The following is a 57,671-nucleotide window of genomic DNA, read 5'->3' as shown; positions in this document are numbered from 1 at the left end:
AACTGATTTGGCAGGGCGATACGCAGATATTAAGTTTGACGCCGGGCGCACAAGCCAACAGCGCGGAGGGCTGGACGCTGATCATGCCTGACTGGCAGAACGGGGAAGGGGCAAGCAATCACTGGCGATTGTCGGTGGTGGTGGAAGATAACCAGGGGCAGCGTGTCTCCTCCAATGAGATCACGCTAACGCTTGTCGAACCGTTCGATGCATTGTCAAACGACGAACTGCGCTGGGAACCGTAATCAGAAAATGCGCTCCTGATGCACCCATACCGCTGCTTCCACGCGAGACTTGAGCTTCATTTTCTTCAGCATGTGCTTGACGTGCACTTTTACTGTGCTTTCGGTGATATCCAGGCGGCGGGCAATCATCTTGTTCGGCAAACCCTGGGCAATCAGCTTGAGAATATCGCGCTCGCGTGGGGTTAACTGGTTAACATCGCGCTCAGTAGTGGCACGGTTAGCGCGCAAGCTGGCGGCCAGAACAGGCGTTAATGCTTCGCTTAATACCATTTCGCCAGCAGCTGCCTGATGCAATGCTTTCAGCAGATCTTCCGGTTCCATATCTTTTAACAGATAGCCATCCGCGCCGCGTTTCAGTGCGGTGACCACATCTTCTTCATGGTTAGAGACGCTGAATACCACAATGCGCCCTGAGAGGGACTTTTCGCGCAGTTTATCCAGCGTTTCCAGACCGTTCATGCCGGGCATATTGAGATCTAACAGGATCAGATCGGGATCAAGAGATTCCGCCAGTTCAATACCCTGTTCGCCATTACTCGCTTCGCCAACCACGGTGATATCTGGTGCCATACTGATAAGCTGTTTTACGCCAGTTCGCAGCATCGGGTGATCGTCAATCAGCAGGATAGTAGCCGGTTCCTGATTACTCATGGGTATCTCCTTGGACGTCTGTGAAAGTTTTTTCGGGAATAAAGGTGACCACCACTTCGGTGCCACCTGATTCACGACGGCGGACGCGGCAATCGCCTCGTAAACTTTGCGCACGGTCGCGCATTATTATCATGCCGTAGTGATTGCTGCGGATGGCATTTTCAGGCACGCCGCAGCCGTTATCCTGGACGGTCAGTTTGACCTGATTATCGTTTTGCGCCACCGTCACCACGACTTCACTCGCTTGCGAATGTTTGAGGGCGTTACTTAATGCCTCACGGGCAATTTGCAACAAGTGGATTGCCTGATGCGAAGGCACCAGGCGAGGCGGCAATTGATAATCCAGCTTCACCGGGAAGCCAAATTTGGCGCTGTACTCTTCGCAACTCGCCTCCAGCGCCGGACGTAATCCAGGCTCGGTGAGCTGCAAGCGGAATGTGGTGAGCAATTCACGCAACTGCGCCCAGGATGCATTCAGTTCGTTACGGATCTGACTTAACAGTTCGCGGCTGCTTTCTGGCAGCGCATCGCCCTGCATCTGTAAACAACTCACCTGCATCTTCATGCAAGAGAGAGATTGGGCAATAGAATCATGCAGTTCGCGCGCAATGGTGGCACGCTCTTCCATCACGATCAACTGTTGCTGACGTTCCTGATGGCGATCCAGCGCCAGCGTGGCGGTGAGTTGTTCAACCAGGGTATCCACCAGTTGTTGTTGATCATGGCTAAGATGACGCCCCTGCGGCAGGGTCGCCAGCAAAATACCGTACTGCGTATGAGAGTCAGCCAGCCGCCACTTCAGGGTTGTGCCGCGATCACCAACGGGTAATACGCCGCGCGGGCAGAGCTGGCAGCCTTTATCATCACAAGTCATATCTGGTTGGCAGGTAAACTCCTGATGATTCTCTTCATCATCAGTATCATAAACCCGCAGTTCGATATCACGTAGCAGGGTTAAATTCTGTAAGCCGTTGAGTACAGGTGACAGGCGTTCACACAGCGGGGCTTGGGAATGCAAACGGCGGTTAGCCTGCCATAAAAAAGAGAGGATCTGATTTTTATGCTCCAGCCCGGCGGTTTTCTCCTGAACCCGCTGCTCAAGTACGGCATAACTTTCGGCCAGTTCTGCAGACATATTGTTCAACGCAGTTCCAAGCATCGCCATTTCGTTGCGCCCGCTGATGTTTGCGCGTTGGGTAAAATCGCGATGACTGACGGCACTCGCCATTGCCAGCAGTTGCCGCCACGGTTGTAGCAGTCGCGCCCGCAACCAGATAATAGTGAACACCAGTAAAAGTGCCATAAATACCGCCATTACCCGATGGACCAGTACCACTGTCTCGATGCGCATTTCCGTGGTGCGGTCAAAACCAGATACCAGTTGATCAAGCCCGGCAACAAACTGGCTGACATCCGCTGACACCGTTTCTCGGTTTTGTGCACGCATCAACGCAGGGATCAGTTCATTACGCCAGTAATCTTGTAAACCCTGTAATTGCGCCAGTTGTCCGTCTCGTTCTGCTGCTCGAGTCAACTCGGCGCTAAATGCCGTTTGTTCCATCTCTTTAATTAAGGGCTTGTCTTTCTCGCTTAATGGCACTGCTGCCAACAGACGGTAACTTTGCATGCGCAGCGATCCCGCTTTGTTGATCGCATGGGCGCTGCCCTGAACGCCTTGCACCAGCCAGCCAGAAACCGCCATCCCTGCCAGTCCAATAGCAGTAGAAAGCAACACAATAAGCGCAACCTGATTAACCAGGGTGAGCGGAGAGAGACAACGTTTAAGCATGTAAACCTCTTCCTTCAGGCTTTAAATGAGCAATAACCTTAATGAATGTGACGATACATTCTGGAATGGCAGTATTCTCGGCTATTGGCTGAAGTATACCCATACCCGGAAAGAGTTACTCCTTATTTGCCGTGTGGTTAGTCGCTTTACATCGGTAAGGGTAGGGATTTTACAGCACTGTGAAAAATCTCATAATTTTTATGAAATCACTGTACTCACTATGGGTAATGATAAATATCAATGATAGATAAAGTTATCTTATCGTTTGATTTACATCAAATTGCCTTTAGCTACAGACACTAAGGTGGCAGACATCGAAACGAGTATCAGAGGTGTCTATGAGTCACTCATCCGCCCCCGAAAGGGCTACTGGAGCTGTCATTACAGATTGGCGACCGGAAGATCCTGCGTTCTGGCAACAACGCGGTCAACGTATTGCCAGCCGCAACCTGTGGATTTCCGTTCCCTGTCTGCTGCTGGCGTTTTGCGTATGGATGTTGTTCAGCGCTGTTGCGGTGAACTTACCGAAAGTCGGCTTTAATTTTACGACAGATCAGCTATTTATGCTGACTGCGCTACCTTCAGTTTCTGGCGCGTTATTACGTGTTCCATACTCCTTTATGGTTCCAATCTTCGGTGGTCGTCGCTGGACGGCGTTCAGCACCGGTATTCTGATTATTCCTTGTGTCTGGCTGGGTTTTGCCGTGCAGGATACCTCCACGCCTTATAGCGTCTTCATCATCATCTCTCTGCTGTGCGGCTTTGCTGGCGCGAACTTCGCTTCCAGTATGGCAAACATCAGCTTCTTCTTTCCGAAACAGAAGCAGGGTGGCGCGCTGGGCCTGAATGGTGGTCTGGGCAACATGGGCGTTAGCGTTATGCAGTTGGTTGCTCCGCTGGTGGTATCACTGTCGATTTTCGCAGTATTTGGTAGCCAGGGCGTCAAACAGCCGGATGGGACTGAGCTGTATCTGGCGAATGCGTCCTGGATATGGGTGCCGTTCCTTGCCATCTTCACCATTGCGGCGTGGTTTGGCATGAACGATCTTGCTACCTCGAAAGCCTCCATCAAGGAGCAGTTGCCGGTACTCAAACGGGGTCATCTGTGGATTATGAGCCTGCTGTATCTGGCAACCTTCGGCTCCTTTATCGGCTTCTCCGCGGGCTTTGCGATGCTGTCAAAAACGCAGTTCCCGGATGTTCAGATTCTGCAATACGCTTTCTTCGGGCCGTTTATTGGTGCGCTGGCGCGTTCTGCAGGTGGTGCATTATCTGACCGTCTGGGCGGAACTCGTGTCACGCTGGTGAACTTTATTCTGATGGCGATTTTCAGCGGCCTGCTGTTCCTGACCTTACCGACTGACGGGCAGGGCGGAAGCTTCATGGCGTTCTTCGCGGTCTTCCTGGCGCTGTTCCTGACAGCTGGGCTGGGTAGTGGTTCCACTTTCCAGATGATTTCAGTGATCTTCCGTAAACTGACAATGGATCGCGTGAAAGCAGAAGGGGGTTCTGACGAACGTGCGATGCGTGAAGCGGCAACCGACACGGCGGCGGCGTTGGGTTTCATCTCTGCGATTGGCGCGATTGGTGGCTTCTTTATCCCGAAAGCGTTTGGTAGCTCGCTGGCATTAACGGGTTCGCCAGTCGGCGCAATGAAGGTATTTTTGATTTTCTATATCGCCTGCGTAGTGATTACCTGGACGGTATATGGTCGGCATTCTAAAAAATAAATCTTAATATTTGATTATCCTTTGCGCGGCATGATGTCGCGCTTTTTTTATGCGTTATTTAGTTACAACATACTAATGTTATATGGCTTATTTCGCCGGATTTCATTAAGAGCCATTAATATGTTACCCATGGGGAATACTCCTTAATACCCATCTGCATAAAAATCTTCATGCTTTAAATAACTACAGGTATAAAACGTCTTAATTTACAGCATGTTATGCTTTAACTGTTAATTATCCTAAAGGGGTATCTTAGGAATTTACTTTATTTTTCATCCCCATCACACTTGATCGTTATCAATTCCCACGCTGTTTCAGAGCGTTACCTTGCCCTTAAACATTAGCAATGTCGATTTATCAGAGGGCCGACAGGCTCCCACAGGAGAAAACCGATGAGTAAATTCCTGGACCGGTTTCGCTACTTCAAACAGAAGGGTGAAACCTTTGCCGATGGGCATGGCCAGCTTCTCAATACCAACCGTGACTGGGAGGATGGATATCGCCAGCGTTGGCAGCATGACAAAATCGTCCGCTCTACCCACGGGGTAAACTGCACCGGCTCCTGCAGCTGGAAAATCTACGTCAAAAACGGTCTGGTCACCTGGGAAACCCAGCAGACTGACTATCCGCGTACCCGTCCGGATCTGCCAAACCATGAACCTCGCGGCTGCCCGCGCGGTGCCAGCTACTCCTGGTATCTTTACAGCGCCAACCGCCTGAAATACCCGATGATGCGCAAACGCCTGATGAAAATGTGGCGTGAAGCGAAGGCGCTGCATAGCGATCCGGTTGAGGCATGGGCTTCTATCATTGAAGACGCCGATAAAGCGAAAAGCTTTAAGCAGGCGCGTGGACGCGGTGGTTTTGTTCGTTCTTCCTGGCAGGAAGTGAACGAACTGATCGCCGCATCTAACGTTTACACCATCAAAAACTACGGCCCGGACCGTGTCGCTGGCTTCTCGCCAATTCCGGCAATGTCGATGGTTTCTTACGCATCGGGTGCACGCTATCTCTCGCTGATTGGCGGTACTTGCTTAAGCTTCTACGACTGGTACTGCGACTTGCCTCCTGCGTCTCCGCAAACCTGGGGCGAGCAAACTGACGTACCGGAATCTGCTGACTGGTACAACTCCAGCTACATCATCGCCTGGGGGTCAAACGTGCCGCAGACGCGTACCCCGGATGCTCACTTCTTTACTGAAGTGCGTTACAAAGGGACCAAAACTGTTGCCGTCACACCAGACTACGCTGAAATCGCCAAACTGTGCGATCTGTGGCTGGCACCGAAACAGGGCACCGATGCGGCAATGGCGCTGGCGATGGGCCACGTAATGCTGCGTGAATTCCACCTCGACAACCCAAGCCAGTATTTCACCGACTATGTGCGTCGCTACACCGACATGCCGATGCTGGTGATGCTGGAAGAACGCGACGGTTACTACGCTGCAGGTCGTATGCTGCGCGCTGCTGATCTGGTTGATGCGCTGGGCCAGGAAAACAATCCGGAATGGAAAACTGTCGCCTTTAATACCAATGGCGAAATGGTTGCGCCGAACGGTTCTATTGGCTTCCGCTGGGGCGAGAAGGGCAAATGGAATCTTGAGCAGCGCGACGGCAAAACTGGCGAAGAAACCGAGCTGCAACTGAGCCTGCTGGGTAGCCAGGATGAGATCGCTGAGGTAGGTTTCCCGTACTTTGGTGGCGACGGCACGGAACACTTCAACAAAGTGGAACTGGAAAACGTGCTGCTGCACAAACTGCCGGTGAAACGCCTGCAACTGGCTGATGGCAGCACCGCCCTGGTGACCACCGTTTATGATCTGACGCTGGCAAACTACGGTCTGGAACGTGGCCTGAACGACGTTAACTGTGCAACCAGCTATGACGATGTGAAAGCTTATACCCCGGCCTGGGCCGAGCAGATTACCGGCGTTTCTCGCAGCCAGATTATTCGCATCGCCCGTGAATTTGCCGATAACGCTGATAAAACGCACGGTCGTTCGATGATTATCGTCGGTGCGGGGCTGAACCACTGGTATCACCTCGATATGAACTATCGTGGTCTGATCAACATGCTGATTTTCTGCGGCTGTGTCGGTCAGAGCGGGGGCGGCTGGGCGCACTATGTAGGTCAGGAAAAACTGCGTCCGCAAACCGGCTGGCAGCCGCTGGCGTTTGCCCTTGACTGGCAGCGTCCGGCGCGTCACATGAACAGCACTTCTTATTTCTATAACCACTCCAGCCAGTGGCGTTATGAAACCGTCACGGCGGAAGAGTTGCTGTCACCGATGGCGGACAAATCCCGCTATACCGGACACTTGATCGACTTTAACGTCCGTGCGGAACGCATGGGCTGGCTGCCGTCTGCACCGCAGTTAGGCACTAACCCGCTGACTATCGCTGGCGAAGCGGAAAAAGCCGGGATGAATCCGGTGGACTATACGGTGAAATCCCTGAAAGAGGGTTCCATCCGTTTTGCGGCAGAACAACCAGAAAACGGTAAAAACCACCCGCGCAACCTGTTCATCTGGCGTTCTAACCTGCTCGGTTCTTCCGGTAAAGGTCATGAGTTTATGCTCAAGTACCTGCTGGGGACGGAGCACGGTATCCAGGGTAAAGATCTGGGGCAACAGGGCGGCGTGAAGCCGGAAGAAGTGGACTGGCAGGACAATGGTCTGGAAGGCAAGCTGGATCTGGTGGTTACGCTGGACTTCCGTCTGTCGAGCACCTGTCTCTATTCCGACATCATTTTGCCGACGGCGACCTGGTACGAAAAAGACGACATGAATACTTCGGATATGCATCCGTTTATTCACCCGCTGTCTGCGGCGGTCGATCCGGCCTGGGAAGCGAAAAGCGACTGGGAAATTTACAAAGCCATCGCGAAGAAATTCTCCGAAGTGTGCGTCGGTCATCTGGGTAAAGAAACCGACATCGTCACGCTGCCTATCCAGCACGACTCTGCCGCTGAACTGGCGCAGCCGCTGGATGTGAAAGACTGGAAAAAAGGCGAGTGCGACCTGATCCCTGGTAAAACCGCGCCACACATTATGGTCGTAGAGCGCGATTATCCGGCGACTTACGAACGCTTTACCTCTATCGGCCCGCTGATGGAGAAAATCGGTAATGGCGGTAAAGGGATTGCCTGGAACACCCAGAGCGAGATGGATCTGCTGCGTAAGCTCAACTACACCAAAGCGGAAGGTCCGGCGAAAGGCCAGCCGATGCTGAACACCGCAATTGATGCGGCAGAGATGATCCTGACGCTGGCACCGGAAACCAACGGTCAGGTAGCCGTGAAAGCCTGGGCTGCCCTGAGCGAGTTTACCGGTCGTGACCATACGCATCTGGCGCTGAATAAAGAAGACGAGAAGATTCGCTTCCGCGATATTCAGGCACAGCCGCGCAAAATCATCTCCAGCCCGACCTGGTCTGGCCTTGAAGATGAACACGTTTCTTACAACGCCGGTTACACCAACGTTCACGAGCTGATCCCGTGGCGTACGCTCTCTGGCCGTCAGCAGCTGTATCAGGATCACCAATGGATGCGTGATTTCGGTGAAAGCCTGCTGGTTTATCGTCCGCCGATCGACACCCGTTCGGTGAAAGAAGTGATGGGCCAGAAATCCAACGACAACCCGGAAAAAGCGCTCAACTTCCTGACGCCGCACCAGAAGTGGGGTATCCACTCCACCTACAGCGACAACCTGCTGATGCTGACTTTAGGTCGCGGTGGTCCGGTGGTCTGGTTGAGTGAAGCCGATGCCAAAGATCTGGGTATCGCCGATAACGACTGGATTGAAGTCTTCAACAGCAACGGTGCTCTGACTGCCCGTGCGGTTGTCAGCCAGCGTGTTCCGGCAGGGATGACCATGATGTACCACGCGCAGGAACGTATCGTTAACCTGCCTGGTTCGGAAATTACCCAACAGCGTGGTGGTATCCATAACTCGGTCACCCGTATCACGCCGAAACCGACGCATATGATCGGCGGCTATGCCCATCTGGCATACGGCTTTAACTACTACGGCACCGTAGGTTCTAACCGCGATGAGTTTGTTGTAGTGCGTAAGATGAAGAACATTGACTGGTTAGATGGCGAAGGCAATGACCAGGTACAGGAGAGCGTAAAATGAAAATTCGTTCACAAGTCGGCATGGTGCTGAATCTCGATAAGTGCATCGGCTGCCACACCTGTTCAGTTACCTGTAAAAACGTCTGGACCAGCCGTGAAGGCGTGGAATACGCGTGGTTCAACAACGTGGAAACCAAGCCGGGTCAGGGCTTCCCGACTGACTGGGAAAACCAGGAAAAATACAAAGGCGGCTGGATCCGTAAAATCAACGGCAAACTGCAGCCGCGCATGGGTAACCGTGCCATGTTGCTGGGTAAAATCTTCGCTAACCCGCATCTGCCGGGGATCGACGATTATTACGAGCCGTTCGATTTTGACTATCAGAACCTGCATACCGCGCCGGAAGGCAGCAAATCGCAGCCGATTGCCCGTCCGCGTTCGCTGATTACCGGGGAACGGATGGCGAAAATCGAAAAAGGGCCGAACTGGGAAGATGACCTGGGTGGTGAGTTTGACAAACTGGCGAAAGACAAGAACTTCGACAACATCCAGAAGGCGATGTATAGCCAGTTCGAAAACACCTTTATGATGTATTTGCCGCGCCTGTGCGAACACTGCCTGAACCCGGCATGTGTGGCGACCTGCCCGAGCGGTGCGATTTACAAGCGTGAAGAAGATGGCATCGTCCTGATCGACCAGGATAAATGCCGTGGCTGGCGTATGTGCATCACCGGATGCCCGTACAAAAAAATCTACTTCAACTGGAAGAGCGGTAAGTCTGAGAAGTGCATCTTCTGCTATCCGCGTATTGAAGCGGGTCAGCCGACCGTGTGCTCAGAAACCTGTGTCGGTCGTATCCGTTATCTTGGCGTGCTGCTGTACGATGCCGACGCGATTGAACGTGCAGCCAGCACCGAGAACGAGAAAGATCTTTACCAGCGTCAGCTGGAGGTGTTCCTCGATCCGAACGATCCGAAAGTCATCGAGCAGGCGATTAAAGACGGTATTCCGCTGAGCGTTATTGAAGCCGCACAGCAGTCGCCGGTTTATAAAATGGCAATGGAATGGAAACTGGCGCTGCCGCTGCATCCAGAATATCGCACACTGCCGATGGTCTGGTACGTGCCGCCTCTGTCTCCGATTCAGTCTGCAGCAGACGCGGGTGAGCTGGGTAGCAACGGCATTCTGCCAGACGTCGAAAGCTTGCGTATTCCGGTACAGTATCTGGCGAATCTGCTGACCGCCGGTGATACCAAACCGGTACTGCGCGCACTGAAACGTATGCTGGCGATGCGTCATTACAAACGTGCTGAAACCGTTGACGGTAAAGTTGATACCCGTGCGCTGGAAGAGGTCGGTCTGACCGAAGCCCAGGCACAGGAGATGTACCGTTATCTGGCGATTGCTAACTACGAAGATCGCTTTGTGGTGCCGAGTAGTCATCGTGAACTGGCACGGGAAGCCTTCCCGGAGAAAAATGGCTGCGGCTTTACCTTTGGTGATGGCTGCCACGGTTCAGATACCAAATTCAATCTGTTCAACAGCCGTCGTATCGATGCCATCGATGTGACCAGCAAAACGGAGCCGCATCCATGATCGAACTCGTGATTGTATCGCGTCTCCTTGAATATCCGGATGCTGCCTTATGGCAGCATCAACAAGAGATGTTTGAGGCGATTGCTGCGTCGAAAAATCTGTCGAAAGAAGATGCCCATGCGCTGGGCATTTTCCTGCGCGATTTAACGGCGATGGATCCGCTCGATGCCCAGGCCCAGTACAGCGAACTGTTCGACCGTGGCCGCGCCACGTCACTGTTGCTATTTGAACATGTTCACGGTGAATCCCGTGACCGCGGCCAGGCGATGGTGGACCTGCTGGCGCAGTACGAGCAGCACGGCTTGCAGTTAAACAGCCGCGAATTACCGGACCATCTGCCGCTGTATCTGGAGTACCTGTCGCAGCTGCCGCAAAGCGAAGCCGTGGAAGGTTTGAAAGATATCGCGCCGATTCTGGCATTGCTGAGCGCGCGTCTGCAACAGCGTGAAAGCCGTTATGCCGTGATGTTTGATCTGCTGCTGAAATTGGCCAATACCGCTATCGACAGCGACAAAGTGGCGGAAAAAATTGCCGACGAAGCGCGCGATGATACGCCGCAGGCGCTGGATGCTGTCTGGGAAGAAGAGCAGGTTAAATTCTTTGCTGACAAAGGCTGCGGTGATTCAGCAATCACTGCTCATCAGCGTCGCTTTGCCGGTGCCGTCGCGCCGCAATATCTGAATATCACCACCGGAGGACAGCACTAATGCAATTCCTGAATATGTTCTTCTTTGATATCTACCCGTACATAGCCGGGGCGGTCTTCCTGATTGGTAGCTGGCTGCGTTATGACTACGGGCAGTACACCTGGCGCGCGGCGTCCAGCCAGATGCTGGATCGCAAAGGGATGAACCTGGCGTCGAACCTGTTCCATATCGGTATTCTGGGGATTTTTGTTGGTCACTTCTTCGGTATGCTGACGCCGCACTGGATGTATGAAGCCTGGCTGCCGATTGAAGTGAAACAGAAAATGGCGATGTTTGCTGGTGGTGCCAGCGGCGTGCTGTGTCTGATTGGCGGCGTGCTGTTGCTGAAGCGTCGTCTGTTCAGCCCACGCGTGCGTGCAACCACTACCGGAGCGGATATCCTGATCCTGTCGCTGCTCGTTATCCAGTGCGCGCTGGGCCTGTTGACCATTCCGTTCTCCGCTCAGCATATGGACGGTAGCGAGATGATGAAACTGGTTGGCTGGGCGCAGTCGGTGGTGACCTTCCACGGTGGCGCTTCTCAACACCTCGATGGTGTGGCGTTTATCTTCCGTCTGCACCTGGTGCTGGGGATGACGTTATTCCTGCTGTTCCCGTTCTCGCGTCTGGTACACATCTGGAGCGTACCGGTGGAGTATCTGACACGTAAGTACCAGCTGGTGCGCGCTCGTCACTAAGCGAATTTTAGTTCACATAGACCCTGCTTCGGCGGGGTTTTTTTATGGGCACGGTGCGGGGTGAGTTGTCGGATGCGCTTCGCTTATCCGACCTACAGGGGAGGATATTGTAGGCCCGGTAAACGTGGTGCCATCGGGCAAAATTAGCTCGGAGTAACAGGTTTTGATTATTTAAGGAAGCGATGGTGGTGGGGGAAGGATTACTCAGCGCTGCGCGCTTCGCCCTTCGGGTCGTTGCCTGCGGCAACGCTCTCTCGCTGGCGCTCAAGTCGAACCTTGGTCGAAGCTTCTCATCCTTCCCCGCTTGGGCAGAATATTTAATTGCGGATTCGTTTGAGAGTTTACGGACTTTTGAAAAGTGATGGTGGTGGGGGAAGGATTCGAACCTTCGAAGTCGATGACGGCAGATTTACAGTCTGCTCCCTTTGGCCGCTCGGGAACCCCACCAGGGGTAATTCAAATTTTGAGGTAATACTTGAGATGGTGGTGGGGGAAGGATTCGAACCTTCGAAGTCGATGACGGCAGATTTACAGTCTGCTCCCTTTGGCCGCTCGGGAACCCCACCACGGGGTAATGCTTTTTACTGGCCTGCTCCCTTATCGGGAAGCGGGGCGCATCATATCAAATGACGCGCCGCTGTAAAGTGTTACGTTGAGAAAAATGAACTGGTTGCGTAATTTTCATCCGTAACGGATTAAAGGTAACCAGTTATTTTTGCTGGCGATTAAAGAATAATCGTCCGATTACCGTAAACAAAGACGCGCTGTGCCAGTACTTTGTATAGCGCACGACTTAAGACGTTTTTCTCGACGTCACGACCTGCGCGCATCATATCTTCAGCTGTGTAGGTATGATCGACATGAATAACGTCCTGCATGATGATTGGGCCTTCGTCCAGATTGTCATTCACATAGTGAGCGGTTGCGCCAATAATCTTCACACCACGTTCATAGGCCTGGTGATAAGGACGTGCGCCGATAAACGCAGGCAGGAATGAATGGTGAATATTGATGATTTTATTCGGGAAGCGTGCCACAAATTCCGGCGTTAATACCCGCATATACTTCGCCAGCACCACATAGTCAGGTTGATAAGCATCAATGGCGTCCGCCATCTTTTGATCGTGCTCGTTGCGGCTTAACCCTTCATGGCTTACCAGCTCAAACGGAATATCAAAACGCTCAACCAGAGAACGTAAAGTATCGTGGTTACCAATAACTGCCGCGATTTCGACATCCAGGCCGCCGTAATTGGCTTTCATCAACAAATCGCCAAGGCAATGCGCTTCTTTAGTGACCAGAATCACTATCCGGCGACGACCGGCAGGATTCAGCTCACGCACGGAGCCTTCTGGCAATGCGCTATCGAGATCCGCCAGCAGGGTGGAATCATTAAAAATCCCTTCCAGTTCCGTGCGCATAAAAAAGCGCCCGGTACGGTGATCAACAAATTCATTGTTCTGTACGATATTTAACTCGTGCTTGTAGCAAATATTGGTAATACGTGCGATCAGACCTTTTTGGTCCGGACAAATAGTACGCAGAACTTTACGTTGGAGTGAATGCATTGCTGGAAAAACCTTGTTGAGAGTGTTTGCTAAACCGTACCGTCAACCATTATTGGCCGCAGCACTTTTTAAATTTTTTACCTGAACCACAAGGGCAGGGATCGTTGCGACCAAACTGCGGACGTGTACCGTCAATATAGTACCATTGACCGTTTTCTTTCAAAAATCGCGAACGTTCAATTATTGCACCTGTTTTACCACCTTCGGTAAATCGAGCAACAAAACTGACAAATCCGATATTGTCGGCGTCCTGCCAACAATGTTCAAATACGGTCAATCCCAACCATTCAGTATGCGCAAATCCGGCCATCAATTCGGCACGTAACGCCGCTGCTCCACAAGAGGGATGCCAGGTCTTTATTAAATAATCTGCGTCTTGCATCACAAAAGCGCAGTAACGCGAACGCATGAGATGTTCTGGATCAGGTGCAACCTTTTCACCAGACACATAAGGGTGGCAACATAGGCTATACTTGACAGCACTACCACAGGGACAAAGCTGAGACACAAATAATCTCCCTGGAAACAATAACGGCGTATTAACCGCCTGAGTAGCACTATGTTAACCGAGCAGTAGCGATGTGGCTACGATTGCATTCCAGGGGAATCTTGCGGGAATAATGAGAAAGATAAAAATAGGGCTGGCGCTGGGATCTGGCGCGGCGAGAGGTTGGTCGCATATTGGCGTTATTAATGCGCTAAAAAAAGTGGGTATTGAAATTGATATCGTTGCAGGATGTTCAATTGGTTCGCTGGTGGGCGCTGCCTATGCATGCGATCGATTATCTGCGCTGGAAGATTGGGTGACCTCTTTCAGTTATTGGGATGTTTTACGCCTGATGGATCTCTCCTGGCAGCGCGGTGGGTTACTGCGCGGCGAGCGTGTCTTCAATCAATACCGCGAAATAATGCCGGAAACAGAGATCGAAAATTGTTCCCGTCGCTTTGCGGCTGTTGCCACCAATTTAAGTACGGGACGTGAATTATGGTTTACTGAAGGCGATCTCCATCTTGCTATTCGCGCATCATGCAGTATTCCAGGACTCATGGCACCTGTTGCACATAACGGCTACTGGCTGGTTGATGGAGCAGTCGTTAACCCAATTCCTATTTCCCTCACGCGTGCATTGGGGGCTGATATTGTGATAGCGGTTGACCTGCAGCACGATGCTCATTTGATGCAACAAGATTTGCTCTCCTTTAATGTCAGTGAAGAAAATAGCGAGAATGGTGATTCTCTGCCGTGGCATGCGCGTCTGAAAGAAAGGTTAGGCAGCATAACGACACGTCGGGCGGTGACAGCGCCAACGGCAACAGAGATTATGACCACTTCTATCCAGGTGCTGGAGAACCGCCTTAAAAGGAACCGCATGGCAGGTGATCCGCCCGATATTCTGATTCAACCTGTTTGCCCGCAAATATCTACGCTTGATTTCCATCGCGCGCACGCTGCCATTGCGGCCGGACAGCTGGCAGTGGAAAAGAAAATGGACGAACTTTTGCCGTTGGTACGCACCAACATTTGACCAGAATTTTTATCTACACTTAAGTTAATTCTGACAGGCGCAGGTGGCAATAGCATGCCACTATTGAGTAAAGCCAGTCAGGGGAGAGAACATGACGCAGCCATTGGTCGGAAAACAGATTCTCATTGTTGAAGATGAGCCGGTATTTCGCTCGCTTCTGGATTCGTGGTTTTCCTCATTGGGAGCGACAACGGTACTGGCGGCTGATGGGGTGGATGCCCTTGAGTTGCTGGGAGGTTTCACTCCAGACCTGATGATATGTGATATCGCGATGCCACGAATGAACGGGCTTAAACTGCTGGAACATATACGCAACAGAGGTGACCAGACACCGGTTCTGGTGATATCTGCCACCGAAAATATGGCAGATATTGCCAAAGCGTTACGTCTGGGCGTTGAAGATGTTTTGCTGAAACCAGTTAAAGATCTGAATCGCTTGCGCGAGATGGTTTTTGCCTGTCTCTATCCCAGCATGTTTAATTCGCGCGTTGAGGAAGAGGAAAGGCTTTTTCGCGACTGGGATGCAATGGTTGATAACCCTGCCGCAGCGGCGAAATTATTACAGGAACTACAACCGCCGGTTCAGCAGGTGATTTCCCATTGCCGGGTTAATTATCGTCAATTGGTTGCCGCGGACAAACCCGGCCTGGTGCTTGATATTGCCGCACTTTCGGAAAACGATCTGGCATTTTATTGCCTTGATGTCACCCGAGCTGGACATAATGGCGTACTTGCTGCCTTGTTATTACGCGCATTGTTTAACGGATTATTACAGGAACAGCTTGCACACCAAAATCAACGGTTGCCAGAGTTGGGCGCGTTATTGAAGCAGGTAAACCATTTACTTCGTCAGGCCAATCTGCCGGGGCAGTTTCCGCTATTAGTTGGCTATTATCATCGCGAACTGAAAAATCTCATTCTGGTTTCTGCGGGTCTGAATGCGACGTTAAATACCGGCGAACACCAGGTGCAAATCAGTAATGGTGTTCCGTTAGGCACTTTAGGTAACGCTTATTTGAATCAATTGAGCCAGCGATGCGATGCCTGGCAATGCCAAATATGGGGAACCGGTGGTCGACTGCGCTTGATGTTGTCTGCAGAATGAGCAAACGATAACGCGGGCTAAATTTGCATTACCTGCTAATGTCGGCTGGTGGTACTATCGTCGCCATTCGTATAAGTAATTGTCTTAATTATGCTAACTCGCCTCCTTTTCAGAACTTAGCCCCTTCGGGGTGCTGATATACTGGGATGCGATACAGAAATATGAACACGTTCAAAACACGAACAGTCCAGGAGAATTTAAATGGCTGCCATTAATACGAAAGTCAAAAAAGCCGTTATCCCCGTTGCGGGATTAGGAACCAGGATGTTGCCGGCGACGAAAGCCATCCCGAAAGAGATGCTGCCACTTGTCGATAAGCCATTAATTCAATACGTCGTGAATGAATGTATTGCGGCTGGCATTACTGAAATTGTGCTGGTTACACACTCATCTAAAAACTCTATTGAAAACCACTTTGATACCAGTTTTGAACTGGAAGCAATGCTGGAAAAACGTGTAAAACGTCAACTGCTTGATGAAGTGCAGTCTATTTGTCCGCCGCACGTAACTATTATGCAAGTTCGTCAGGGTCTGGCGAAAGGCCTGGGACACGCGGTATTGTGTGCTCACCCGGTAGTGGGTGATGAACCGGTAGCTGTTATTTTGCCTGATGTTATTCTGGATGAATATGAATCCGATTTGTCACAGGATAACCTGGCAGAGATGATCCGCCGCTTTGATGAAACGGGTCATAGCCAGATCATGGTTGAACCGGTTGCTGATGTGACCGCATATGGCGTTGTGGATTGCAAAGGCGTTGAATTAGCGCCGGGTGAAAGCGTACCGATGGTTGGTGTGGTAGAAAAACCGAAAGCGGATGTTGCGCCGTCTAATCTCGCTATTGTGGGTCGTTACGTACTTAGCGCGGATATTTGGCCGTTGCTGGCAAAAACCCCTCCGGGAGCTGGTGATGAAATTCAGCTCACCGACGCAATTGATATGCTGATCGAAAAAGAAACGGTGGAAGCCTATCATATGAAAGGGAAGAGCCATGACTGCGGTAATAAATTAGGTTACATGCAGGCCTTCGTTGAATACGGTATTCGTCATAACACCCTTGGCACGGAATTTAAAGCCTGGCTTGAAGAAGAGATGGGCATTAAGAAGTAACATCCGTATCGGTGTTATCCACGAAACGGCGTTGAGCAATCGACGCCGTTTTTTTATAGCTTATTCTTATTAAATTGTCTTAAACCGGACAATAAAAAATCCCGCCGCTGGCGGGATTTTAAGCAAGTGCAATCTACAAAAGATTATTGCTTGATCAGGAAATCGTCGAGGGATTTACCTTGCTCATCCATTGCTTTTTTGATTACAGCTGGAGTACGGCCTTGGCCAGTCCAGGTTTTAGTTTCGCCGTTTTCGTCAACGTAGCTATATTTTGCCGGACGCTGAGCACGTTTAGCTTTGGTGCCAGATTTAACGGCAGCAAGGCTATTCAGCAGTTCGTTCGGGTCAATACCGTCAGCGATCAGCATTTCGCGATATTGCTGCAGTTTACGAGTGCGCTCTTCAACTTCAGCAGCAGCCGCGCTTTCTTCTTCGCGACGTTCGTTAACAACAACTTCTAATTTTTCCAGCATTTCTTCCAGCGTTTCAAGTGTACATTCTCTTGCCTGCGCACGAAGAGTACGGATGTTGTTCAGAATTTTAAGTGCTTCGCTCATTGTAGTAATCTCAAACTTATATTGGGGTGGTTTGTTGAGGTAATAATAGAGCCTTAAATTCAGTTGTGCAATAGCCAGGAATGTAAGGAATTCAAAATTGTTCTTTATTTTGTGCCGCCAATAAATATCTTTTCATAAAATTAGCCAGAAAAGACGCGGCATATAGCCCTATTTACACCGATGATTTCGCAGCACGTGAGGTTAAAACTTCCTGATTCATGTCACATTTTATGGGGAGATTATCGTAGGCTGACGACCTTTCAGTCTTCTGTATTAGTTGTGTTTACGAGAATTCCCTATTAAGCGAATGATGAAAAGTAGAACAGTCGCAATAAGAGCATGGACTTAGTATTGCACTATCTCCTGGAGGTCAACAGAGGGCTATTACTTGCGCAACAGGTTAAAGATTGTGAATAGTTACCAGCAGTCATTTACCCGCTTATAACAAGCGAGGCAGTTGTAATGATAGCTCAGAAGGATTATGCAAGGCTTCGTAAGGGAGAACGCATATACCCACTTCTGTGCATACTGTTGAGCTGAAAAACTGACGAATTATGATAAACTCCAGCCAACTTTATTTCATATCATTGAGGGCCTGTGGCTGATGGCACAGCTATATTTCTACTATTCCGCAATGAATGCGGGTAAGTCTACAGCATTGTTGCAATCTTCATACAATTACCAGGAACGCGGCATGCGCACTGTCGTATATACGGCAGAAATTGATGATCGCTTTGGTGCCGGGAAAGTCAGTTCGCGTATAGGTTTGTCATCGTCTGCAAAATTATTTAACCAAAATTCATCATTATTTGATGAGATTCGTGCGGAACATGAACAGCAGGCAATTCATTGCGTACTGGTTGATGAATGCCAGTTTTTAACCAGACAACAAGTATATGAATTATCGGAGGTTGTCGATCAACTCGATATACCCGTACTTTGTTATGGTTTACGTACCGATTTTCGAGGTGAATTATTTATTGGCAGCCAATACTTACTGGCATGGTCCGACAAACTGGTTGAATTAAAAACCATCTGTTTTTGTGGCCGTAAAGCAAGCATGGTGCTGCGTCTTGATCAAGCAGGCAGACCTTATAACGAAGGTGAGCAGGTGGTAATTGGTGGTAATGAACGATACGTTTCTGTATGCCGTAAACACTATAAAGAGGCGTTACAAGTCGGCTCATTAACGGCTATTCAGGAAAGGCATCGCCACGATTAATAAGAATTTCTTTACTGACAGGGTGAGCAGGGCACTTTTATCCTGTCAGTTCGTTTTACGCACTTCTTCCGGGCTATATACCCTTCTCGGCAGTTTTTTAACGCCGCTATACGCCTCACAGGGCTCTTAAGCACCGACGTTGACTTGTGACCTGTAAAGTACAATATCCCTGTGTTTAGGCGTTATACATCGTCGCAAATATGATGAAGGCTAATGCTGTCGGTTTATGGAAAAGTTGCTTTGGGTAAACAAAAAATACGGCCCCAGAAGGGCAATGCCGTTCACTTAAGAGGAGCGGCACTATGTTTCACAGGATAACGGGTTTTTGATATCTTAACCGACCTCGGCCTTGATGGTCGGGGGCGTTTTGTTATGAACACCACTTCCAGAGCACCCCGAAGATGCTCCAGTCGTTTCGGGATGGTCCCTGGTGACGCCGTGTTTCCCAGCTCTATCATTTCTGATGCGATATTCTTCCACGCAGGCAGTAGCCAGTGGCGGTTACAACCCTTCTGGTTCAGCGTCAGCAGCAGGTCTTCGCTGTAAAAAAGTTTATCAAACAACGTAATAGAGTTATCCGGGATGGTGGCGAGCATGGAGTGGGCCAGCACAGTTTCGCTCTGCCGGTAAGGTGCGGTCACGGCATTCAGCAGAATGTGACTTCCCAGGTTCATTAAGGCCACCAGACGCATAACCGGGTAGGCGTTCTGCCGCTTAGTGGATGTGTTGGCAGACCCATAATATTCACGCAGCTCGGGTTTATCAGGTGTCCTGAACTGTGCGCCATCAATGGCAAAAAGTTGCAGGCCGTGCCAGTCATCCTTCAGGTAACGTTCCGCGCCCCTGTCTGTGCGGTCTGGCGGAAGAGCCATTCCACTGGGGCGGCCCCCACGCGCTGACGCGCCTGGGTGACAGCGCTGCGGGCCAGCAGGTTCATCCCCGCTTCGCCATCCGCGCTCAGGTTCAGACGGCGAACAACATCGGTAATTGGCTCATTGCACCACCATCCAGATAACCATGTCCCCCGGTAAACGACGGCGGCGAACGGTCGCATGAGCAGAAAGCGTCAGGCAGTGTTGTATCCACTCGGTGGGAAGGTGTTCTGCAAATAGTTGTACAGAGGGCGGAGGCATAAGCGGATGGTCACTGAAATCGAGCAGATCATTGAGAAGTGGCATAAGAAAACGGCTCCCTGTTGTGGAAGCCGTTATAGTGCCTCAGTTTAAGGATCGGTCAACTAATCCTTAACTGATCGGCATTGCCCAGAAGGGGCCGTTTATGTTGCCAGACAGCGCTACTGATTAAGCGGATTTTTTCGCTTTTTTCTCAGCTTTAGCCGGAGCAGCTTCTTTCTTCGCTGCAGTTTCACCTTCTACATAATCACGACCGTAGTAGGTATCCAGCAGAATCTGTTTCAGCTCGGAGATCAGCGGGTAACGCGGGTTAGCGCCGGTGCACTGGTCATCGAATGCATCTTCAGACAGTTTATCCACGTTCGCCAGGAAGTCTGCTTCCTGAACGCCAGCTTCACGGATAGATTTCGGAATACCCAGTTCAGCCTTCAGCGTTTCCAGCCATGCCAGCAGTTTCTCGATCTTAGCAGCAGTACGGTCGCCCGGTGCGCTCAGACCCAAGTGGTCGGCAATTTCAGCATAACGACGGCGAGCCTGCGGACGGTCATACTGGCTGAATGCAGTCTGCTTGGTCGGGTTGTCGTTCGCATTGTAGCGAATAACGTTACAAATCAGCAGGGCGTTTGCCAGACCGTGCGGAATATGGAACTGGGAACCCAGTTTGTGCGCCATTGAGTGACATACACCCAGGAAGGCGTTCGCAAACGCGATACCCGCGATAGTCGCTGCACTGTGAACACGTTCACGCGCTACCGGATTTTTAGACCCTTCGTGGTAGGACGCTGGCAGATATTCTTTCAGCAGTTTCAGTGCCTGCAGAGCCTGACCATCAGAGAACTCAGATGCCAGTACAGAAACATAAGCTTCCATGGCGTGAGTTACTGCGTCCAGACCACCGAAAGCACACAGGGACTTCGGCATGTCCATAACCAGGTTGGCGTCGACAATCGCCATATCCGGAGTCAGCGCATAGTCTGCCAGCGGATATTTCTGACCAGTAGCGTCGTCAGTTACAACCGCAAACGGAGTGACTTCAGAACCTGTACCAGAAGTGGTGGTGACAGCGATCATTTTCGCTTTCACGCCCATTTTCGGGAACTTGTAGATACGTTTACGGATATCCATAAAGCGCAGCGCCAGCTCTTCGAAGTGAGTTTCCGGATGTTCGTACATAACCCACATGATCTTCGCGGCGTCCATCGGGGAACCACCACCCAGCGCGATAATCACGTCTGGTTTGAAGGAGTTTGCCAGTTCTGCACCTTTACGAACGATGCTCAGGGTCGGGTCCGCTTCTACTTCGAAGAAGACTTCAGTTTCAACGCCTGCTGCTTTCAGTACGGAAGTGATCTGATCAGCATAACCATTGTTGAACAGGAAGCGGTCAGTCACGATGAGCGCACGTTTGTGGCCATCAGTAATCACTTCATCCAGCGCGATTGGCAGGGAGCCACGGCGGAAGTAGATAGATTTCGGAAGTTTGTGCCACAACATGTTTTCAGCTCGCTTAGCAACGGTTTTCTTGTTGATCAGGTGTTTCGGACCAACGTTTTCAGAGATGGAGTTACCACCCCAAGAACCACAACCCAGAGTCAGGGAAGGTGCGAGTTTGAAGTTATACAGGTCACCGATACCACCCTGAGACGCTGGGGTGTTAATCAGGATACGAGCCGTTTTCATTTTCTGACCGAAGTAAGAAACGCGAGCCGGTTGGTTATCCTGGTCAGTGTACAGGCAAGAGGTATGACCGATACCGCCCATAGCAACCAGTTTCTCTGCTTTTTCTACCGCGTCTTCGAAATCTTTAGCGCGGTACATTGCCAGAGTCGGGGACAGTTTTTCATGTGCGAACGGTTCGCTTTCATCAACAACGGTCACTTCACCGATCAGAATCTTGGTGTTTTCTGGTACAGAGAAGCCTGCCAGTTCAGCAATTTTATAGGCTGGCTGACCAACGATAGCCGCGTTCAGCGCACCGTTTTTCAGGATAACATCCTGAACAGCTTTCAGCTCTTTACCCTGCAACAGATAGCCGCCGTGGGTTGCAAAACGTTCACGTACAGCGTCATAAACAGAGTCAACAACAACAACAGACTGTTCAGAAGCACAGATTACGCCGTTGTCGAAGGTTTTGGACATCAGTACAGATGCAACTGCACGTTTGATATCAGCAGTTTCATCGATAACAACTGGAGTGTTGCCCGCGCCTACACCGATAGCTGGTTTACCGGAGCTGTATGCGGCTTTAACCATGCCCGGACCACCAGTCGCGAGGATCAGGTTGATGTCTGGGTGGTGCATCAGTGCGTTAGACAGTTCAACAGAAGGTTGATCGATCCAGCCGATCAGATCTTTCGGAGCACCGGCAGCGATAGCAGCCTGCAGAACGATATCAGCCGCTTTGTTGGTGGCATCTTTTGCACGCGGGTGCGGGGAGAAGATAATGGCGTTACGGGTCTTCAGACTGATCAGCGATTTGAAGATAGCAGTTGAAGTCGGGTTAGTGGTCGGAACGATACCGCAAATAATACCGATTGGTTCAGCGATAGTGATGGTACCAAAAGTGTCGTCTTCAGACAGAACACCACAGGTTTTTTCATCTTTATAGGCGTTGTAGATATATTCAGAAGCAAAGTGGTTTTTGATCACTTTATCTTCGACGATACCCATGCCGGATTCGGCAACGGCCATTTTCGCGAGTGGGATTCGAGCATCTGCAGCAGCCAGAGCGGCGGCGCGGAAGATTTTGTCTACTTGCTCTTGAGTGAAACTGGCATATTCACGCTGGGCTTTTTTTACACGCTCTACGAGTGCGTTAAGTTCAGCGACATTAGTAACAGCCATAATGCTCTCCTGATAATGTTAAACTTTTTTAGTAAATCATCTGCTCGAATACGAGAGTATAGTCAGTGCGGTGATGATTTGCTTAACCTATGAAAATCAAAAGCTTACTCGCGCTCACACTCACTGTGATTTACTAAAAGAGTTTAAACATTAGAGTTATTATCTCTAATGCGTCACTTCCAGGTGGCGTAAGCAAGATTACTCACTTCTGGGTACTGATTACGTGATCCAAATCAAATTTTTGCAAAGCTGACACCTTTCAGCATCGCTTTTCGCCATTATAGCTAACAGTTAATAAATTGTAGTATGATTTGGTGGCTACATTAGCATGTTTTGCACAACTAGATAACAATAACGAATGATAGCAATTTTAAGTAGTTAGGAGGTGAAAAATGCTGTCAAAAGGCGTATTGTCAGCGCGTCTTTTCAACCTTATTTATGGCTAACATTATCCGGCTTTTGCTTCGGAGCTAACCGTGATTCAGACCTTTTTTGATTTTCCCGTTTACTTCAAATTTTTCATCGGGTTATTTGCGCTGGTCAACCCGGTAGGGATTATTCCCGTCTTTATCAGCATGACCAGTTATCAGACAGCGGCAGCGCGAAACAAAACTAACCTTACAGCCAACCTGTCTGTGGCCATTATCTTGTGGATCTCGCTTTTTCTCGGCGACACGATTCTGCAACTTTTTGGTATATCAATTGATTCGTTCCGTATCGCCGGGGGCATCCTGGTGGTGACGATAGCGATGTCGATGATCAGCGGCAAGCTTGGCGAGGATAAACAGAACAAGCAAGAAAAATCAGAAACCGCGGTACGTGAAAGCATTGGTGTGGTGCCATTGGCGTTGCCGTTGATGGCGGGGCCAGGGGCGATCAGTTCTACCATCGTCTGGGGTACGCGTTATCACAGCATTAGCTATCTGTTTGGTTTCTTTGTGGCTATTGCATTGTTCGCTTTATGTTGCTGGGGATTGTTCCGCATGGCACCGTGGCTGGTACGGGTTTTACGCCAGACCGGCATCAACGTGATTACGCGTATTATGGGGCTATTGCTGATGGCATTGGGGATTGAATTTATCGTTACTGGTATTAAGGGGATTTTCCCCGGCCTGCTTAATTAATTCCTTTCAAATGAAACGGAGCTGCCATGCTCCGTTTACTTCGTCATTATTTTTACTTTGTTCCCGCGCAGTTATCAAAAGCAAAAGGAATAGGTAAAAATATTCTTCTCAAATTACAGTTAGTTATAAGGATTTCCTTAACTGCTTCTCCTCACCATCATGTTATTTTCGCCACATCATAATCCTGGGCTTGCTGAAGAATAATTGAAATGATATTAGTAATTCCACTGCCTTTGGTAGAGGAAAGTGCTAAATAATAATCAATTGTTAAATTATTGTGCATTTCACTACTGGAACTGTAATCAGAAAAGATAGACATGCTTAGCCAATCTCTATTTGATTGAATTGAAAGATGTTTGTTAAGGCATGGATGCAAGCTATAGATTCTGATACGGTCAATAAAAGAGAATTGCTTAACAATTTTGCAAAATGTATTGGCGAGTAAGAACCGCATTTGGTACTTTCCGGGCAACCGCCAGACGATTCTTTATTGGTAATGAGAATAATTAACAATTAAAGAGCGTCGCGAAAGAATAATGTGTCTCGACAGGGGAGACACAGTACGAATCGACATAAGGTGATCGTCTGAATCACCAGCATAAATAAAGTCGGTGATAGTAATACGTAACGATAAAGTAACCTGACAGCAGAAAGTCTCCGAGCCTGTGCAGGGTCCCAATCCGGGATTACACATGCTGGTTAATACCAGTAATTATAATGAGGGAGTCCAAAAAACAATGACCAACATCACCAAGAGAAGTTTAGTAGCAGCTGGCGTTCTGGCTGCGCTAATGGCAGGGAATGTCGCGCTGGCAGCTGATGTACCCGCAGGCGTCACACTGGCGGAAAAACAAACACTGGTACGTAACAATGGTTCAGAAGTTCAGTCATTAGATCCGCACAAAATTGAAGGTGTTCCGGAGTCTAATATCAGCCGAGACCTGTTTGAAGGCTTACTGGTCAGCGATCTTGACGGTCATCCAGCACCTGGCGTCGCTGAATCCTGGGATAATAAAGACGCGAAAGTCTGGACCTTCCATTTGCGTAAAGATGCGAAATGGTCTGATGGCACGCCAGTCACAGCACAAGACTTTGTGTATAGCTGGCAACGTTCTGTTGATCCGAACACTGCTTCTCCGTATGCCAGTTATCTGCAATATGGGCATATCGCCGGTATTGATGAAATTCTTGAAGGGAAAAAACCGATTACCGATCTCGGCGTGAAAGCTATTGATGATCACACATTAGAAGTCACCTTAAGTGAACCCGTTCCGTACTTCTATAAATTACTTGTTCACCCATCAACTTCACCGGTGCCAAAAGCCGCTATCGAGAAATTCGGCGAAAAATGGACCCAGCCTGGTAATATCGTCACCAACGGTGCCTATACCTTAAAAGATTGGGTTGTAAACGAACGAATCGTTCTTGAACGCAGCCCGACCTACTGGAACAACGCGAAAACCGTTATTAACCAGGTAACCTATTTGCCTATTGCTTCTGAAGTTACCGATGTCAACCGCTACCGTAGTGGTGAAATCGACATGACTTATAACAACATGCCGATCGAATTGTTCCAGAAGCTGAAAAAAGAGATCCCGGACGAAGTTCACGTTGATCCATACCTGTGCACTTACTATTACGAAATTAACAACCAGAAACCGCCATTCAACGATGTGCGTGTGCGTACCGCACTGAAACTAGGTATGGACCGCGATATCATTGTTAATAAAGTGAAAGCGCAGGGCGACATGCCCGCCTATGGTTACACTCCACCGTATACTGATGGCGCAAAATTGACTCAGCCGGAATGGTTTGGCTGGAGCCAGGAAAAACGTAACGAAGAAGCGAAAAAACTGCTGGCTGAAGCGGGTTATACCGCAGACAAACCGTTGACCATCAACCTGTTGTATAACACCTCCGATCTGCATAAAAAGCTGGCGATTGCTGCCTCTTCATTGTGGAAGAAAAACATTGGTGTAAACGTCAAACTGGTTAACCAGGAGTGGAAAACGTTCCTCGACACCCGTCACCAGGGTACTTTTGATGTGGCCCGTGCAGGCTGGTGTGCTGACTACAACGAACCAACTTCCTTCCTGAACACCATGCTTTCGAACAGCTCGATGAATACCGCGCATTATAAGAGCCCGGCCTTTGACAGCATTATGGCGGAAACGCTGAAAGTGACTGACGAGGCGCAGCGCACAGCTCTGTACACTAAAGCAGAACAACAGCTGGATAAGGATTCGGCCATTGTTCCTGTTTATTACTACGTGAATGCGCGTCTGGTGAAACCGTGGGTTGGTGGCTATACCGGCAAAGATCCGCTGGATAATACCTATACCCGGAATATGTACATTGTGAAGCACTAATGGCAATACGTGGGGCAGGAGTGTCCTGCTCCACGGTGTCTGATTTTTATCGCATTACAGAAGGCACAGGCCAGAAGGTAGGGCAATGTTAAAATTTATTCTACGTCGCTGTCTGGAAGCGATTCCGACGCTATTTATTCTTATTACTATTTCGTTCTTTATGATGCGCCTCGCGCCGGGAAGCCCTTTTACCGGCGAACGTACTTTACCGCCTGAAGTGATGGCCAATATCGAAGCGAAATATCATCTTAATGATCCGATCATGACACAGTATTTCAGCTACCTGAAACAACTGGCGCACGGTGATTTCGGTCCATCGTTTAAATATAAAGATTATTCGGTCAATGACCTGGTGGCATCCAGTTTTCCCGTTTCTGCCAAACTGGGAGCCGCAGCATTTTTCCTTGCGGTAATACTGGGTGTTAGTGCTGGCGTTATTGCCGCATTAAAACAAAACACCAAATGGGACTATACCGTGATGGGGCTGGCAATGACCGGGGTTGTTATCCCCAGTTTTGTGGTTGCGCCATTATTAGTCATGATATTTGCGATCATTTTGCATTGGCTGCCGGGCGGTGGCTGGAATGGTGGGGCGCTTAAATTCATGATATTGCCGATGGTGGCGTTGTCACTCGCCTATATCGCCAGTATTGCGCGTATTACCCGTGGCTCTATGATTGAAGTATTACACTCCAATTTTATTCGTACTGCCCGGGCGAAAGGGTTACCTATGCGGCGGATCATTTTACGCCACGCATTAAAACCTGCTCTGTTACCCGTGCTCTCCTATATGGGCCCCGCATTTGTCGGCATTATTACCGGTTCTATGGTTATCGAAACCATTTATGGTTTGCCGGGGATTGGGCAACTGTTCGTTAATGGCGCATTGAACCGTGACTATTCCTTAGTGTTAAGCCTGACCATCCTGGTTGGTGCTTTAACCATTTTGTTTAATGCCATTGTCGATGTGCTATATGCGGTTATCGACCCGAAAATCCGTTACTGATACTGGAGCTCGCGATGATGTTAAGTAAGAAAAACAGCGAGACGCTGGAAAATTTCAGTGAAAAGCTGGAGGTCGAAGGGCGCAGCTTGTGGCAGGACGCACGTCGACGTTTTATGCATAACCGTGCGGCGGTTGCCAGTCTGATAGTGCTGGTGCTGATCGCGTTATTTGTAATCCTGGCACCGATGCTTTCGCAGTTTGCCTATGACGATACTGACTGGGCGATGATGTCCAGCGCCCCGGATATGGAGTCCGGTCACTACTTTGGTACTGACTCATCCGGTCGCGACCTGCTTGTGCGCGTTGCGATTGGCGGGCGTATCTCACTCATGGTCGGTGTTGCTGCGGCACTGGTGGCAGTGGTCGTCGGGACACTTTATGGTTCGCTTTCCGGTTATCTGGGCGGTAAAGTGGATTCGGTAATGATGCGTCTGCTGGAAATCCTCAACTCCTTCCCATTCATGTTCTTCGTCATTTTGCTGGTGACCTTTTTCGGTCAAAACATCCTGCTGATTTTCGTGGCGATAGGCATGGTTTCCTGGCTGGATATGGCTCGTATTGTGCGTGGGCAAACCCTGAGTCTGAAGCGCAAAGAGTTTATTGAGGCGGCACAAGTTGGCGGTGTATCGACATCGGGCATTGTTATTCGCCACATTGTGCCGAATGTACTCGGTGTGGTGGTGGTCTACGCATCACTTCTGGTGCCCAGCATGATCCTCTTTGAATCTTTCCTTAGCTTCCTGGGGTTGGGTACGCAAGAGCCGTTAAGCAGCTGGGGTGCATTGCTGAGTGATGGCGCGAACTCGATGGAAGTCTCTCCATGGTTATTGTTGTTCCCAGCGGGATTCCTCGTGGTGACGCTGTTTTGTTTCAACTTTATCGGCGATGGCTTGCGTGATGCCCTCGACCCGAAAGATCGTTAAGGAGTGCAGCCATGAGCGTAATTGAAACTGCAACTGTGCCGCTCGCACAACAACAGGCTGACGCACTGCTGAACGTGAAAGATTTGCGTGTCACCTTTAGTACCCCGGACGGCGACGTCACGGCGGTCAATGATTTGAATTTTTCCCTACGTGCCGGAGAAACGCTGGGTATTGTAGGTGAGTCTGGTTCGGGTAAATCGCAAACTGCATTTGCGTTGATGGGCCTGTTGGCTGCCAACGGACGTATTGGCGGATCGGCAACCTTCAATGGGCGTGAAATCCTCAATTTGCCAGAGCATGAACTCAATAAACTGCGCGCTGAACAAATCTCAATGATTTTTCAGGACCCAATGACTTCGTTGAATCCCTATATGCGCGTCGGTGAGCAGTTAATGGAAGTGCTGATGCTGCATAAGAACATGAGCAAAGCTGAGGCGTTTGAAGAGTCGGTGCGGATGCTCGATGCGGTAAAAATGCCGGAAGCGCGTAAACGCATGAAAATGTACCCGCACGAATTTTCTGGCGGCATGCGTCAGCGAGTCATGATTGCGATGGCATTGCTATGTCGACCTAAGCTACTGATTGCGGATGAACCCACTACTGCGCTGGACGTCACCGTACAGGCGCAGATCATGACGCTATTAAATGAACTGAAGCGGGAATTTAATACCGCCATCATTATGATCACCCACGATCTTGGCGTGGTGGCGGGGATCTGTGACAAAGTGCTGGTAATGTACGCCGGGCGCACGATGGAATATGGCAATGCGCGCGATGTCTTTTATCAACCCGTTCATCCTTATTCTATCGGTTTGCTCAACGCGGTGCCGCGTCTTGATGCGGAAGGTGAAACAATGTTGACCATCCCGGGTAATCCGCCAAACTTGCTGCGATTACCGAAAGGTTGCCCGTTCCAGCCACGTTGTCCACATGCGATGGAAATTTGTAGTAGCGCACCGCCGCTGGAAGAGTTTACGCCTGGCCGTCTGCGTGCTTGCTTTAAACCGGTGGAGGAACTGTTATGAATGCTGTAACTGAAGGAAGAAAAGTCCTCCTTGAAATCGCCGATCTTAAAGTGCACTTTGAAATCAAAGATGGCAAACAGTGGTTCTGGCAACCGCCGAAAATGCTCAAAGCCGTCGATGGTGTCACTCTTCGCCTGTATGAAGGGGAAACATTAGGTGTGGTAGGGGAATCGGGATGCGGTAAGTCCACCTTTGCTCGCGCCATCATCGGTTTGGTCAAGGCGACCGACGGTCATGTTGCCTGGTTAGGTAAAGAGTTGCTGGGCATGAAGCCCGATGAATGGCGTGCCGTTCGCAGTGATATTCAGATGATTTTCCAGGATCCGTTGGCATCGCTAAACCCGCGTATGACCATCGGCGAGATCATCGCTGAACCACTGCGTACTTATCATCCGAAAATGTCACGCCAGGAAGTTCGCGAGCGCGTGAAGGCGATGATGCTGAAAGTCGGGTTATTGCCTAACCTGATTAACCGCTATCCGCATGAGTTCTCCGGTGGGCAGTGCCAGCGTATCGGGATTGCTCGTGCTCTTATTCTTGAACCGAAGCTGATTATCTGCGATGAGCCGGTTTCGGCGCTGGACGTGTCAATTCAGGCGCAGGTGGTCAACCTGCTCCAGCAGCTGCAACGTGAGATGGGATTGTCATTAATTTTTATCGCTCATGACCTGGCCGTGGTAAAACACATTTCCGATCGTGTGTTGGTGATGTATCTCGGCCATGCGGTAGAACTGGGGACCTATGATGAGGTCTACCACAATCCACTACATCCTTACACCAGGGCATTGATGTCGGCAGTCCCCATACCTGATCCGGATCTGGAGAAGAACAAAACCATCCAGTTACTGGAAGGGGAATTACCGTCGCCGATCAACCCGCCTTCCGGTTGTGTTTTCCGTACCCGTTGCCCGATTGCCGGTCCGGAGTGCGCCAAAACACGTCCTGTTCTGGAGGGGAGTTTCAGACACGCCGTTTCTTGCCTGAAAGTCGATCCGCTTTAAACACAATAAGGGCTGACAGTTGTCAGCCCTTTTTCACGCTAAAAGCGATTATTTATTCCCGCCAGATGATATGGCAAAGTTTGTGATCTTTTTCGCGGCATAACAGAATGCGGGCGAAAACATCGTTGATTTCACCATCTTCACTGTCCGCCAGACCAATCACCACTTCGGCAAAAAAGTCTGGGTTCAAATCGAAATCAACATGTTCCTGCCAGTCTTCCGCCGGATCGAATAACTCCGCGCCGCCGCGCTCTTCAAACTGAAGATTGAACAGCAGAACATCAGCTGGATCGAGATTGTCGGCAGCCAGTTCGAGAAAAATATCGTAGGCCTGCTCAAGCGTTTCATCTTCAGTCAGGCGATTGTTTAGATCCATATCCATAGTCACTACCTGTTTAACCTCTGTTGGCGACGTTTTACAGCAACGGACTGAAGAAGTAAAACAGTCGCTCGGCGACACGTTGCCATAATGGACGTTTTAGCCATAAACGGGCATCGAGCAGACGTGAACGCGAAATATAATCGTCCTGAACGGCGGCAAGGTCTGCACCAAAACCTTTATCGTCGATTGCCAGGGTAATCTCGAAATTCAGCCACAGACTACGCATATCAAGGTTAACGGTGCCAACCAGACTTAGTTCGCCATCGACCAGCACGCTCTTGGTATGCAGTAACCCGCCTTCAAACTGATAAATTTTAACCCCAGCAGCAAGAAGTTCCGTAAAGAATGCGCGACTGGCCCAGCCGACCAGCATCGAGTCATTTTTTCGCGGAAGGATAATACTGACATCCACCCCGCGCTGCGCCGCCGTGCAAATCGCATGAAGTAAATCATCGCTTGGCACAAAGTAGGGCGTGGTCATGATCAAATATTCACGCGCCGAATAAGCCGCAGTCAATAATGCCTGGTGAATGAGATCTTCCGGAAAGCCGGGGCCAGAAGCAATTGTGTGAATGGTGTGACCGCTGGCCTGTTCAAACGGCATAATATTGACATCTGGTGGTGGCGGCAGAATACGTTTTCCGGTTTCAATCTCCCAGTCGCAGGAATAAATAATCCCCATCGCGGTGGCGATGGGGCCTTCCATACGCGCCATCAGATCAATCCATTGCCCTACGCCCGCATCTTGTTTGAAGTAGCGAGGATCGACCATATTCATGCTGCCGGTGTACGCGATGTAATTATCGATCATGATCATCTTGCGATGTTGGCGCAGGTCCATACGGCGTAAAAACACACGCATCAGATTGACCTTTAAGGCTTCGACCACTTCAATACCGGCATTACGCATTAGCTCGGGCCACGGGCTGCGGAAAAAAGCCACACTCCCGGCGGAGTCGAGCATCAATCGGCAATGAATGCCGCGTCGCGCAGCGGCCATTAATGATTCAGCCACCTGGTCCGCCATGCCGCCGGGCTGCCAGATATAAAACACCATCTCAATATTATGGCGCGCGAGCTGGATGTCGCGGATTAACGCCTGCATCACATCATCTGACTCGGTCATCAGTTGTAGCTGATTCCCTTTGACCCCAGCGATCCCCTGACGACGCTCGCAAAGCTTGAATAATGGCGCAGCGACACTGCTATTTTCTTCGGCGAAGATATGCTTACAGGCTTTAAGGTCGTTAAGCCATTTTGCGGTGGAAGGCCACATCGCTCTGGCGCGCTCAGCGCGGCGTTTGCCTAAATGGAGCTCGCCAACGGCAAGATAGGCAATAATTCCGACTAACGGCAGAATGTAAATAATCAACAGCCAGGCCATCGCGGAGGGAACTGCGCGTCGTTTCATTAGAATGCGTAAAGTTACGCCTGCAATGAGCAACCAGTATCCCAGAATGGCCAACCAACTCACCAACGTATAAACGGTTGTCATAGATTAGAAATCCTTTTGAAAGCGCATTGTTATGAGTTTACGCATATGGATTCATCTGGCAAATAAAAACGCGGGAAAAGCACTGGTCAGCGTCGGGGGTGGGGGTATAATGACCATTCTGTTATTGCATAGAGTAGTTAACATGAAGCGGAGTAGAACGGAAGTGGGGCGCTGGCGCATGCAGCGTCAGGCTAGCCGACGTAAATCGCGTTGGCTTGAGGGGCAATCGCGCCGAAATATGCGTATCCACAGCATCAGGAAGTGCATTCTAAACAAACAGCGTAACTCGTTATTGTTTGCGATCTACAATATCTAAATATACTGGGCACCATTGCGGTGCCCAATAAGTTTACTCTTTCGTCTTTAAACTCTATTTTTGCACTGATTCTTTACTGTCAGCTTTCGTTTCTTGTTCATCGTTATCGCTGAAAATGCCATGACCGGAGTTCAACAACATTGAAACGAGCATATCATTATTAATCTCTTCACCATTTAAAACTCGCGCCAGAATTTCGCTGCCAAACAGTTGCGGTGAGAGAATGATATCCGGATGTACCATCTTAATCTTATTCAGGTTTTTGCTATCACTGACGGCGAGAACTGTTTTGACATCACTGCTCATATCTTTTGCCGAGAGTACAACAAACGCGTTATCTGCATCGTTATCACTCAGCGCCAGAATGGCCCGGCAACGATCGATTCCCGCTTTCTTTAATACTGAACTGTCATTACTGTCACCGGGGATAACATCAGCGTTATCGCCTAAGCGTTGCTCAAGTTGCTTGATATCATCTTCAGGCAAGTTGCTGATAACCGTTACGTTTTGTCCGCGTTGATTCAGTTGCAGGATCGTATTGATGGCGAGAATCGAATGTCCGCAAACAATAAAATGATCTTTACGATGCATTGTATGATTGTTTCCTTTTACAAGTTTGTTGAATCCCCCGCGGATAAGCGGACCAAAAATTGAGGTCATAGATGTGGCAAAAACGGTAATGCCGGAAATAATGACCGAAATAGTGAACAATCGTGCTGATTCAGAAACAGGGACAATATCGCCATAGCCGACGGTTGACATGGTTTCTATCGAAAAATAGAACGCGGTCATCAAACTTTCTATTCGCGGATTAAAACCTTCGCTTAAATAAAGCGCACCGTAGGTTGAGTAAAACAGTAATGTCGTGAAACTAATAAATGCAAAAATTGTCCCGGCTGCGGCGCTACTGTGGGAGAAGTCTTTGCGCAGTATCAGCAAAAACACCAGCGTAAAAATGCAAAATCCAATACTAAATTTCAGCCAGGGATAAAAATGCAGGGTGTAAATTAGCGCTATCAACAACAAAATGATACTGATTGCCCATGCGAGCTTTGCCCGGAACAGTAAGCCAATGGAGTTCAGGACAAGAAAGACGCCGAGCATAAATAGTGGGGCGTTTGCCAGCAAGGAGAGATCCAACTCTGAAAATGCTTTGATATGGAAAATATCAAGCAAATTGACCGACATACCATAGATTGTTTTAAAAATAAGCAATCCATTTAAAAAGACGGCCAGCGCGAGAATGTCGTGCCGAAGGGTCACCCATAAATTTGTTGCTGTTTGTTTGAATGTAGCCCAGTGACTCACTGATACCTCTGTAACCACAATTTTGTTTAATTATCTTAGCGTGCACATTTTCTGAACATACATGCAGCGCGTGAATGTGTTAAACAATAGTAGATGACTTTATCCGCAGTAATCAAAGGATTTGAGCGAGCAACTGTACCTCAGGAAAGGTCATTTTTCCTGAATATGCTCACATCATATAAAGAAATACAGATAAAGTTATTATCTGCTTGTGGTAGTGAACGCACTGACCGGCTATAAGGAAAGGCCAAACAAGAACACGGTTGCAAAAACCGTGCCCTTAAATATTGAATCTCTATTCAGAACACTTTCTTAAATGGTTTCACTGAAACGTGTTCATAGACACCTGCCGCTACGTACGGGTCAGCATCGGCCCAGGCCTGAGCTGCTTCCAGCGATTCAAATTCAGCAATAACGGTTGAGCCAGTAAATCCCGCAGCCCCTGGATCGTTACTGTCTACCGCTGGCATTGGACCAGCTGTCAACAAACGACCTTCATCATGCAGTAACTGTAAACGTGCTAAATGTGCCGGACGAACGGAAAGGCGTTTTTCGAGGCTATCAGCTTTGTCTTGAGCGTAAATAACATACAACACGGGCACAACTCCTTGTTCGGGAAAGTTGTAAAGTACGTTATTTGAAAGGGCGAAGATCTGCAACGGAAAGATGATGTCTTTGTTAAGACCATGCATAAAGTAAGGTCAATTACGCCAAAAATGACATTTTCACTGATCCTGATCGTCTTGCCTTATTGAATATGATTGCTATTTGCATTTAAAATCGAGACCTGGTTTTTCTACTGAAATGATTATGACTTCAATGACCCTTGATTTACCTCGCCGCTTCCCCTGGCCGACGTTACTTTCGGTCTGCATTCATGGTGCTGTTGTGGCGGGTCTGCTCTATACCTCGGTACATCAGGTTATTGAACTACCTGCGCCTGCGCAGCCAATTTCTGTCACGATGGTTGCGCCTGCTGATCTCGAACCGCCACAAGCCGTTCAGCCGCCACCGGAGCCGGTGGTAGAGCCAGAACCGGAACCTGAGCCGATCCCCGAACCGCCAAAAGAAGCACCGGTGGTCATTGAAAAGCCGAAGCCGAAACCTAAGCCAAAACCGAAGCCGGTGAAAAAGGTACAGGAGCAGCCAAAACGCGATATCAAACCCGTAGAGTCGCGTCCGGCATCACCGTTTGAAAATACGGCACCCGCGCGCCCCACATCAAGTACGGCAACGGCTGCAACCAGCAAGCCGGTTACCAGTGTGGCTTCAGGACCACGCGCATTAAGCCGTAATCAGCCGCAGTATCCGGCACGAGCACAGGCATTGCGCATTGAAGGGCAGGTTAAAGTTAAATTTGACGTCACGCCGGATGGTCGCGTGGATAACGTACAAATCCTCTCAGCCAAGCCTGCGAACATGTTTGAGCGTGAGGTGAAAAATGCGATGCGCAGATGGCGTTATGAGCCGGGTAAGCCAGGCAGTGGGATTGTGGTGAATATCCTGTTTAAAATTAACGGCACCACCGAAATTCAGTAAGCAGAAAGTCAAAAGCCTCCGACCGGAGGCTTTTGACTATTACTCAACAGGTAAGGCGCGAGGTTTTCCTTCAGGATCAACCGCGACATACTTAAATAATGCTTCTGTCGCTTTATAGCGTTGCCCGATTGGTTCAGACGCTACTTTTTTCACCCACACTTCAATATTAATGCTGACCGATGTCGTCCCTTTCTGGACACAGCGTGCATAGCAGCACACCACATCGCCGACCGCAACCGGCCGTAAGAAAGTCATTCCTTCAACCCGCACAGTCACTACGCGACCGTGGGCAATTTCTTTTGCCAGAATAGCGCCGCCAATATCCATTTGTGACATTAACCAACCACCAAAGATGTCACCATTGGCATTGGTATCGGCGGGCATGGCTAAAGTACGTAAAACAAGATCGCCCTGAGGGACGTTATGTGTTGTAGACATGGTAAAACCGACTTAAAAGGAAAATCACAGGCGCGATGCTACTATGATTTTCCTGAGGAGAACAGAGGAGATACAGCGCCAGCCCCGAAGGACTGGCAGTCTGGTTAGGATTTATCTTCCTGCGGCATGTGGCGGTAGATATAGATACCGCTTAACAATGTGAAGATTAAGGTAAGGGCGGTCAGGCCAAAGACTTTAAAGTTGACCCAAATATTTTGCGGCAGCCAGAATGCGATGTAGATGTTTGCCAGACCGCAAAGGATAAAGAAAACAGCCCAGGCCAGATTCAGCTTCAACCATACCGGTTGCGGCAGCGTGAGTTCTTTACCCAGCATCCGCTGAATTAGCGGCTTTTTCATCACCCATTGGCTGACTAACAGGGCTCCCGCAAATAGAGCATAAATGACTGTAACCTTCCATTTAATAAACTCATCATTGTGGAAGAACAGCGTCAAGCCACCGAAGACGACCACCAGAACAAAAGTGATCAGGGCCATCTTCTCAACCTTACGAAAGCGAACCCAGCTATAGATAAGCACAATCGCCGTGGCGACGATCAGCGCCGCAGTAGCCGCATAGATGTCATAAATCTTGTAAAACGCGAAAAAGACAACCAGCGGTAAAAAATCAAGAAACTGCTTCATTTTACGATTCCGTAATCAAATGCTTAAGGTTATTGGCGAATCAACATATACAGGCGGAACAGATAGATGAGCAATATGGCAGAAATCAGGTTGCTCAAGGTGTTCGCCAGTACGGCACCAATTTCCGGGGTTAATGCGGCAAAAGAAGAGGCAAAAAGCAGCAACAGTGTTTTTGCCAGCAACCAGCTCAGTACTGCGGGTGCCACCAGACGCATATTCGCCCAAGTCAGCCGCATACTGCTACGCATCGAGGCAAAAATGCCCATTTTGTCCTGTACCAGCATCACCGGTGCCAGGGCCAGTAAAATGGCCATGATAATTCCCGGAACGACCACCAGCATGATGCCAATCTGTACTAAAAGGGTAGTCAGAAAAATCAGAATAAATAACTTGGGCAATATCGGCGCACTGGCACCAATAGCTCGCAGCGCACTGACTCTCTGACCCGCAGACACCAGCTGGATAATTAATATTACGCCTCCGGCGAGAATGGCGTTACCGATTAATCCTGAAAAAGTGGACGCCGCTGAAGCCTGCAGCAAAATTTGTTGCTGTTCCGGTGACATATTCTGAACCAGGTCGAACAACCCACTATTGCCGCTAACGGGCACGCCGTCATTGAGCTGCGCAAGCTGTGCATCACTGGGTGAGAAAACATGCCCTAACACCACTGTGATAAACGCACATAGCAACGATACCAACAGAATGGTCATAAATTGATTACGGAAGAAATTTCCGGTGTCACGGTATACGGACTGCGCCGTGATAGACATGCACTCTCCTTGAGTTTTATGCAGGTGTTAATTAGCGGGCAATTGTACCCTGGTTAAGCCTCGGGTGGCAGCATCAGGTCTTGTATGGAAAAGCATATCTTTGTAAAGCGGAGGTAATTGCTGGCCTTCAGGCGTGGGCAAACCGCGGCAAGTGGCGATCGAGTTAATATTTGCGTAGAGAAAATATTTAAAAATTGATTTAAATCACATTAACCAGGATTCTCAATGCAACTTCTAAATTAATCCAGATCAATAAATGGTGAATTATCATATGTAATGTGATCTATGTAGGATCATTTGTTACTCCAATGTAGGTATATTCGTCACGTTTTTATAACCATAACGACGGAGCGGATATGAAAAAGTTAACAGTGGCGGCTTTGGCAGTAACAACTCTTCTTTCTGGCAGTGCCTTTGCGCATGAAGCAGGCGAATTTTTTATGCGTGCAGGTTCTGCAACCGTACGTCCAACAGAAGGTGCTGGTGGTACGTTAGGAAGTCTGGGTGGATTCAGCGTGACCAATAACACTCAACTGGGCTTGACGTTTACTTATATGGCGACCGACAACATTGGTGTGGAATTACTGGCAGCGACGCCGTTCCGCCATAAAATCGGCACCCGGGCGACCGGCGATATTGCAACCGTTCACCATCTGCCGCCAACACTGATGGCGCAGTGGTATTTTGGTGATGCCAGCAGCAAATTCCGTCCTTACGTTGGGGCCGGTATTAACTACACCACCTTCTTTGATAATGGATTTAACGATCATGGCAAAGAGGCGGGGCTTTCCGATCTCAGTCTGAAAGATTCCTGGGGAGCTGCCGGGCAGGTGGGGGTTGATTATCTGATTAACCGTGACTGGTTGGTTAACATGTCAGTGTGGTACATGGATATCGATACCACCGCCAATTATAAGCTAGGCGGTGCACAGCAACACGATAGCGTACGCCTCGATCCGTGGGTGTTTATGTTCTCAGCAGGATATCGTTTTTAATTCCGCACAAAAACGACCCCGTAATATACGGGGTCAATAAGGACATGGTATAAAGGGTATTATTTCTTCGCTTCTACGCCATCAGTTTCAGAACGAATTAAAAATTTCTCAGTTGTTTGCGGAATATGCTGAATCAGCCAGTCGGCCATTTGCTTTTCCTCATTTAAAATCGCTTCGATGATCGGAATTGAGACTGTATCACCGGCATTTTTTGCTGCTGCTAATAGTGAGGTGTAACAGGCGATTTCAAATTGCTCGAAGACATATCCGCTAATAGAGCCTTTAACTATTTCATCAGAAGGGAATATACCACCGATTGACTGCCCAAGCGCAGCCATTTTACTCATGGAATCTTTAATGACTGAACGTGAAATGTCATTACGATCAAGAATAGTTTCCAGTTGAACAATCTGGTTTTTGGTTTCACTAAGATGTTGTTCAATACGAGCGCGTAGTTCAGGATAATTATCTATACGGCTGGCCATGGATTCAAGCATAGATTCGGCTTGCTTTTCCATTGCGTGGGCGTCACGTAACCAGTCATGATAATGTTCAATACGATTCATGAAAATGTCCTCTTTATAAAATGACTAAAAGTTAAAATTCATATTTCAGGCTTTATTTTCGGCTTTCTTATTTACGTTATTAAGGGCCAGATCAGTCAGTTTGATGTCGGTGGCCTTTTCTTCTTCCAGGGTCTCTTTCAGAAGCTTCGCTGCTTTACGATAACCTAATTGTTCAGCCAGCGTCGCTAATGTCCCGTAACTGGCAATCTCATAATGCTCGACTTTCTGTGCTGCGGCAATCAGTGCGGCATCACGCACTTCGTTTTTCTCGGTACTTTCGATGACCTCATTAGCTTCTTCAATAAGACCTTCCATTGCCACACATTTCATGCGCTTAATTTTCAGATTCGATTCTGATTCCACAACTTGATCAATACGTTCAATCTGTCCATGTGTTTCCTCGAGGTGCGCATGAAAAGCCTGACTTAATTTTTCGTTTGATGTTGCTCTTGCGAGTTTTGCCAGTGCCCGGGTTAATTGTTTTTCTGCGCTGTAGGTATCTGAAAGCAGGTGAATAAATACATCTTCAATGGTCTTCATATTCATATTTTTCTCCAGTGAAATCACTGCGAGCCATACGGCCCGCAGATGCAATTATCTTTATCAGCTGATATTAATAATTAACGGTGAATCAGGATTTGCCTGATTTATTACCACCGCTTTGTTGACCGCCTTTTTTACCCGCTTCAGATGCGCGTTGCGGATCATTTTTAAAATTACCGCCGCTATGCTGACCGCCTTTACGGCCTGCGTCGGATGCCTTCTCACGGTCTTCGGCGAAATTTCCTGAACCACCACGATGTTCGGCCATGTTATTTCTTCCGTTGCGTTGCATTGTTTCATTAATATGAGTGTTGTGTGTCGACACTCATTAAAATTAGTCGCTAATGAGAATTAGTCAAATTAAGCGCAACGAGAAGATAGAGGGAAAATATATTTTGAGGAACATTCTGGATATATTAACAATTACCTGAGGAATAAGTGACTTAGAGAAAATTATTGATTTTACTGGTGTTATGTTGCGGGATTAATTTGTTTGATTATATTACTGTTGGGCGGAAAAATGACGTAAGTTGACGTTCGACCGGGGTAAGCGAAACGGTAAAAAGATAAATATTAAATGAATTTAGGATTTTTCCGGCTTCATTAAAGAAAGTTAAAATGCCGCCAGCGGAACTGGCGGCTGTGGGATTAACTGCGCGTCGCCGCTTTCATCGGTTGTACAAAAACTTTCAGTGCCGCCAGCATTTTCTCTGGCTCATTAATATGTTGCTCGATGATTTTAACAATGGCCGAACCAGAAATCGCGCCCGCAGCTCCTGCATCAATCGCTGCTTTTACCTGATCCGGGGCGGAAATACCAAATCCCTGCAATGGAGGTGCAGCGTTGTACTCTTTCAGCTTCGCAACCAGATGATTGAGGGGTAACGCGGCGCGGTTTTCTGCGCCGGTCACGCCTGCTCGTGACAGCAAATAGGTGTAACCACGACCGTAAGAGGCTATCTGGCGCAGCAGGTCGTCATCGGCATTTGGCGGGCAGATGAAGATAGGTGCGACATTATGACGCAACGCGGCCTGGCGGAAGGGCGCGGACTCTTCAACTGGCACATCGGCAACCAGCACCGAATCGACGCCGACTTTTTCGCACTGGGCATAAAACTCATCAATGCCTTTGTTAAACACCAGATTGGCATACATCAACAGGCCAATGGGAATGGTCGGGTGTTTCTGGCGAATCAGTGCCAGCATTTCAAAACATTGTGCCGGAGTCACACCTGCCGCAAAGGCGCGCAGAGTGGCGTTTTGAATCGTCGGGCCATCCGCCAGTGGGTCGGAGAAGGGGATACCTAACTCCAGCGCGTCAGCACCGGCTTCAATTAGCGTATCGATAATTTTCAATGACTGCTCAATGCCCGGATCACCGAGCGTGACGAAAGGAACGAATGCGCCTTCTTTGCGCTCCTTCAACTGGGCAAACAGAGATTCGTAGCGTTCCATCAGATTTCCCCTCGTGCTTTCAAAATATCGTGAACGGTGAAGATGTCTTTATCGCCGCGACCGGAAAGGTTAACCACCAGTAGCTGCTCTTTATCCGGGTTTTCGCGCATCATTTTCAACGCATGGGCCAGGGCGTGGGAGGATTCCAGCGCCGGGATGATCCCTTCGTGCAGGCACAGCGTTTTGAAGGCTTCAAGGGCTTCATCATCGGTAATAGACACGTAATCAGCGCGTCCAGTGCTGTTAAGATACGCGTGTTGTGGGCCGACAGACGGGAAATCCAGTCCGGCGGAGATGGAGTAAGATTCTTCAATCTGCCCGTCTTCGGTTTGCATCATCGGCGCTTTCATACCGAAATAGATGCCCACGCGACCATGTTTTAACGGTGCGCCGTGCTCGCCAGTTTCGATACCGTGACCACCTGGCTCCACACCAATCAGGCCGACGTTGGTTTCATTGATGAAATCAGCAAACATGCCGATGGCATTCGAACCGCCGCCAACACAGGCGATAACGGCATCCGGCAGGCGACCTTCTCTTTCCAGAATCTGCGCTTTGGTTTCTTCGCCAATCATCCGCTGAAACTCACGCACAATGGTCGGATAAGGATGCGGGCCAGCTGCGGTGCCCAGCATATAGTGCGCGGTTTCGTAACTACCGGACCAGTCGCGCAGCGCCTCGTTACAGGCATCTTTCAGCGTCGCGGAACCGCTATGCACCGGGATCACTTCCGCACCCATTAAGCGCATACGAAAAACGTTAGGCGACTGGCGTTCTACGTCTTTGGCACCCATATAAATACGGCATTTCAGGCCGAGCAGGGCGCTGGCAAGGGCCGACGCCACGCCATGCTGACCGGCACCGGTTTCGGCGATGATTTCGGTTTTACCCATCCGCTTCGCCAGTAAAGCCTGACCGAGCACCTGGTTAGTTTTATGCGCGCCGCCGTGCAGCAAATCTTCACGCTTGAGATACAGAGTGGTGTTCGTCCCGGCTGTAATGTTCTGGCATTTGGTCAGCGCGGTTGGACGCCCGGCATAGTTTTTCAGCAGGTCGTTGAACTGAGCCTGAAATTCAGGATCTTTTTGCGCACTGACAAAAGCTTCTTCCAGCTGGCGCAGAGCAGGCATCAGGATTTGTGGCACGTACATGCCGCCAAACTCACCAAAATAGGGGTTAAGTAATGTTGTCATTGTTCCTTTCCTTAATATGCGCGCAGCGTCTGGAAAACCGAGGCCAAAAGACGTGCGTCTTTGATGCCCGGTTGCGACTCTACAGCAGAATTAAAATCAAGTCCGGTGCAGCCGGTTTGTGCCGCTTCCACGCAGTTATCTGCGCCTAAGCCCCCCGCCAGCAGAACGTTGCCAAGCGATTGACCATTTAATAGTGACCAGTCGAAACGTTGCCCGCTTCCACCCTGGCCGTTGTCTAAAACATATTTATCAACGTGCTGAAGCTCGCGGGCGGGCAGGGTTTCACCGACGCTTAATGCTTTCCAGATGGCAACGTGTGCTGGCAGAGCTTCACGCAGCGTATCGATATACAGCTGATCTTCATTACCATGCAGTTGCACTGCCGCCAGCGATAACACCTTAGCTTTGTCCACCACATCGGCAATATCGTGATTGCGGAACACGCCAACATACTGCAACGGTGCCGCAGCCATCACTTCCTGCGCCTGTTCAACGTTGACGCAACGCGGTGATGTCGCAACAAAAATCAACCCACCGTAAATCGCGCCCGCGTCATAAGCTGCTTTAGCATCTTGCCCACGCGTCAGGCCACATACTTTATTCTCACCCAGCAACACCCGGCGCACGGCGGCGTGCAAATCGTCATGGGCCATCAACGCCGAACCAATCAGAAAACCGTTAGCGAAGTGGCTTAACTCGCGCACCTGAGCGTAAGTATTGATGCCGGATTCGCTGATTACCGTTACGTTGTGCCCCAGTTTCGGCGCAAGCTCGCGGGTACGGTTGAGATCAATCGACAAATCCCGCAGATCGCGGTTGTTGATGCCAACGACCTTTGCCCCCAATGCAATGGCACGCTCCAGTTCCTCTTCATTACTGACTTCGGTCAGCACACCCATCTCCAGACTGTGGGCGACGGCGGCAAGCTGGCGATATTGTTCGTCATCCAGTACTGAAAGCATTAATAAGCAGGCATCAGCCTGGTAATAGCGCGCCAGATAGATCTGGTAAGGATCGATAATGAAGTCTTTACATAAAATCGGCTGCGGGGCGATTTGGCTGACGATGGGGAGGAAATCAAAGCTCCCCTGAAAATATTTCTCATCAGTCAGCACCGAAATTGCCGAAGCGTAATGTTTATAAATGGCGGCAATGCGTGCTGGATCGAAATCATCACGGATCACGCCTTTTGACGGCGACGCTTTCTTGCACTCCAGAATAAACGCCGTGCGCGCACCCTGTAGCGCATCATAAAAATGTCGCGTGCTCGGCTGAACCTCATTCTGAAAACTGGCCAGCGGTTGCTGCTGTTTGCGGGTTTCTACCCAAATCGCCTTGTCTGCGACGATTTTCGCTAAAACGGTTTGCATCATTTACCCTCGTGCCGCCAGCGCGGTAACTCTGTCGTAAGCGGAACCACTGCGCAGTACCTCAAGAACGGTTTGCGCATTGGCTTGCAGATCTTCATGGCCATGCAGGCGCATTAACATGGCGACGTTCGCAGCGACGGCTGCTTCATGGGCGGCGTCGCCTTTACCTTGTAACAAACGTGTTAAAATGTCACGGTTTTCTTCCGGTGTTCCGCCTGCCAGTTGCTCCTGGTGGTAGGGTGTCAGGCCAAAATCTTCAGCGGTCAATTGATAGCTCTTAATTTCGCCGTCATGCAGCTCGGCAACGATTGTCGGCGCGTGTAATGAAACTTCATCCATCCCGCCGCTGTGCACCACCGCCGCGCGTTGATACCCCAGCACGCGCAAGGTTTCGGCAATCGGCAGCACCAGTTCCGGACTATAAACACCAATTAACGCCAGCGGCGGATGCGCCGGGTTAATCAATGGCCCCAGCACATTGAACAGGGTGCGGGTTTTTAGTTGCTGGCGAACCGGCATTGCATGGCGAAATCCGGTGTGATATTTCGGTGCAAAGAGGAAACATACGCCTAACTCATCCAGCGCCTGGCGCGATTTATCGGCGTTCATATCAAGATTAATACCGAACGCCGCCAGCAGATCGGACGAACCAGATTTACTGGAGACGCTACGGTTGCCGTGTTTCGCCACTTTCAGCCCACAGGCCGCGGCGACAAACGCACTGGCGGTAGAAATATTGATACTGTTGCTGCCGTCACCGCCAGTACCGACGATATCAGCAAACAGATAATCCGGGCGCGGGAACGGCGCTGCGTTTTCCAGTAGCGCGGTTGCTGCCCCGGCGATCTCGTTCGGGTGCTCACCGCGAATTTTCATGCTCACCAGCGCCGCCGCCAGTTGTTCCGGCTTCAGCTCGCCACGCACCACCGCTGAAAACAGCTGGTGGCTTTCTTGTTGGCTAAGCGTCTGCGCCTGATACAGTTTTTCCAGAATCGGTTGCAGCGTGTTGGCTGGCTCTAGTTTCTGCTGCGCCCAGGCCAGCGTTTGTTCCAGCAGGCGAGCGCCCTGGGTGGTGAGAATGGATTCCGGATGGAACTGGAATCCACAAACGCGATCCGCATCGTGACGTACTGCCATCACCATGCCATTAAAATGGGCGTTGATGGTTAAACCGGCCGGAATGTTACTGCCAACCAGCGAGTGATAACGCGCCACCGGCAGCGGGTTTGTTAATCCGGCAAACATCGCCTGACCGTCATGTTCAATGCTCGACGCTTTACCGTGAAGAATTTCGCCCGCCTGACCGACATAGCCCCCGTAAGCTTCGACAATTGCCTGATGTCCGAGGCAAATGCCAATAATGGGCAGCTTGCCACGCAAGCGGGTGAGGAGTTCCGGCATACAACCGGCTTCGCTCGGCACACCGGGGCCAGGAGAAAGCATCAGTACCGGATTGCTCATGGTCGCCAGGCGTTCAATTAAGGTCTGCGCCGGAATATGGTTGCGGTAAATCACCACGTTATGCCCATTGCTGCGCAACTGATCTGCCAGGTTGTACGTAAAAGAGTCGATATTATCGAGCAGCAGTATGTCAGCCATCAGAAAGTCTCCTGTGCATGATGCGCGGTGGCAATAGCGCGCAGTACAGCGCGGGCTTTATTACGGGTTTCGTCGGCTTCCGACTGCGGAATAGAATCAAGGACTACGCCAGCACCGGCTTGCACGGTGGCGATACCGTTTTCCACCAGCGCCGAGCGGATCACAATGCAGGTGTCGAGATCGCCGTGCGCGGTGAAATAACCTACCGCGCCGCCGTAGCTGCCGCGGCGACGACCTTCCGCCTCGGCAATTAACTGCATGGCGCGCACTTTCGGCGCACCGCTTAACGTCCCCATATTCATACAGGCGCGGTAAGCGTGTAGGGCGTCGAGATCGTGGCGCAGCTCACCGACCACGCGGGAGACCAGGTGCATCACGTAAGAGTAACGGTCAACTTTGGTGAGGTCGGCGACGTAGCGGCTGCCGGGGGTGCAAATGCGTGCCAGATCATTACGGGCAAGATCCACCAGCATCAGATGTTCAGAAAGCTCTTTATGATCGGTACGCATTTCCAGTTCGATGCGGCTGTCGAGGTCTCTGTCCAGCGAGCCATCGGCACGACGACCGCGTGGACGTGTTCCGGCAATCGGGTAGATCTCAATCTGGCGGCTGGTGGCGTCATACTTGAGCGAACTTTCCGGCGACGCGCCAAACAGGGTGAAATCATTATCCTGCATAAAAAACATGTACGGGCTGGGATTACTCTTTTTCAGCACGTAATAGGCCGCCAGCGGTGACGGGCAGGGCAGAGAGAAACGGCGAGATGGCACCACCTGGAAAATTTCTCCAGCGCGAATCGCTTTTTGCAACAAACGCACTACGCCACCGAACTCTTCATCGCTCTGATTACATTCACAACGCATATGCGGCACGGAAACCACCGGCAGCGGCGGCGCGGCTTCGGTCAGTTGCTGACGTAGTTCGTTCAGGCGAGCAGTGAGACGTTGTTTTTCTTCTTCATTCGGAGCAAACAGGCTGGCCTGAATACGGGTGCTTTTTTTCTGATGGTCAATCACCATCAGAGTTTCAGCGAGATAAAAACAGAAATCAGGGCAGTTATTTTCCGCTGACAGTTGCGGTAAATCTTCAAATCCCGCCACAAGGTCATAAGAGAACAGGCCGCCGAAGAACATTGCTTCTCGTTCTTCCTTCGGTACATTCAACAGATTCTGCAATAAACGGAAAGCGTCAAAAACCGAAAGGGAGCATAAGCGAGCGTCTTCATCCAGCAGTGGACTGACAGGGGGGAAGCGCAGCACACGGCAGTTTGGTAATTGTTCATTTTCCACACCCGCAGGCAGGGCGTTATCCAGTAGTGTCAGCAGGGCTTCGCCGTTGCCGGAAAGTGCCTGGATTGTGACAGTGTCACCTAAAGCTGTAATGCGCAGCGCACTGTCTACCAGCAGCAGGCTTTTTAAATCATCTTTGCTGTCGATATCTGCGGATTCCAGCAGCAGCGTTGCCGGACGATCCCCACACAACTGGTGAAAAAGCGCGGTGGGATTGTCGCGATAAGCGCCTTCGCAGGTTAGCAGTTCGAGAGTCGGTTTTTGTGTTTGCATTGTTATTCTCTAATTTTGTTCAAAAAAAAGCCCGCTCATTAGGCGGGCTGGGTATCTGATTGCTTTACGCATGGTGAATACACTGCCCGTTTCAGGAAGTGCGCCACCAACCTTTCAGTACGAAAATTGCTTTCATTGTCGATACCCTTTTTACGTGAACTTGCGTACTAGTTAACTAGTTCGATGATTAATTGTCAACAGCTCATTTCAGAATATTTGCCAGAACCGTTATGATGTCGGCGCAAAAAACATTATCCAGAACGGGAGTGCGCCTTGAGCGACACGAATTACGCAGTGATTTACGACCTGCACAGCCATACCACAGCTTCCGATGGCTGCCTGACGCCAGAAGCATTGGTGCACCGTGCAGTCGAGATGCGCGTCGGCACCCTGGCGATCACCGACCATGACACCACAGCTGCAATCGCGCCAGCAAGAGAGGAAATTTCACGTTCGGGACTGGCGCTGAATCTTATTCCCGGCGTGGAAATTTCCACGGTCTGGGAAAATCATGAAATTCATATTGTCGGGCTGAATATTGATATTACTCATCCGCTAATGTGTGAGTTCCTCGCGCAGCAGACAGAACGGCGCAATCAGCGGGCGCAGCTGATTGCCGAAAGACTTGAAAAAGCGCAAATACCTGGGGCGCTGGAAGGCGCACAACGACTGGCGCAGGGCGGCGCAGTGACGCGCGGTCATTTTGCGCGTTTCCTTGTTGAGTGCGGCAAAGCCAGTTCAATGGCGGATGTCTTTAAAAAGTATCTGGCGCGCGGGAAAACCGGATACGTTCCGCCACAGTGGTGTACAATAGAACAAGCTATTGATGTCATTCATCATTCTGGCGGTAAGGCGGTGCTAGCTCATCCTGGGCGGTACAATCTTAGTGCTAAATGGCTGAAAAGATTGGTTGCGCATTTTGCCGAACACCACGGTGACGCGATGGAAGTCGCGCAGTGCCAGCAATCGCCCAATGAACGTACCCAGCTGGCGGCCCTTGCGCGTCAGCATCATTTATGGGCATCACAAGGATCTGATTTTCATCAGCCATGCCCGTGGATCGAACTGGGTCGTAAACTCTGGCTGCCCGCAGGCGTTGAAGGCGTCTGGCAGCTATGGGAACAGCCGCAGAACACCACAGAGAGGGAATTATGAGCCAGTTTTTTTATATTCATCCTGATAACCCACAGCAACGTCTGATCAACCAGGCGGTGGAGATCGTGCGTAAAGGCGGGGTGATTGTTTATCCAACTGATTCCGGCTATGCGCTCGGCTGTAAAATTGAAGATAAAAACGCGATGGAGCGTATTTGTCGTATTCGCCAGCTGCCGGACGGTCACAACTTTACCCTGATGTGTCGCGATCTTTCTGAACTCTCGACCTATTCATTTGTTGATAACGTTGCGTTTCGTTTAATGAAAAACAACACGCCGGGCAACTATACCTTCATCTTGAAGGGGACGAAGGAAGTGCCACGCCGTCTGTTGCAGGAAAAACGCAAAACCATCGGTATGCGTGTGCCTTCTAACCCGATTGCGCAGGCGTTGCTTGAAGCACTGGGCGAACCGATGCTTTCCACTTCGCTAATGCTGCCAGGCAGCGAATTTACCGAATCCGATCCCGAAGAAATTAAAGACCGTCTGGAAAAACAGGTGGATTTGATTATCCACGGCGGCTATCTCGGACAGAAACCGACAACGGTTATTGATCTTACCGATGATACGCCGGTCGTGGTGCGTGAAGGCGTAGGTGATGTGAAGCCTTTCTTATAAGTGCGTAACTCTGTATACTACGCGGCCTTAAAATGGCGCTATACGGCGCCATTGATTCTCCTGTTCGACGCCTGTGAAGGCGACACCAAAAGGAAGCTCTATGAGCGAAAAATTACAGAAAGTGCTGGCCCGCGCTGGCCACGGCTCCCGCCGTGAAATCGAATCTATTATTGAAGCCGGTCGTGTGAGTGTTGATGGCAAAATTGCTAAACTCGGCGATCGCGTTGAAGTTACCCCTGGGCTGAAAATTCGTATCGATGGTCATCTGATTTCGGTACGTGAGTCCGCTGAACAAATTTGTCGCGTTCTGGCCTATTACAAACCGGAAGGTGAGTTGTGTACCCGTAACGATCCGGAAGGGCGTCCGACGGTGTTTGACCGTCTGCCAAAGCTGCGTGGCGCACGCTGGATTGCCGTAGGTCGTCTGGACGTTAACACCTGTGGTCTGCTGCTGTTCACCACCGATGGTGAACTGGCAAACCGTTTAATGCATCCAAGCCGTGAAGTTGAACGTGAATACGCCGTGCGTGTATTTGGTCAGGTTGACGACGCGAAACTGCGTGATTTGAGTCGTGGCGTGCAACTGGAAGATGGTCCGGCAGCTTTTAAAACCATCAAGTTCAGCGGCGGCGAAGGGATCAACCAGTGGTACAACGTGACTCTGACCGAAGGCCGTAACCGTGAAGTTCGTCGTCTGTGGGAAGCGGTTGGTGTGCAGGTGAGCCGCCTGATCCGTGTTCGTTACGGTGATATCCCACTGCCAAAAGGTCTGCCACGCGGTGGCTGGACGGAGCTGGACCTCGCCCAGACTAACTATCTGCGCGAACTGGTGGAGCTTCCGCCAGAAACCAGCTCTAAAGTCGCTGTAGAAAAAGACCGTCGTCGCATGAAGGCTAATCAGATTCGTCGTGCGGTGAAACGTCACAGTCAGGTGAGCGGCGGTCGTCGTTCTGGCGGGCGTAATAACGGTTAATCAAAGTATGCCGGACGTCATATCCGGCATTTTTACAGATTAATAATCAATCCCTATTTGCGCCTTAACACCGGCATCAAACGCATGTTTGATGGGGCGCAGCTCACTTACCGTATCCGCCAGTTCAAGAATATCCCGATGACAGCCTCGACCCGTGATAATCACCGTCTGTTGATGTGGACGTTCATTTAACGCCTGCACCACTTCTTCCAGTGGCAAATAGTCATACGCCACCATATACGTCAGTTCATCAAGCAAAACCATATCCAGTGAGGAATCAGCAAGCATCCGCTTTGCATGTTGCCAGACTTCGCGGCAGGCGGCGGTATCAGACTCGCGGTTTTGTGTATCCCAGGTAAAGCCCGTTGCCATCACCTGAAACTCAACGCCATGTGGCTCCAGCAGATTGCGTTCGCCATTAGGCCAGGTGCCTTTAATAAACTGCACGACGCCCACTTTTTTTCCGTGACCAACTGCGCGTGTTGCCGTACCAAATGCCGCGGTGGTTTTGCCTTTTCCATTGCCGGTAAAGACGATGATAATACCGCGTTCATCCTGGGCCTGGGCCACACGAGCATCTACTTTTTCTTTCACTCGCTGCTGACGCTGTTGGTAGCGTTCATCACTCATTGGGAAATTCCTGGTTTACGGCCCGGTTGGGCGTCAAAGGTCATGCCGGTTTTACGGCGGCTGTCATCGCCCATCAGCCAGAGGTAGAGCGGCATGATATCAGCGGGTGTTTTAAGTTTCTGTGGATCTTCGGTCGGGAAGGCGCTTGCGCGCATTGCGGTGCGCGTACCGCCTGGGTTAATGCAGTTGACGCGCAGGCGCTGCTGATATTCATCGGCCAGTACCTGCATCATCCCTTCGGTGGCAAATTTCGACGCTGCATATGCACCCCAGTTAGCTCGTCCCTGACGTCCAACGCTTGATGAAGTAAAGACCAGTGAACCGGCGTCCGATTTGAGTAATAAAGGAAGCAGTGCCTGGGTGAGCATAAAGGTGGCATTAACGTTGACCTGCATGACGTCCTGCCAGACCTGCGGATTTTGTTCGCTCATTGGGCAAATATCGCCGAGCAATCCGGCATTATGCAAAACACCATCCAGACGCGGATAATTAACGACAATGCGCTGTGCCAGTTGTTGGCAATCTTCGGACGTGCAGGTCAGCAAATCGAGAATAAACCACTGTGGCTGACGTCCAGTTTCTTCGTTTATGTGGCTGGCTACCTGACGTAATTTTTCTTCATTACGGCCCAACAGAATCACTGTCGCACCATAGCGTGCATACGTCATCGCGGCTTCACGGCCAATCCCATCGCTGGCTCCCGTCACCAGGATAATGCGATCATTGAGTAAATCTTGTTTTGGCTGGTAATGCATGGCTACTCCTCAACGACGTTGTCTGTCGCGCTGCCAGTGTACTTTATGACTTTGGGGCTTTATGCCTGAAACAGAAGGGCATTTCAATCAGCCTGGGGCGATAACACCGCAAAATGGATACTTTGTCATACTTTCGCTGCAATAACATCTCTGCGAGACGGCTTAACATGCCTGTTGTAAACTGTGAGCCAAAGCGTTGTTTAACCAAGGTGGGGACTCGTGGAATTGTTGTCTGAATATGGTTTGTTTTTGGCGAAAATCGTTACCGTTGTGCTAGCGATTGCGGCGATTGCCGCCATTATTGTCAATGTTGCTCAACGTAATAAACGCCAGCGTGGCGAGTTACGGGTCAACAATCTCAGCGAACAGTATAAGGAGATGAAAGAAGAACTGGCCGCGGCGCTGATGGACTCACATCAGCAAAAACAGTGGCACAAAGCGCAGAAGAAAAAGCACAAGCAAGAAGCGAAAGCAGCAAAAGCGAAAGCAGCAAAAGCGAAAGCCAAACTGGGCGAGGTGGCAACTGACAGTAAACCTCGCGTCTGGGTGCTGGATTTTAAAGGCAGCATGGACGCCCATGAAGTGAACTCGCTACGTGAAGAGATAACGGCTGTACTCGCAGCATTCAAACCGCAGGATCAGGTTGTGCTACGTCTGGAAAGCCCTGGTGGCATGGTGCATGGTTACGGGTTGGCGGCTTCGCAGCTGCAGCGTCTGCGTGATAAAAACATTCCTTTAACTGTTACGGTAGACAAAGTCGCTGCCAGCGGCGGTTACATGATGGCCTGTGTGGCGGACAAAATTGTTTCCGCACCGTTTGCTATTGTGGGTTCCATTGGGGTGGTGGCGCAAATGCCCAACTTTAACCGCTTCCTGAAAAGCAAAGATATTGATATCGAACTGCACACTGCCGGGCAGTATAAGCGTACTCTGACGTTGCTGGGTGAAAATACCGAAGAAGGGCGGGAGAAATTCCGCGAAGAGTTGAACGAAACGCATCAGTTGTTTAAAGATTTTGTGAAGCGTATGCGTCCGTCTCTGGATATTGAACAGGTGGCAACGGGTGAACACTGGTACGGACAACAGGCGGTAGAGAAAGGCCTGGTTGATGAAATCAACACCAGTGATGAAGTTATTCTTAGCCTGATGGAAGGCCGTGAAGTGGTTAATGTACGCTATATGCAGCGTAAACGACTCATTGACCGATTCACCGGCAGCGCGGCAGAGAGCGCCGATCGATTGTTGCTACGCTGGTGGCAGCGGGGTCAAAAGCCATTGATGTAAAAGACAAACGCGAGGCTAAGACCTCGCGTTTTGCTTTAATCAACCAGATGATATTTTTCTGAAAGCACATGGGCCAGGTGTTTGAACATATTAAACACCGCGGTGCTTTTGGCTGTTGGCAATCCTTGTTCATCTAAAAAGTAGTCGCCGGTAAATACCAGCACGCCATTACGCTGCGTGACGCCGGTGGCTTCAATCCCTGCGAGCGTATCCTCATGCTCACGAATGATTTTGTTGGCCTCTTTCAACAGCGTTTCGCGGTCGATGGGTTGTGTCTCTTTGTTCATTATTTACTCCTTAAACAAGGACATTAGTCTACGCCAGGCATGGCTTGCAGACAAATATACCACGCTGGTGGCAAGAGCGCCTTACTGGCAACTTTGGATTTTGCATGCTAATAAAGTTGCGTATCGGATTTTATCAGGTACAGTGTGACGCTTTCGTCAATCTGGCAATAGATTTGCTTGACATTCGACCAAAATTCCGTCGTGCTATAGCGCCTGTAGGCCAAGACCTGTTAACTCAGTCACCTGAATTTTCGTGAACAGAGTCACGACAAGGGGTTGATATCCGCAGAGAACGAGTCCATATCGGTAACTCGTTGCCAGTGGAAGGTTTATCAACGTGCGACGCATTCCTGGAAGAATCAAATTAGGTAAGGTGAATATGGGTAAAGCTCTTGTCATCGTTGAGTCCCCGGCAAAAGCCAAAACGATCAACAAGTATCTGGGTAGTGACTACGTGGTGAAATCCAGCGTCGGTCACATCCGCGATTTGCCGACCAGTGGCTCAGCTGCCAAAAAGAGTGCCGACTCTACCTCCACCAAGACGGCTAAAAAGCCTAAAAAGGATGAACGTGGCGCTCTCGTCAACCGTATGGGGGTTGACCCGTGGCACAATTGGGAGGCGCACTATGAAGTGTTGCCTGGTAAAGAGAAGGTCGTCTCTGAACTGAAACAACTGGCTGAAAAAGCCGACCACATCTATCTCGCAACCGACCTTGACCGCGAAGGGGAAGCCATTGCATGGCACCTGCGGGAAGTGATTGGGGGTGATGATGCGCGCTATAGCCGAGTGGTGTTTAACGAAATTACTAAAAACGCGATCCGCCAGGCATTTAATAAACCGGGTGAGCTGAATATTGATCGTGTTAATGCCCAGCAGGCGCGTCGCTTTATGGACCGCGTGGTGGGGTATATGGTTTCGCCGCTGCTATGGAAAAAGATCGCTCGTGGTCTGTCTGCCGGTCGTGTGCAGTCGGTGGCGGTTCGCCTGGTGGTCGAGCGTGAGCGTGAAATTAAAGCGTTCGTGCCGGAAGAGTTCTGGGAAGTCGATGCCAGCACGACCACGCCATCTGGTGAAGCGTTGGCGTTACAGGTGACTCATCAGAACGACAAACCGTTCCGTCCGGTCAACAAAGAACAAACTCAGGCTGCGGTAAGTCTGCTGGAAAAAGCGCGCTACAGCGTGCTGGAACGTGAAGACAAACCGACAACCAGTAAACCTGGCGCTCCTTTTATTACCTCTACGCTGCAACAAGCTGCCAGCACCCGTCTTGGATTTGGCGTGAAAAAAACCATGATGATGGCGCAGCGTTTGTATGAAGCAGGCTATATCACTTACATGCGTACCGACTCCACTAACCTGAGTCAGGACGCGGTAAATATGGTTCGCGGTTATATCAGCGATAATTTTGGTAAGAAATATCTGCCGGAAAGTCCGAATCAGTACGCCAGCAAAGAAAACTCACAGGAAGCGCACGAAGCGATTCGTCCTTCTGACGTCAATGTGATGGCGGAATCGCTGAAGGATATGGAAGCAGATGCGCAGAAACTGTACCAGTTAATCTGGCGTCAGTTCGTAGCCTGCCAGATGACCCCAGCGAAATATGACTCCACGACGCTGACCGTTGGTGCGGGCGATTTCCGCCTGAAAGCACGCGGTCGTATTTTGCGTTTTGATGGCTGGACAAAAGTGATGCCTGCGTTGCGTAAAGGCGATGAAGATCGCATCTTACCAGCAGTTAATAAAGGCGATGCTCTGACGCTCGTTGAACTTACACCAGCCCAGCACTTTACCAAGCCGCCAGCCCGTTTCAGTGAAGCATCGCTGGTTAAAGAGCTGGAAAAACGCGGTATCGGTCGTCCGTCTACCTATGCGTCGATCATTTCGACCATTCAAGATCGTGGCTACGTGCGAGTAGAAAATCGTCGTTTCTATGCGGAAAAAATGGGCGAAATCGTCACCGATCGCCTTGAAGAAAATTTCCGCGAGTTAATGAACTACGACTTCACCGCACAGATGGAAAACAGCCTCGACCAGGTGGCAAATCACGAAGCAGAGTGGAAAGCTGTACTGGATCACTTCTTCTCGGATTTCACCCAGCAGTTAGATAAAGCTGAAAAAGATCCGGAAGAGGGTGGTATGCGCCCGAACCAGATGGTTCTGACCAGCATTGACTGCCCGACTTGTGGTCGCAAAATGGGGATTCGCACAGCGAGCACCGGGGTATTCCTTGGCTGTTCTGGTTATGCGCTGCCGCCGAAAGAGCGTTGCAAAACCACCATTAACCTGGTGCCGGAAAACGAAGTGCTGAACGTACTGGAAGGCGAAGACGCTGAAACCAACGCGCTGCGCGCAAAACGTCGTTGCCCGAAATGCGGCACGGCGATGGACAGCTATCTCATCGATCCGAAACGTAAGTTGCATGTCTGTGGTAATAACCCAACCTGCGACGGTTACGAGATCGAAGAGGGCGAATTCCGCATTAAAGGTTATGACGGCCCGATCGTTGAGTGTGAAAAATGTGGCTCTGAAATGCACCTGAAAATGGGGCGTTTCGGTAAATACATGGCCTGCACCAACGAAGAGTGTAAAAACACACGTAAGATTTTACGTAACGGCGAAGTGGCACCACCGAAAGAAGATCCGGTGCCATTACCTGAGCTGCCGTGCGAAAAATCAGATGCTTATTTCGTGCTGCGTGACGGTGCTGCCGGTGTGTTCCTGGCTGCCAACACTTTCCCGAAATCGCGTGAAACGCGTGCGCCACTGGTGGAAGAGCTTTATCGCTTCCGCGACCGTCTGCCGGAAAAACTGCGTTATCTGGCCGATGCGCCACAGCAGGATCCGGAAGGTAATAAGACCATGGTTCGCTTTAGCCGTAAAACCAAACAGCAATATGTCTCTTCGGAAAAAGACGGAAAGGCGACTGGCTGGTCAGCATTTTATGTTGATGGCAAATGGGTTGAAGGAAAAAAATAACCTTTAATTCTGTCAGGTTTTTATAAACAAAGGGTCGCGAAAGCGGCCCTTTTTTATTGCATATTATTTTTTCTTCACACCTATACACTAAGGCTATAAATGATATAGTGGTTATAGTTAGCACCTTTTTTATTATTAAATCGTATTAGTCACCCGCCAGGTGTGACGAAAAAACGATGTTCTGATGGCGTCTAAGTGGATGGTTTAACATGAAATTACAACAACTTCGCTATATTGTTGAGGTGGTCAATCATAACCTGAATGTCTCATCAACAGCGGAAGGACTTTACACATCACAACCCGGGATCAGTAAACAAGTCAGAATGCTGGAAGACGAGCTAGGCATTCAAATTTTTTCCCGAAGCGGCAAGCACCTGACGCAGGTAACGCCAGCAGGACAAGAAATAATTCGTATCGCTCGCGAAGTCCTGTCGAAAGTCGATGCCATAAAATCGGTTGCCGGAGAGCACACCTGGCCGGATAAAGGCTCGCTGTATATCGCCACCACGCATACCCAGGCACGCTACGCATTACCAAACGTCATCAAAGGCTTTATTGAGCGTTATCCTCGCGTTTCTTTGCATATGCACCAGGGCTCGCCGACACAAATTGCTGATGCCGTCTCTAAAGGCAATGCCGATTTCGCTATCGCCACAGAAGCGCTGCATCTGTATGAAGATTTAGTGATGTTACCGTGCTACCACTGGAATCGGGCTATTGTAGTCACTCCGGATCACCCGCTGGCAGGCAAAAAAGCCATTACCATTGAAGAACTGGCGCAATATCCGTTGGTGACATATACCTTCGGCTTTACCGGACGTTCAGAACTGGATACTGCCTTTAACCGCGCAGGGTTAACGCCGCGTATCGTTTTCACGGCAACGGATGCTGACGTCATTAAAACTTACGTCCGGTTAGGGCTGGGGGTAGGGGTCATTGCCAGCATGGCGGTGGATCCGGTCGCCGATCCCGACCTTGTGCGCGTTGATGCTCACGATATCTTCAGCCACAGTACAACCAAAATTGGTTTTCGCCGTAGTACTTTTTTGCGCAGTTATATGTATGATTTCATTCAGCGTTTTGCACCGCATTTAACGCGTGATGTCGTTGATGCGGCTGTCGCATTGCGCTCCAATGAAGAAATTGAGGTCATGTTTAAAGATATAAAACTGCCGGAAAAATAATTTCTTGCGTTATTTTCGGCACCTTTTATGTAGCGAAGGTGCCGGAATATATTCTCTTTTGTTACTTATTTGTATACCGTGCACAATATTTTTATCCCTCATATTTATAGGGTAAATTACCTGTAAAGTAGTGTCTAATTACCCGCCTCGCAAATTCCAGTTTTCAAATATCTATTTCAGGTCAAAAGATTGAATTATTCACTGGAGACGATTCGTAAATTCGCTGGATTTTTGACTAAAGTTTCTTTAGGATTTGTCTCATCGTATAATTAATTACACCAATCGTTCAACGTCTTGCTGATAAGTGATGGCGATTATATGAGGTTAGCAATGCCTTCTGGAAATCAGGAACCCCGCCGCGATCCTGAATTAAAACGTAAAGCCTGGCTGGCGGTTTTTCTTGGTTCTGCACTTTTCTGGGTGGTTGTCGCACTGCTGATTTGGAAAGTGTGGGGATAACTATGGTCGGTCAGGAGCAACTGGAGTCGTCACCATTATGCCAGCATAGTGACAATGAAACAGAAACGAAACGGGAATGTTCCGTCGTTATTCCAGACGACTGGCAACTAACATCGCAGCAGCAAGCCTTTATAGAACTGTTTGCTGAAGATGATCAGCCGAAACAATAATTATCATCATTCTTATTACCCATTTTTAATGAATTACAGGGCTTTTAATACACCGCAGCAATAACAGGTTGAGTTATCTCAACACAAAGTAATAACCGTTAAGGGTGTAGCCTATGATCAACACAAATATGAAATATTGGTCCTGGATGGGCGCATTTTCTCTGTCGATGCTCTTCTGGGCCGAACTCCTCTGGATCATTACTCACTGATCCCTGACCCCGCTGCGGCGGGGTTGTCATTTGCTTTGCCACAAGGTTTCTCCTCTTTTATCAATTTGGGTTGTTATCAAATCGTTACGCGATGTTTGTGTTATCTTTAATATTCACCCTGAAGAGAATCAGGGCTTCGCAACCCTGTCATTAAGGAGGAGCTATGTCGTCAACCCTACGAGAAGCCAGTAAGGACACGTTGCAGGCCAAAGATAAAACTTACCACTACTACAGCCTGCCGCTTGCTGCTAAATCACTGGGCGATATCACCCGTCTACCCAAGTCACTCAAAGTTTTGCTCGAAAACCTGCTGCGCTGGCAGGATGGTAACTCGGTTACCGAAGAGGATATCCACGCGCTGGCAGGATGGCTGAAAAATGCCCATGCTGACCGTGAAATTGCCTACCGCCCGGCAAGGGTGCTGATGCAGGACTTTACCGGCGTACCTGCCGTTGTTGATCTGGCGGCAATGCGCGAAGCGGTTAAACGCCTCGGCGGCGATACTGCAAAGGTTAACCCGCTCTCACCGGTCGACCTGGTCATTGACCACTCGGTGACCGTCGATCGTTTTGGTGATGATGAGGCATTTGAAGAAAACGTACGCCTGGAAATGGAGCGCAACCACGAACGTTATGTGTTCCTGAAATGGGGAAAGCAAGCGTTCAGTCGGTTTAGCGTCGTGCCGCCAGGCACAGGCATTTGCCATCAGGTTAACCTCGAATATCTCGGCAAAGCAGTGTGGAGTGAATTGCAGGACGGTGAATGGATTGCTTATCCGGATACACTCGTTGGTACTGACTCGCACACCAC

56 protein-coding genes, 2 tRNA genes, 1 other RNA gene, 2 pseudogenes and 1 other annotated feature (1 of these 62 running past the window's edge) are annotated in these 57,671 nt (G+C 49.9%); of the genes and pseudogenes, 30 read left to right on the top strand and 31 right to left on the bottom strand.

What is annotated here, in order from left to right:
* Positions 1–245, top strand: partial view of an inverse autotransporter invasin YchO gene (ychO, locus tag FTE26_RS18345; RefSeq protein WP_000086212.1) — the 3' portion only. 1,150 nt of this gene lie to the left of the window's left edge; the window shows 245 of its 1,395 coding nt (coding positions 1,151–1,395); the start codon falls outside the window, past its left edge; the stop codon is at positions 243–245.
* Here ychO and narL read toward each other — a convergent pair whose 3' ends face one another.
* Both narL and narX read right to left on the bottom strand, forming a co-directional pair.
* On the bottom strand, positions 246–896 hold the full coding sequence (gene narL / locus FTE26_RS18340) for a two-component system response regulator NarL (RefSeq protein WP_000070491.1): 651 nt from the start codon (positions 894–896) through the stop codon (positions 246–248).
* A complete protein-coding gene (narX, locus tag FTE26_RS18335) occupies positions 889–2,685 on the bottom strand; it encodes a nitrate/nitrite two-component system sensor histidine kinase NarX (protein ID WP_000918060.1) in 1,797 nt (598 codons plus the stop codon). Before narX ends, narL begins: the two co-directional genes overlap by 8 nt.
* 338 nt (positions 2,686–3,023) lie before the next feature.
* On the opposite strand from narX, the gene narK reads away from it, so the two are divergent.
* The 5 genes from narK to narI all read left to right on the top strand — a co-directional run bounded on the left by narK (position 3,024) and on the right by narI (position 11,470).
* Entirely contained in the window at positions 3,024–4,415 is a 1,392-nt protein-coding gene (gene narK / locus FTE26_RS18330) for a nitrate transporter NarK (RefSeq protein WP_000019830.1), read from the top strand.
* A gap of 392 nt (positions 4,416–4,807) precedes the next feature.
* Entirely contained in the window at positions 4,808–8,551 is a 3,744-nt protein-coding gene (locus FTE26_RS18325; RefSeq protein WP_000032940.1) for a nitrate reductase subunit alpha, read from the top strand.
* Positions 8,548–10,086 (top strand): nitrate reductase subunit beta, encoded by a 1,539-nt coding sequence (gene narH, locus FTE26_RS18320; RefSeq protein WP_000702660.1) that lies wholly within the window; start codon positions 8,548–8,550, stop codon positions 10,084–10,086. The genes FTE26_RS18325 and narH overlap by 4 nt, the downstream gene beginning before the upstream one ends.
* The gene (gene narJ, locus FTE26_RS18315; RefSeq protein ID WP_000571699.1) at positions 10,083–10,793 is read left to right on the top strand and encodes a nitrate reductase molybdenum cofactor assembly chaperone; all 711 of its coding nucleotides are present in this window, start codon (positions 10,083–10,085) and stop codon (positions 10,791–10,793) included. The genes narH and narJ overlap by 4 nt, the downstream gene beginning before the upstream one ends.
* Positions 10,793–11,470: a respiratory nitrate reductase subunit gamma gene (narI, locus tag FTE26_RS18310; protein ID WP_001160110.1), complete on the top strand. Its 678-nt coding sequence runs from the start codon at positions 10,793–10,795 to the stop codon at positions 11,468–11,470. Before narJ ends, narI begins: the two co-directional genes overlap by 1 nt.
* A gap of 183 nt (positions 11,471–11,653) precedes the next feature.
* Here the strand turns inward: narI and FTE26_RS18305 are convergent.
* The 5 genes from FTE26_RS18305 to FTE26_RS18285 all read right to left on the bottom strand — a co-directional run bounded on the left by FTE26_RS18305 (position 11,654) and on the right by FTE26_RS18285 (position 13,546).
* Positions 11,654–11,785, bottom strand: a non-coding RNA gene (locus FTE26_RS18305) — RtT sRNA.
* Positions 11,786–11,832: 47 nt separating this feature from the next.
* Positions 11,833–11,917 (bottom strand) — tRNA-Tyr (locus FTE26_RS18300).
* Between the two features lie 34 nt (positions 11,918–11,951).
* Positions 11,952–12,036: transfer RNA gene (locus FTE26_RS18295), tRNA-Tyr, on the bottom strand.
* A gap of 159 nt (positions 12,037–12,195) precedes the next feature.
* Positions 12,196–13,038 carry a formyltetrahydrofolate deformylase gene (purU, locus tag FTE26_RS18290; RefSeq protein ID WP_000555849.1) on the bottom strand — a complete coding sequence of 281 codons (843 nt, stop codon included), beginning with the start codon at positions 13,036–13,038 and terminating at the stop codon, positions 12,196–12,198.
* A 49-nt stretch (positions 13,039–13,087) separates the two neighbouring features.
* Positions 13,088–13,546: a YchJ family protein gene (locus FTE26_RS18285; protein ID WP_085674532.1), complete on the bottom strand. Its 459-nt coding sequence runs from the start codon at positions 13,544–13,546 to the stop codon at positions 13,088–13,090.
* Positions 13,547–13,658: 112 nt separating this feature from the next.
* On the opposite strand from FTE26_RS18285, the gene rssA reads away from it, so the two are divergent.
* The 3 genes from rssA (at position 13,659) to galU (ending at position 16,779) form a co-directional block, all read left to right on the top strand.
* Positions 13,659–14,564, top strand: coding sequence for a patatin-like phospholipase RssA (rssA, locus tag FTE26_RS18280; RefSeq protein ID WP_001226476.1), 906 nt, complete (start codon positions 13,659–13,661; stop codon positions 14,562–14,564).
* Between the two features lie 91 nt (positions 14,565–14,655).
* Positions 14,656–15,669 (top strand): two-component system response regulator RssB, encoded by a 1,014-nt coding sequence (gene rssB / locus FTE26_RS18275; RefSeq protein ID WP_000193437.1) that lies wholly within the window; start codon positions 14,656–14,658, stop codon positions 15,667–15,669.
* Positions 15,670–15,870: 201 nt separating this feature from the next.
* The gene (gene galU / locus FTE26_RS18270) at positions 15,871–16,779 is read left to right on the top strand and encodes a UTP--glucose-1-phosphate uridylyltransferase GalU (RefSeq protein WP_000718995.1); all 909 of its coding nucleotides are present in this window, start codon (positions 15,871–15,873) and stop codon (positions 16,777–16,779) included.
* Between the two features lie 143 nt (positions 16,780–16,922).
* Here the strand turns inward: galU and hns are convergent, their stop codons facing one another.
* Positions 16,923–17,336, bottom strand: a complete 414-nt coding sequence (hns, locus tag FTE26_RS18265; RefSeq protein ID WP_001287378.1) for a histone-like nucleoid-structuring protein H-NS — start codon at positions 17,334–17,336, stop codon at positions 16,923–16,925.
* Positions 17,337–17,940: 604 nt separating this feature from the next.
* Here hns and tdk point away from each other — a divergent pair.
* Positions 17,941–18,558, top strand: a complete 618-nt coding sequence (gene tdk / locus FTE26_RS18260; RefSeq protein WP_000068103.1) for a thymidine kinase — start codon at positions 17,941–17,943, stop codon at positions 18,556–18,558.
* Positions 18,559–18,839: 281 nt separating this feature from the next.
* Here the strand turns inward: tdk and FTE26_RS18255 are convergent.
* Positions 18,840–19,736: pseudogene (locus tag FTE26_RS18255) on the bottom strand (IS4 family transposase).
* A gap of 123 nt (positions 19,737–19,859) precedes the next feature.
* Complete coding sequence (gene adhE, locus FTE26_RS18250; protein WP_000301651.1) at positions 19,860–22,535, bottom strand: bifunctional acetaldehyde-CoA/alcohol dehydrogenase; 2,676 nt, start codon at positions 22,533–22,535, stop codon at positions 19,860–19,862.
* A gap of 392 nt (positions 22,536–22,927) precedes the next feature.
* On the opposite strand from adhE, the gene ychE (FTE26_RS18245) reads away from it, so the two are divergent.
* Entirely contained in the window at positions 22,928–22,981 is a 54-nt protein-coding gene (gene ychE, locus FTE26_RS18245; RefSeq protein ID WP_211180492.1) for a protein YchT, read from the top strand.
* A gap of 30 nt (positions 22,982–23,011) precedes the next feature.
* Positions 23,012–23,659 (top strand): NAAT family transporter YchE, encoded by a 648-nt coding sequence (gene ychE, locus FTE26_RS18240; protein WP_000616554.1) that lies wholly within the window; start codon positions 23,012–23,014, stop codon positions 23,657–23,659.
* A gap of 157 nt (positions 23,660–23,816) precedes the next feature.
* Here ychE (FTE26_RS18240) and FTE26_RS18235 read toward each other — a convergent pair whose 3' ends face one another.
* Positions 23,817–24,113 (bottom strand): hypothetical protein, encoded by a 297-nt coding sequence (locus tag FTE26_RS18235; RefSeq protein ID WP_001211521.1) that lies wholly within the window; start codon positions 24,111–24,113, stop codon positions 23,817–23,819.
* Positions 24,114–24,396: 283 nt separating this feature from the next.
* Between FTE26_RS18235 and oppA the strand changes: the two genes are divergently transcribed.
* The 5 genes from oppA (at position 24,397) to oppF (ending at position 29,983) form a co-directional block, all read left to right on the top strand.
* The gene (oppA, locus tag FTE26_RS18230; RefSeq protein WP_001297114.1) at positions 24,397–26,028 is read left to right on the top strand and encodes an oligopeptide ABC transporter substrate-binding protein OppA; all 1,632 of its coding nucleotides are present in this window, start codon (positions 24,397–24,399) and stop codon (positions 26,026–26,028) included.
* An 85-nt stretch (positions 26,029–26,113) separates the two neighbouring features.
* Positions 26,114–27,034 (top strand): oligopeptide ABC transporter permease OppB, encoded by a 921-nt coding sequence (oppB, locus tag FTE26_RS18225; RefSeq protein WP_000911112.1) that lies wholly within the window; start codon positions 26,114–26,116, stop codon positions 27,032–27,034.
* A gap of 14 nt (positions 27,035–27,048) precedes the next feature.
* Positions 27,049–27,957 carry an oligopeptide ABC transporter permease OppC gene (gene oppC, locus FTE26_RS18220; protein WP_000979661.1) on the top strand — a complete coding sequence of 303 codons (909 nt, stop codon included), beginning with the start codon at positions 27,049–27,051 and terminating at the stop codon, positions 27,955–27,957.
* A gap of 11 nt (positions 27,958–27,968) precedes the next feature.
* Positions 27,969–28,982 (top strand): murein tripeptide/oligopeptide ABC transporter ATP-binding protein OppD, encoded by a 1,014-nt coding sequence (gene oppD / locus FTE26_RS18215; RefSeq protein WP_000110945.1) that lies wholly within the window; start codon positions 27,969–27,971, stop codon positions 28,980–28,982.
* Entirely contained in the window at positions 28,979–29,983 is a 1,005-nt protein-coding gene (gene oppF / locus FTE26_RS18210) for a murein tripeptide/oligopeptide ABC transporter ATP-binding protein OppF (RefSeq protein WP_000994884.1), read from the top strand. The genes oppD and oppF overlap by 4 nt, the downstream gene beginning before the upstream one ends.
* Before the next feature lie 52 nt (positions 29,984–30,035).
* On the opposite strand, the gene FTE26_RS18205 is transcribed toward oppF, so the two are convergent.
* Together FTE26_RS18205 and cls are read right to left on the bottom strand one after the other, a co-directional pair.
* Entirely contained in the window at positions 30,036–30,365 is a 330-nt protein-coding gene (locus tag FTE26_RS18205; RefSeq protein ID WP_000366959.1) for an HI1450 family dsDNA-mimic protein, read from the bottom strand.
* A 34-nt stretch (positions 30,366–30,399) separates the two neighbouring features.
* Positions 30,400–31,860, bottom strand: a complete 1,461-nt coding sequence (gene cls / locus FTE26_RS18200) for a cardiolipin synthase (RefSeq protein WP_000214516.1) — start codon at positions 31,858–31,860, stop codon at positions 30,400–30,402.
* A 142-nt stretch (positions 31,861–32,002) separates the two neighbouring features.
* Here cls and FTE26_RS18195 point away from each other — a divergent pair, with 142 nt between their 5' ends.
* Entirely contained in the window at positions 32,003–32,176 is a 174-nt protein-coding gene (locus FTE26_RS18195; RefSeq protein ID WP_001309467.1) for a YciY family protein, read from the top strand.
* Positions 32,177–32,230: 54 nt separating this feature from the next.
* Here the strand turns inward: FTE26_RS18195 and kch are convergent, their stop codons facing one another.
* Together kch and FTE26_RS18185 are read right to left on the bottom strand one after the other, a co-directional pair.
* Positions 32,231–33,484, bottom strand: coding sequence for a voltage-gated potassium channel protein (kch, locus tag FTE26_RS18190; protein ID WP_001299682.1), 1,254 nt, complete (start codon positions 33,482–33,484; stop codon positions 32,231–32,233).
* A gap of 299 nt (positions 33,485–33,783) precedes the next feature.
* Positions 33,784–34,080: a YciI family protein gene (locus tag FTE26_RS18185; protein WP_000967595.1), complete on the bottom strand. Its 297-nt coding sequence runs from the start codon at positions 34,078–34,080 to the stop codon at positions 33,784–33,786.
* 223 nt (positions 34,081–34,303) lie between these two features.
* On the opposite strand from FTE26_RS18185, the gene tonB reads away from it, so the two are divergent.
* On the top strand, positions 34,304–35,023 hold the full coding sequence (gene tonB, locus FTE26_RS18180; protein WP_000171274.1) for a TonB system transport protein TonB: 720 nt from the start codon (positions 34,304–34,306) through the stop codon (positions 35,021–35,023).
* Positions 35,024–35,062: 39 nt separating this feature from the next.
* Here the strand turns inward: tonB and yciA are convergent, their stop codons facing one another.
* The 4 genes and pseudogenes from yciA to FTE26_RS18160 all read right to left on the bottom strand — a co-directional run.
* A complete protein-coding gene (yciA, locus tag FTE26_RS18175) occupies positions 35,063–35,461 on the bottom strand; it encodes an acyl-CoA thioester hydrolase YciA (protein ID WP_000108160.1) in 399 nt (132 codons plus the stop codon).
* Between the two features lie 104 nt (positions 35,462–35,565).
* Complete coding sequence (locus FTE26_RS18170; protein WP_000808662.1) at positions 35,566–36,105, bottom strand: septation protein A; 540 nt, start codon at positions 36,103–36,105, stop codon at positions 35,566–35,568.
* Positions 36,106–36,134: 29 nt separating this feature from the next.
* Positions 36,135–36,878 (bottom strand): YciC family protein, encoded by a 744-nt coding sequence (locus tag FTE26_RS18165; protein WP_000028529.1) that lies wholly within the window; start codon positions 36,876–36,878, stop codon positions 36,135–36,137.
* A 27-nt stretch (positions 36,879–36,905) separates the two neighbouring features.
* Positions 36,906–36,995: pseudogene (locus FTE26_RS18160) on the bottom strand (YkgJ family cysteine cluster protein); the annotation flags it as partial.
* Between the two features lie 239 nt (positions 36,996–37,234).
* Between FTE26_RS18160 and ompW the strand changes: the two are divergent.
* Positions 37,235–37,873 (top strand): outer membrane protein OmpW, encoded by a 639-nt coding sequence (gene ompW, locus FTE26_RS18155; protein WP_000737226.1) that lies wholly within the window; start codon positions 37,235–37,237, stop codon positions 37,871–37,873.
* A 59-nt stretch (positions 37,874–37,932) separates the two neighbouring features.
* On the opposite strand, the gene FTE26_RS18150 is transcribed toward ompW, so the two are convergent.
* The 9 genes from FTE26_RS18150 to trpL all read right to left on the bottom strand — a co-directional run bounded on the left by FTE26_RS18150 (position 37,933) and on the right by trpL (position 46,297).
* Entirely contained in the window at positions 37,933–38,439 is a 507-nt protein-coding gene (locus FTE26_RS18150; RefSeq protein WP_001079509.1) for a ferritin-like domain-containing protein, read from the bottom strand.
* 45 nt (positions 38,440–38,484) lie between these two features.
* Positions 38,485–38,985: a YciE/YciF ferroxidase family protein gene (locus FTE26_RS18145; protein WP_001056491.1), complete on the bottom strand. Its 501-nt coding sequence runs from the start codon at positions 38,983–38,985 to the stop codon at positions 38,485–38,487.
* An 85-nt stretch (positions 38,986–39,070) separates the two neighbouring features.
* Positions 39,071–39,250, bottom strand: a complete 180-nt coding sequence (locus tag FTE26_RS18140) for a general stress protein (RefSeq protein WP_000807651.1) — start codon at positions 39,248–39,250, stop codon at positions 39,071–39,073.
* A gap of 380 nt (positions 39,251–39,630) precedes the next feature.
* Positions 39,631–40,437 carry a tryptophan synthase subunit alpha gene (trpA, locus tag FTE26_RS18135; RefSeq protein ID WP_000443067.1) on the bottom strand — a complete coding sequence of 269 codons (807 nt, stop codon included), beginning with the start codon at positions 40,435–40,437 and terminating at the stop codon, positions 39,631–39,633.
* Positions 40,437–41,630, bottom strand: coding sequence for a tryptophan synthase subunit beta (trpB, locus tag FTE26_RS18130; RefSeq protein ID WP_000209520.1), 1,194 nt, complete (start codon positions 41,628–41,630; stop codon positions 40,437–40,439). Before trpB ends, trpA begins: the two co-directional genes overlap by 1 nt.
* An 11-nt stretch (positions 41,631–41,641) precedes the next feature.
* Positions 41,642–43,003, bottom strand: coding sequence for a bifunctional indole-3-glycerol-phosphate synthase TrpC/phosphoribosylanthranilate isomerase TrpF (gene trpCF / locus FTE26_RS18125; RefSeq protein ID WP_000983909.1), 1,362 nt, complete (start codon positions 43,001–43,003; stop codon positions 41,642–41,644).
* Positions 43,004–44,599, bottom strand: coding sequence for a bifunctional anthranilate synthase glutamate amidotransferase component TrpG/anthranilate phosphoribosyltransferase TrpD (trpD, locus tag FTE26_RS18120; protein WP_000763511.1), 1,596 nt, complete (start codon positions 44,597–44,599; stop codon positions 43,004–43,006).
* On the bottom strand, positions 44,599–46,161 hold the full coding sequence (gene trpE / locus FTE26_RS18115) for an anthranilate synthase component I (protein WP_001194590.1): 1,563 nt from the start codon (positions 46,159–46,161) through the stop codon (positions 44,599–44,601). The genes trpD and trpE overlap by 1 nt, the downstream gene beginning before the upstream one ends.
* A 21-nt stretch (positions 46,162–46,182) precedes the next feature.
* Positions 46,183–46,276: a sequence feature (Trp leader region), on the bottom strand.
* The gene (trpL, locus tag FTE26_RS18110) at positions 46,253–46,297 is read right to left on the bottom strand and encodes a trp operon leader peptide (RefSeq protein WP_001700591.1); all 45 of its coding nucleotides are present in this window, start codon (positions 46,295–46,297) and stop codon (positions 46,253–46,255) included. (Overlaps the previous feature by 24 nt.)
* Before the next feature lie 137 nt (positions 46,298–46,434).
* On the opposite strand from trpL, the gene rnm reads away from it, so the two are divergent.
* From rnm to rluB, 3 genes are all read left to right on the top strand, one after another.
* The gene (gene rnm / locus FTE26_RS18105) at positions 46,435–47,316 is read left to right on the top strand and encodes an RNase RNM (protein ID WP_001285661.1); all 882 of its coding nucleotides are present in this window, start codon (positions 46,435–46,437) and stop codon (positions 47,314–47,316) included.
* Positions 47,313–47,933: an L-threonylcarbamoyladenylate synthase gene (locus tag FTE26_RS18100; RefSeq protein WP_001295575.1), complete on the top strand. Its 621-nt coding sequence runs from the start codon at positions 47,313–47,315 to the stop codon at positions 47,931–47,933. Before rnm ends, FTE26_RS18100 begins: the two co-directional genes overlap by 4 nt.
* A gap of 100 nt (positions 47,934–48,033) precedes the next feature.
* Positions 48,034–48,906, top strand: a complete 873-nt coding sequence (gene rluB, locus FTE26_RS18095; protein WP_001291216.1) for a 23S rRNA pseudouridine(2605) synthase RluB — start codon at positions 48,034–48,036, stop codon at positions 48,904–48,906.
* 39 nt (positions 48,907–48,945) lie between these two features.
* Here the strand turns inward: rluB and cobO are convergent, their stop codons facing one another.
* Positions 48,946–49,536, bottom strand: a complete 591-nt coding sequence (gene cobO, locus FTE26_RS18090) for a cob(I)yrinic acid a,c-diamide adenosyltransferase (RefSeq protein WP_001278904.1) — start codon at positions 49,534–49,536, stop codon at positions 48,946–48,948.
* Positions 49,533–50,291: a YciK family oxidoreductase gene (locus FTE26_RS18085; RefSeq protein WP_000559283.1), complete on the bottom strand. Its 759-nt coding sequence runs from the start codon at positions 50,289–50,291 to the stop codon at positions 49,533–49,535. The genes cobO and FTE26_RS18085 overlap by 4 nt, the downstream gene beginning before the upstream one ends.
* A 219-nt stretch (positions 50,292–50,510) precedes the next feature.
* On the opposite strand from FTE26_RS18085, the gene sohB reads away from it, so the two are divergent.
* Complete coding sequence (sohB, locus tag FTE26_RS18080; RefSeq protein WP_000422038.1) at positions 50,511–51,575, top strand: protease SohB; 1,065 nt, start codon at positions 50,511–50,513, stop codon at positions 51,573–51,575.
* Positions 51,576–51,610: 35 nt separating this feature from the next.
* Here sohB and FTE26_RS18075 read toward each other — a convergent pair whose 3' ends face one another.
* Positions 51,611–51,862 carry a YciN family protein gene (locus FTE26_RS18075; protein ID WP_001031530.1) on the bottom strand — a complete coding sequence of 84 codons (252 nt, stop codon included), beginning with the start codon at positions 51,860–51,862 and terminating at the stop codon, positions 51,611–51,613.
* Between the two features lie 379 nt (positions 51,863–52,241).
* Here FTE26_RS18075 and topA point away from each other — a divergent pair, with 379 nt between their 5' ends.
* From topA to FTE26_RS18045, 6 genes are all read left to right on the top strand, one after another.
* Entirely contained in the window at positions 52,242–54,839 is a 2,598-nt protein-coding gene (topA, locus tag FTE26_RS18070) for a type I DNA topoisomerase (protein WP_001297122.1), read from the top strand.
* A gap of 209 nt (positions 54,840–55,048) precedes the next feature.
* Positions 55,049–56,023, top strand: coding sequence for an HTH-type transcriptional regulator CysB (gene cysB / locus FTE26_RS18065; RefSeq protein WP_000776253.1), 975 nt, complete (start codon positions 55,049–55,051; stop codon positions 56,021–56,023).
* A gap of 318 nt (positions 56,024–56,341) precedes the next feature.
* The gene (locus tag FTE26_RS18060) at positions 56,342–56,482 is read left to right on the top strand and encodes a YmiA family putative membrane protein (protein WP_001300896.1); all 141 of its coding nucleotides are present in this window, start codon (positions 56,342–56,344) and stop codon (positions 56,480–56,482) included.
* Between the two features lie 2 nt (positions 56,483–56,484).
* Positions 56,485–56,652, top strand: a complete 168-nt coding sequence (gene yciX / locus FTE26_RS18055; RefSeq protein ID WP_001297116.1) for a protein YciX — start codon at positions 56,485–56,487, stop codon at positions 56,650–56,652.
* A 113-nt stretch (positions 56,653–56,765) separates the two neighbouring features.
* Positions 56,766–56,861 carry a small membrane protein YmiC gene (gene ymiC, locus FTE26_RS18050; RefSeq protein ID WP_001310756.1) on the top strand — a complete coding sequence of 32 codons (96 nt, stop codon included), beginning with the start codon at positions 56,766–56,768 and terminating at the stop codon, positions 56,859–56,861.
* Between the two features lie 163 nt (positions 56,862–57,024).
* Positions 57,025–57,671: aconitase family protein (locus FTE26_RS18045; RefSeq protein ID WP_238909816.1), on the top strand; the 647-nt coding region annotated here is incomplete at its 3' end.

The sequence above is a fragment of the Escherichia sp. S10b genome, from assembly GCF_028421345.1.
In the GTDB taxonomy this organism is placed as follows: domain Bacteria; phylum Pseudomonadota; class Gammaproteobacteria; order Enterobacterales; family Enterobacteriaceae; genus ECMA0423.
Note: the sequence above shows the minus strand (reverse complement) of the source record. Positions and strands in the feature narration are given on the sequence as shown.

Coding starts and splice junctions, on each gene's coding strand:
- FTE26_RS18085 (WP_000559283.1), bottom strand. CDS start 50,291: ATGCATTACCAGCCAAAACAAGATTTACTCAATGATCGCATTATCCTG.
- FTE26_RS18140 (WP_000807651.1), bottom strand. CDS start 39,250: ATGGCCGAACATCGTGGTGGTTCAGGAAATTTCGCCGAAGACCGTGAG.
- galU (WP_000718995.1), top strand. CDS start 15,871: ATGGCTGCCATTAATACGAAAGTCAAAAAAGCCGTTATCCCCGTTGCG.
- FTE26_RS18145 (WP_001056491.1), bottom strand. CDS start 38,985: ATGAATATGAAGACCATTGAAGATGTATTTATTCACCTGCTTTCAGAT.
- narI (WP_001160110.1), top strand. CDS start 10,793: ATGCAATTCCTGAATATGTTCTTCTTTGATATCTACCCGTACATAGCC.
- FTE26_RS18165 (WP_000028529.1), bottom strand. CDS start 36,878: ATGTCTATCACGGCGCAGTCCGTATACCGTGACACCGGAAATTTCTTC.
- rssA (WP_001226476.1), top strand. CDS start 13,659: ATGAGAAAGATAAAAATAGGGCTGGCGCTGGGATCTGGCGCGGCGAGA.
- ymiC (WP_001310756.1), top strand. CDS start 56,766: ATGATCAACACAAATATGAAATATTGGTCCTGGATGGGCGCATTTTCT.
- FTE26_RS18235 (WP_001211521.1), bottom strand. CDS start 24,113: ATGCGGTTCTTACTCGCCAATACATTTTGCAAAATTGTTAAGCAATTC.
- ompW (WP_000737226.1), top strand. CDS start 37,235: ATGAAAAAGTTAACAGTGGCGGCTTTGGCAGTAACAACTCTTCTTTCT.
- FTE26_RS18170 (WP_000808662.1), bottom strand. CDS start 36,105: ATGAAGCAGTTTCTTGATTTTTTACCGCTGGTTGTCTTTTTCGCGTTT.
- cysB (WP_000776253.1), top strand. CDS start 55,049: ATGAAATTACAACAACTTCGCTATATTGTTGAGGTGGTCAATCATAAC.
- oppD (WP_000110945.1), top strand. CDS start 27,969: ATGAGCGTAATTGAAACTGCAACTGTGCCGCTCGCACAACAACAGGCT.
- trpB (WP_000209520.1), bottom strand. CDS start 41,630: ATGACAACATTACTTAACCCCTATTTTGGTGAGTTTGGCGGCATGTAC.
- oppA (WP_001297114.1), top strand. CDS start 24,397: ATGACCAACATCACCAAGAGAAGTTTAGTAGCAGCTGGCGTTCTGGCT.
- narJ (WP_000571699.1), top strand. CDS start 10,083: ATGATCGAACTCGTGATTGTATCGCGTCTCCTTGAATATCCGGATGCT.
- FTE26_RS18205 (WP_000366959.1), bottom strand. CDS start 30,365: ATGGATATGGATCTAAACAATCGCCTGACTGAAGATGAAACGCTTGAG.
- oppC (WP_000979661.1), top strand. CDS start 27,049: ATGATGTTAAGTAAGAAAAACAGCGAGACGCTGGAAAATTTCAGTGAA.
- cobO (WP_001278904.1), bottom strand. CDS start 49,536: ATGAGTGATGAACGCTACCAACAGCGTCAGCAGCGAGTGAAAGAAAAA.
- rluB (WP_001291216.1), top strand. CDS start 48,034: ATGAGCGAAAAATTACAGAAAGTGCTGGCCCGCGCTGGCCACGGCTCC.
- narX (WP_000918060.1), bottom strand. CDS start 2,685: ATGCTTAAACGTTGTCTCTCTCCGCTCACCCTGGTTAATCAGGTTGCG.
- FTE26_RS18075 (WP_001031530.1), bottom strand. CDS start 51,862: ATGAACAAAGAGACACAACCCATCGACCGCGAAACGCTGTTGAAAGAG.
- trpD (WP_000763511.1), bottom strand. CDS start 44,599: ATGGCTGACATACTGCTGCTCGATAATATCGACTCTTTTACGTACAAC.
- FTE26_RS18150 (WP_001079509.1), bottom strand. CDS start 38,439: ATGAATCGTATTGAACATTATCATGACTGGTTACGTGACGCCCACGCA.
- topA (WP_001297122.1), top strand. CDS start 52,242: ATGGGTAAAGCTCTTGTCATCGTTGAGTCCCCGGCAAAAGCCAAAACG.
- rssB (WP_000193437.1), top strand. CDS start 14,656: ATGACGCAGCCATTGGTCGGAAAACAGATTCTCATTGTTGAAGATGAG.
- narK (WP_000019830.1), top strand. CDS start 3,024: ATGAGTCACTCATCCGCCCCCGAAAGGGCTACTGGAGCTGTCATTACA.
- tonB (WP_000171274.1), top strand. CDS start 34,304: ATGACCCTTGATTTACCTCGCCGCTTCCCCTGGCCGACGTTACTTTCG.
- purU (WP_000555849.1), bottom strand. CDS start 13,038: ATGCATTCACTCCAACGTAAAGTTCTGCGTACTATTTGTCCGGACCAA.
- trpE (WP_001194590.1), bottom strand. CDS start 46,161: ATGCAAACACAAAAACCGACTCTCGAACTGCTAACCTGCGAAGGCGCT.
- FTE26_RS18100 (WP_001295575.1), top strand. CDS start 47,313: ATGAGCCAGTTTTTTTATATTCATCCTGATAACCCACAGCAACGTCTG.
- cls (WP_000214516.1), bottom strand. CDS start 31,860: ATGACAACCGTTTATACGTTGGTGAGTTGGTTGGCCATTCTGGGATAC.
- trpCF (WP_000983909.1), bottom strand. CDS start 43,003: ATGATGCAAACCGTTTTAGCGAAAATCGTCGCAGACAAGGCGATTTGG.
- tdk (WP_000068103.1), top strand. CDS start 17,941: ATGGCACAGCTATATTTCTACTATTCCGCAATGAATGCGGGTAAGTCT.
- narL (WP_000070491.1), bottom strand. CDS start 896: ATGAGTAATCAGGAACCGGCTACTATCCTGCTGATTGACGATCACCCG.
- narH (WP_000702660.1), top strand. CDS start 8,548: ATGAAAATTCGTTCACAAGTCGGCATGGTGCTGAATCTCGATAAGTGC.
- yciX (WP_001297116.1), top strand. CDS start 56,485: ATGGTCGGTCAGGAGCAACTGGAGTCGTCACCATTATGCCAGCATAGT.
- FTE26_RS18325 (WP_000032940.1), top strand. CDS start 4,808: ATGAGTAAATTCCTGGACCGGTTTCGCTACTTCAAACAGAAGGGTGAA.
- FTE26_RS18195 (WP_001309467.1), top strand. CDS start 32,003: ATGAAGCGGAGTAGAACGGAAGTGGGGCGCTGGCGCATGCAGCGTCAG.
- adhE (WP_000301651.1), bottom strand. CDS start 22,535: ATGGCTGTTACTAATGTCGCTGAACTTAACGCACTCGTAGAGCGTGTA.
- FTE26_RS18060 (WP_001300896.1), top strand. CDS start 56,342: ATGAGGTTAGCAATGCCTTCTGGAAATCAGGAACCCCGCCGCGATCCT.
- yciA (WP_000108160.1), bottom strand. CDS start 35,461: ATGTCTACAACACATAACGTCCCTCAGGGCGATCTTGTTTTACGTACT.
- trpA (WP_000443067.1), bottom strand. CDS start 40,437: ATGGAACGCTACGAATCTCTGTTTGCCCAGTTGAAGGAGCGCAAAGAA.
- oppB (WP_000911112.1), top strand. CDS start 26,114: ATGTTAAAATTTATTCTACGTCGCTGTCTGGAAGCGATTCCGACGCTA.
- oppF (WP_000994884.1), top strand. CDS start 28,979: ATGAATGCTGTAACTGAAGGAAGAAAAGTCCTCCTTGAAATCGCCGAT.
- hns (WP_001287378.1), bottom strand. CDS start 17,336: ATGAGCGAAGCACTTAAAATTCTGAACAACATCCGTACTCTTCGTGCG.